We start from the raw sequence: 57671 nt of genomic DNA, 5'->3' as shown, positions 1-57671 counted from the left end.
GCATTGTTTCAGATAGAAAGCGGACATCCGGTGTGGGGCACTCTGTCCGAGCTTGGAATCGAAGCCGATTCGGAGAATCATTTGATCATACGGCGGGAAATTACTTCCCAGGGAAAAAGCACAAGCCGGATTAACGGTCAGCTTGTCAATTTATCCGGTTTGAAGGAAGTAGGAGAATGGCTTGTTAACATTCATGGTCAGCACGAGCATCAATCCTTGTTTCATGTGGAAGAGCATATCCGCTGGCTCGATATGTTCGGTGACAATGAAATTGGGCCGATCAAGCAGCAGTACCAGCAAGCTTTTGAGAAGTATTCTCATATACGCAAAAGCCTTAAGGAGTTAGAGGAAACCAGCAAGCAATCGCTGCAAATGCTTGATTTATATCGCTTTCAGGTTGAAGAAATTACATCGGCCCAATTAAAACGCGGCGAAGATGAATTATTATTTGAAGAAAAACGCAAACTAGCAAATGCGGAAAAATTATACCAGCACGCCGCTGATGCCTATGATCTTTTATATTCAGGGAATAAAGGCCTGGATGCGATTAATAAAGCCATTCAAAAGCTGGAGGATATAGCCGGACTGGATCCGGATAAGCTGAAGCCGCTGGTCGAGCAGGCACAAAGCGCCTATTATCAGCTGGAGGATGCGGCATACCAAATCCGTGATTACAGGGATGATATCGAGTTCAATCCGGCCCGCCTGGAATACATTGAACAAAGACTCGATACGATTGCGACCTTAAGAAGAAAGTACGGAGAAAATGTAGACGAAATATTGAAGTACTTGGAGAAGGTCACAGCAGAGCTGGATATGATCGAGAATAAGGACGAAAAACTGCAGGAGCTGCAAAAAGAAGAAGTTGCGGCCTTATCCAAGGCTCAGGAGCTGGCAAGACAGCTGTCCGAGAAAAGGCAGCTCATCGCTGAGCGGCTGGCGCAAGAAATTGTAGCTGAACTGCGGGATTTACATATGGAAAGAACCCAATTTAAAGTTCAAATTCTTTACCGGGATGAGGCATTGACCATCGATGGTGCCGATGAGGTTGAGTTTCTGATCTCAGCGAATCCGGGAGAGCCGCTGCGAAGCTTGAGCAAAATTGCATCCGGCGGGGAAATATCCCGGGTTATGCTTGCCTTGAAATCGATTTTCGCTCGAATGGACCGTATTCCTGTATTGGTGTTTGACGAAGTCGATACCGGGGTCAGCGGGCGTGCCGCACAAGCAATTGCCGAGAAAATGTCCAAGCTGTCGCGTGGCTGCCAAGTATTCTCCATCACCCATCTGCCTCAAGTGGCTTGCATGGCGGATGCCCATTACCGGATTCATAAAAACTCGGACAACGAACGCACGTTTACTCATGTAGATGACCTGAAGCAAGACGGCCGCATTCATGAATTGGCCCGTATGCTGGGCGGTGTCGAAGTAACGGGCAAGACGCTGGAGCATGCTCAAGAAATGTTGGATTTGGCTAACGAAAAGAAATCAAGGATGTAAAGGATCAAGCGTGGCATCATTTTCACTTATAAAAGGGTGGGCGTGAGGTTAACTTAATTGTACACAAGCGGCAATATACAGGGCCGCAGCGAAGGAAGCAAGGGAGCGTGACACCGTGAGTTCCAAACACAGAAAAAGAATGATTGGATTAATGCTCGTCTTCTTCGTTTGTCTAGGGAGTTTATCCACGCCTTTCCAAAGCTTTGCATCATTCCCCGAGGAGCTTAGGCTCTTCACAGGCCAGCAGGCTCATCTTCAGTTAGCTATGCCGGTCAGCGCGCAAGTGACAGTGAACGATCCGGAAATTTTGAAGGTTAACGGTTCGGCCAAGCACTCATTCCAAGTGGATCTTCATCACCCTATTTCTTTGGAATCTTACAAGGCGGGCCAAGCGGAAATGAAGCTGAAGCTCTTCGGTAAAATTCCTTTAAAAACCGTCAAGGTTAGTGTAGTACCTGATTTAAAAGTGATACCCGGCGGCCAAACCATCGGAGTGAAGCTAAAATCAGCAGGCGTCCTTGTCGTTGGTCATCATCTTGTAGCTGTTGCTGAGGACAAAAAGATTTCACCGGGTGAGGATGCCAAGATACAGCTTGGGGATCTTATCGTCAAAATTAACGGAAAGCCTCTGAAGGAAATATCCAAGGTTGCCGAATTGACAGCCGAGGCAGGCAGCAGTAAGAAGCCTTTAACTTTAACTGTCAAACGTAACAATGAACTGATTGATATTCAAATTTACCCTTCCTATGATATTGTAGATAAGGCTTATCGATTGGGGCTGTACATTAGGGACTCAGCGGCAGGCGTAGGGACGTTGACCTTCTATGCGCCGGATCAAGGGGTATATGGAGCTCTGGGTCACGTCATCACCGATATGGATACCCAGACCCCTATTGCTGTAGGATCCGGGGAAATTGTGCACTCCAATGTTACCTCCATCTCCAAAAGCCAGAACGGCGAACCGGGAGAGAAGCGGGCTCAATTTTCAAAAGAAAGCAAGGTCTTAGGCAACATTGAGAAAAATACCCCGTTCGGCATATTCGGCAAAATGGGGGAGCTGCCTGATCACGGGCTCACCAAGGAAGCACTGCCCGTAGCTTTCGCTGAGGAGGTTAAGGAAGGCTCCGCCCAGATCTATACGGTCGTTAACGGTCAAAAGGTGGAGAAGTTCGATATCGAGGTTGTTCATGTCGCCAAGCAGGATTACCCGGCTACTAAAGGGATGGTCATCAAAATTACCGATCCGCGCCTGTTGGAAAAAACAGGAGGCATTGTTCAAGGGATGAGCGGAAGTCCCATCATACAAAACGGCAAAGTCATCGGAGCGGTAACCCACGTATTCGTCAATGATCCTACAAGCGGCTATGGCTGCTACATCGAATGGATGCTCCAGGACGCCGGGATCATGCTTAGAAATACCAAAGAAGAGCTAAAGGCAGGATAAAAGCCTTTAGTTTTTCTTTTTTGTTGACTTCTTTACAGTTTTGTCGAATAATGTACTTATTTGGTGTAAATTTTTTATTATAAATGAAAACTTAAAAAAAATCTAGAAAAATAATTTTCGACAGGAGGAATTTTATTGCTCTTGTCGAAAGTATACTTAGGTAAATATTGCTAATCTTATTTGTTGCCATTTGAAGGAGGATGTTACGTTGCAAATGATTGAAGTATTGTTAGCTGATGATAATCGCGAATTCACAAATTTACTTTCCGAATTTATCGATGAACAAGACGATATGCAAGTAACCGGAGTTGCGTACAATGGTAACGATGTTCTTCGTTTAATTGAGCAAGGTAATCGTTTGCCGGACGTATTGATATTGGATATCATTATGCCGCATTTGGACGGACTTGGCGTATTGGAAAAGCTGCGGGAAATGGATCTGCATCCTCAACCCAAAATCATTATGCTGACAGCTTTCGGACAAGAAAATATTACGCAAAAAGCGGTGCAGCTCGGAGCTTCCTATTACATATTGAAGCCTTTTGACATGGAAATCCTGACGAATCGGATCCGCCAGCTGGTCTCCAATAATCAATCCAGCTCGGTAACCAATCCAACGCCGGTTAAGGCGAATGTCGTGCAGCTGCCAAAAACCAAAAATCTTGACGCTAACATCACCACCATAATCCATGAAATTGGCGTACCTGCTCATATCAAGGGTTATCAATATCTTCGTGAGGCTATTACCATGGTCTACAATAATATTGAAATTCTTGGAGCCATCACCAAGACGCTGTACCCGGCCATTGCCGAAAAATACAAAACGACGCCTAGCCGCGTCGAACGGGCGATCCGCCATGCAATCGAAGTTGCTTGGACCCGCGGCAACATCGACAGCATCAGCCACTTGTTCGGATATACGATCAATATATCGAAAGCAAAGCCTACGAACAGTGAGTTTATAGCAATGGTGGCGGATAAGCTGAGAATTGAGCATAAAGTTTCGTGAAAGGATGATGAATAAGGGGTTAAGCATGTCAAGGGCTATTGCAAGAATGGCTATAAATATCGGAAATGAGCCATTTTGAGCCGATAAATATCGAAGTGAAAAGCCAACAAATACCATTTGTTTATTGGACTTCCCAGAAGCCAATAAAGGAGTGGTATTTTTTTATGACGGACTTTGAATTTCACATCGACAACTTTATGCTTTTTTGTTCCTCCAAGAATTTATCTCGCAAGACTTTGGCAAGCTATGAACAGACATTAAAATTATTTGCTTTGTTCCTCAAGGAAAGCTTTAGCATCGAAGAAGTGAAGAAAGTACAAACGGGACATATTCGGCAGTACATTAAGTATTTGCGTGAGCGCGGCAAATACACGGTTGTCAATAAGGAAGAGAGCAAGAAGATAAATTATCCTAACAACAGAAGTGATTTTAAAAAAGATATATCAACAACTACTATTGCCAACTACATTCGGAATATCAAAGTATTTTTCAATTATCTGTACCATGCAGAAAGAGAAATCCCGAAAAATCCAATGGATAGCATTGAAAACCCGAAGCCTGAACGCAAGGTGAAGAAGACTCTAACTCCTGATGAAATCAAGAGGGTCTTTAAACAATTCGATACCTCAACGTTTCATGGTTATCGAAATTACGTCATTACAAGACTTTTGCTCGATACAGGAATGAGAATAGGCGAGTGTTTAGCATTATTTCCTGAACATATTGATTTTCAGCACAAAAGTATATTGATTACAAATCCCAAAAATAGACAAGAGAGGTATGTTTATTTTTCTTTTAAGTTAGCGAATGATTTAAAGCAATGGATGAAGTACAAAGACCGATATTCGGAATCTCCGTTTCTATTCCCGACAACAAGAGGGACACAATTAGAAATACGTAATTATGAACGGGCATTAAGACAAGCCGGTGAACAGGTAGGAGTTAAAATTTTCCCGCATCAACTAAGGAATAATTTTGCGAAATACTACATTCTAAATAACGGTGATTGGTTTAGTCTATGCCGCATTCTTGGACATTCATCTGTTGAGGTAACTCAAAAGGCTTATCTTGACTTCACTGATGAGGAAATTGGGAAGAAATATCAAAAGCATAGTCCTCTCGCCCATATGGAGGTCTAATGAATAGTGTTGCAGCCCAAAGGCGCGTAGAAGTTAACTTGAAAGCATTGTAAGCTTATATACCCTTACCAGAGCGTGAAAAGTCTTAGAAGCCGAAAATGATCGTTTGAGAGGGTATAGTAATTTTGGAAAAAATGAAATATAAGTTTTGTATCGTCCGTAAGATTTATTTTACAATTTGATACCTTTAGAGTAATCTTATGAATAGTTGGAAATGGATGGTTTTAACTTACCACATCATTCAACAAATCAGATTACATAAGGGGACAGGACATACTATGAGCAACGATCAAGAATTTAATCTAACTGAACAACAAGAGAGAAACAGAAAAGCTTTCTACACTGACTTACACAAAGCTGAGACAACCAATCTTATCTCTAAAATGCTACTTATCATTGGTGTTGTAGAGATTATTGCTGGAATCATATGCGGCATTTATTTTGGGAATAAAGTTACTTACGAGCTATCTTCTATATCTGGAAGAATGAAAGAAGTAAGTGGCTTTCAATTCGCGGTTGCGATACAATGGTGGGTTGGAAGTATTATTGGCGGATTGGTAATTATCGGTTTTTCTGAGATAATAAAGCTTTTGCAAAATATTTCTAATATTTTAGAATCAAAATAATGTCCAGTTTGTAAATCGTTTTAAACATTGTTATTTATGTTCCTCCTTTCAATCACATAAGGTGAATGTAGGGTTTCTGAGATACGAAAGGGAATCTAGTGTAGACACGACTAAATCAAAAAAACCATTCTCTACTCTGGTTTTAAACTTTGCTGCGAATAGGTGATGGTCTATTTTTCACACTCCTTTTAAAATTAGTACTTCAAAGCGTTGCAGATATCAACAAACCCAAGAAGATTATGCTCTTCTTGGGTTTGTTTTTGTATTTTTTTACTCTTAATCGTCTAACAAAGATTCCATGCTCTCTCGTTGATCTTGTTCGTTCATTTTATGGAAAGGAATTGGTTCTTTGTTCGTAAAATTGTTCACAATTGATTTCTTACTTATATAATTTTTAATTTCTACAACATTGAGTGTTGTTCTTTTGGATAGTTTGGCATTGTTATTACCTAATCCTTGTTTTCTAGCAAGATATTTTTTCTTTAATAATTCTTCGTTTTTTTTCGCTTGCTTCCAAATTTTGGGCAATATTATTTTTCAGATATTCTTTTACTCCTAGTATCTTTGTTATTATCCATAATCCACTCCCAATAATTAAATAAAATGATTCTTTTATTTAGACAGGTAATCATGCATTTGACTGAACTTCTAAAAGAATTTAGAATACCCTCGTTTACTCTACAGAGGTGTTCGTCCCAGAAATACAGTCAATCCTTTAATAATTGTTCGATTTTTCTCAGAAGTTCAGTTGTTTCACTATCATAATATTCTTCACCACATTTTAAACACTTAGCTGCTCTGACTTTGACATTAAAACTTATAATATTGTTATTATTCGGATGCATTTCGATATTTATTTGTACATTTGGAACATCTTCAGAACCGCAGAATACACATTCGGATATATTCAAATCGGATTTGCTGTAATCTGGTTTAAGCATTCTCTTTTGATGGAGTGTTTTTTGTCTTTCTAGTTCATCCTTGCCTAGTGCTAATTCAAACATTTCCTCAAGGCTTTTTTCTTCAAACGATTCGGGACTTTCAATTCTATTTTTATCATGTTCATTCATTATTAAGACTCTCCTTTTAGAACGAATAACTATGTTAGTAAAAAGCACCTGGAAACCCGCTTCATTTGATTTTTGGTTCTTGGAGTATTTTACTGACTCATTCATCAAGCAACATCTGCTGAGTCTCCCTACGTGCTTCCTCACTTATTTCGCTGAATTTCACAGGTTTATTAATTAATAATGGATTTGGAGATAAGGTGTTCTTTTTCTTCTTCCGCCTTGCCAAATCAATAATATTGAAGTTATTCTTCTTTACCTTATCTGGAGGGTTCTCATAATTATTGTTCATTAAACCAGACCTTTCTCAAAGTTCAGCTTAGAGTTTATTTGGTTTACAGGGATAATTAAACCAATTCGTTTTGTAAGTTATAAAGTTGTTAACTTAACATTGTTAACCCCAAAAATCAGCGTTTCTTCTTGAGACTCATTACATATCAGAGAAACTAAGACATGGGGTTTTTGCTTGTAGCATTCATTAAATTTTTCAAAGCCAAATCCCTTTGTATCTGTTAAGCCTAAGAAGCCAGAAATAGTATTGTTATTTATAAAAGTAACATTTATAAAGACACAATCTTCTTTTTCTATAATTTCAACCTCGACATGACCTTTCAAAACGAAGATAGCAGTAGTGTTCTTGTTTTGATTAGCTAATCCGAAATATTTAATTGATTTCTTAAATTCATTAATACACGATAAATAGTCACTTTTTTTGGAAAACATTTTGCCAATGGCGGGTGAAGATAAAATCTCTCCAATAAATATTTGGTCTTCATTAGAAAATATTTTAAATGTAGATTTATTGCCTGCCATAAGTAATCAATCCTTTCAAATAATTTAAACTTTTTACTACTCATGAGTCGCAAAATTACAATTCCAGTCACCTCCTTTATGAATGCCAAAAAAAGAACAGCACTAGATTTTCCAAATAAAAAAGCAGAGTAGCTTAGCTACTCTGCTTATCACAAACGTATGAGTTATTATCGGGTATCTGACATGTAGGGAAGTCCATATTTGCTCATCTCTTTCGACAGAAATGTTAATAACGAATATGGTAGCACATAAAAACGAAAATATCTATATTTTTATTAATAACTATAATTAAGTTAGTAATGCCAAATAAAGTACTACACTTTTATTTCCCTGATAAGAGCCTGACATGGACAAGTCTTAGCTGATTTTCTTGTATTACAATTCGAATGTTTCAAAATTCAAATGACATAAGTTGGCACCATATATTCGAGAGTACTGGAGCAAAGGAAGCTATTACAGATCATCAAAATAGATCAAAATGTTGAAAACATCGGCTGAACTGACATATTATAGAATTAAAAACTTGAACAATAAGGGGAATTAGCAGAATGTATGGAGTTCTGAGTGGTGTTTCAGCGTTACTAGCAATAATTTTCTTCATTGCAATTATATTAACTGGTGGTGGTGGCGATCATCCATTTATAGCATGGTCTTTTCTTGTGATATTTGGTATCGGTGTTTGGTATTGTCAAAATAAACAAAAAGAAATTGATAATGAAGAACGATCGAAAAAACAAAAAGAAGCAGAAGATCGCTTAAACCGTATGCCAAACTACAAGTCAACGCAAAAATACTCATCACCAAGCGGAGACATTACTCTATCAATTGACGAAAATTCAAAGCAGATATCCTTTGTCAATACAAACTTCTATCATAAGGATAAGACGTATAAATATAGGGATATTTTGAAATCAGAAATTCTGACTGATGGTATTAGTGTTACGTCAACGAACAGGGGTAGCCAATTAGGAGGAGCATTGTTAGGCGGTTTGCTCGCTGGTGGTGTCGGGGCATTAATCGGAGGACTTTCTGGTTCGACTACAAGTCAAGAAAAAGTGAAAAAGATTGAGTTGAACATAATTGTCAATGATACTGCAAACCCGATTCATAAGATTGCTTTCCTAGATTCGGATTTTACTTCATATGCGAAAGACAGCCATGAATATAAAGATGCTTACAATACGGCGTATCATTGCCATCAATTAATTGGAGTCCTTATCAGACAAGCCGATGAGGAAGATAAACGAAAAGAGATTTCAACAAGTAGCAGTAATTCACAAGGAAATGTGTCTGTTGCTGATGAACTTAGAAAGCTTGTCCAGCTAAAAGATGAGGGAATAATCAGCGGCGATGAGTTTGAAGCACAGAAGAAGAAGTTGATAGGATAATCGGAATTGAAAATAAACCAGAAGTGGATAACTGCCATTTCTGGTTTATTTTCTTGAAGGGACAGCTTAATTGTCATCAATCAGCTAACTCATCTTTATCTTTAACCTTGGAATCGTAATATGTCTCGCCAAATCCTGAATACTTACCGCCGCGCACTCTTATGTTCTGTATTATGTCGTTTTTCCTGTATAGTTCTAGGTCTAATCAACATTGCTACATCATCAGAGCCGCACATTGGACATTTGTATAGATTGATCTCACCTTCGCTGTAATCTGGTTTACCTTCCTTGCTTCATATTTCGCTTTCTGTTCATATAAGCCATCTCTGCCTAAAAAGAAGTTCCCGCAATTCCTCTAAGCATTTCCCTATAAAGGATTCTGGGTTTGTTTCCATCGTCTTTATTTTCGCTCATAACCCAACTCCTTCAATCTGAATAAAACTTAGATTCAATTGAGTTGTGAACTAACTGAATGGGGTTCGGTTAGTCGTAATACTTCACTAGTTTTATTTTTCAGAAACCACTACTTCGGAAATTTGGGATGGTTCTGTTATTTTAGTTGGGTCTTGTTGCTGCTTAAAAATAATACTCTTTTTGCTACCGTAGACGCGTTTAATCAATTCATCTTTGCCTAAAACTTTTACTAAATTTGCGATCTGAGAAGCATATACTTTCTTGTTGTAGTAAAAGATTGTAGTTTTCATTTTATCGGTTAGTATTAATTCCCGAAGGATATCCTTGTCGGTTATATCAAGTGAATGTCCAAAAATAACAAGTTCGTTGCTTTGATTTCGCTCTCCTAGCCAATTTTTATATTCGCAACCTGTTTCCTTGTGTATTCTTTGGAAATATTTTTTGAAAGATATGAAAGTTGTATTTTTACTCATTTCTGTATAGTCTAAATACTCGTCAATTCCTAAGACCATGTTATTCGTATCAATATCGTTTTCAATATTTGCTTTACCATGAATAAAGTCATATTCAAACTGACTAGGCGCATAAGTTTGCTGCATCAGAAAAGGTTCATAGATTTTCTTATAAGTGTTTGTATAATTAAAACTCAATACTTTATTAAACCTGATACCATGTATGTCGGGAAGTATGCGCTCAATGTTAATTTTACCAACACATTCCTCTAGAAATATTTCCAAACTGCGTATTAGCTTATTTAAATCTTCTTCAAGTTTTTGAAGTTTTTTTTCATCAACCTTGAACTTACCTGAATCTTCTTGAATACTAACGGACGAAAGAATTTTCCCAATATCTTCATCTACTACGTCTCGAATGTCAAATAATTCTTTGGTTTTACACTGGTCGAGAACTTGTATCACTCTTGATATTTCTGATTCAAAATCTATCCATCCCTCATTAATGTAAGATTTCGCCTTCATGAAGTGCTCGTACCATAAATTTTTTTCAAGGTGTGTAATTAATTCTTGAAGTAACTCGTCCTTTGATTTTTTTACCAAAACATCGAGGTCTTGGAATTCGAAAAATTTTCCATCAAAGTTATTTATTTTATATTCATCAGTTATTTTTGAAAGTAAATCCTCAATGTACTTTTGGATATAATGGTCAACCGATGATTCTTTTAATACATTTAAAAAATTTAATGGCTTATTAGGATACGTAGACATTTTTTCGATTAAAGTAAGAAATTCTAAGAAATGATTATATTTTGTTGGTAATCCATGAGCCAAGTCAAATCCATTCCCAATAACTAATATTTTCAATAGGATATCCTCCTAAAAATTCAGTTCACATATTTTGAACTATATATTGTTGTAATTTAGTTGATAATATTATACATTTTTCGTATTTTAGTAACCATGTTTTTATTCACACATACACTTGTATGTATAACTACTGGCATTTGTTATATCTGTGCTTCTTGTCTCTCGAAAAAATTTCGATTCAATTGTGATGATGTAAGGGCTAGTCTAGCATAGGTATATACCCCTAACTGACGCGGACAACGCTTCGCTTTTGTCCTTGTCTACGAATCAATTCGCATCGCTCATTGATTCGTCTGGCGGATAACTTGATGAAGTTAGCTTAAATATTTGTATATTCAAATATATGTGGAGAGGTGAAAGGATCTTTTTCCTCAACACCTTTTTATTAATAAAAGGGATAGAGTTTTTTATTCTTTTTCTTTTTAAGGAAATCCCCAAAAACTTCTTGTTTTTACTAACCTTTTCGTGTGTGTTTAGGCAATCTTTTGCCTAGAAACTAGATATGCCAGTCATTTGGAGACTCATCAATAATAGCATTTGCTGGAGGTTCTTCGAAATCATAGGAAGTCAAATAATGTTGGAACAAATCCCGCATTCTTTTGCTAGGAATATAAATATTTATCGACTGACCTTCTCGAATACGACTCCTCCATACCCATTGAATAAGTTCAGATAATGCCCATGCATCCTGATCTACCTTCACATTGTACTGCTCAAAAAACTTCTTCTCGATAGGATTCATGAACCTGTTGATTATATATGCAAGATGGTATCTTTCTTTGTAAAGATTTGTTGCTCTCGAAGTCATAGGGATAAAACACTTGGTAAAGCTTTTTGGTTGAACTTTCTTCCTATTTTGTTCTTTGTTACCCATGACAGTAGTCCAAAGTGCTGTTTTATTGTTTGCCTTACAGATGTTGGTGAAAAAGTTGTAAGTATTATTCTTTAGTATTGGTATGCAATCTTTATTTTTGTGATTTTCAAACCAACTTGTAGACAGTGCATTTCGTTTATCTCCGATAGTATTTAGATGACCCTCATAAATTGAAATTAGCTGATTAAGCCCATACTTATCGTGAACTTCTCGATCCTGATAAGGAACAAGGTTAAATACATCTTGGTCTTTTGAAACAGATAAGTATCTATACTTTATTCCATGCAAGTCATAATAGTATTTTTGGAACTGACCTTTGAATAGGTAGGTAAGAATGAAAACATCCTTGAACATCGAAAAAATATCACATGGCATATTCCAAATTAGAGCCGAATTGTCACAGTACATAAGGTTGTTTGCCAGTGCCATTTGTTTAATGTGATTATATTCGGTATCATAATCGCCCTTCTCTTCATTCCATTTGATATATGTTAATCCCTTGTCATTAACATCAAATTCAATTAGACGAGCTTCGATTAGTATGTCCAAGTCATTTTTCTTCAGTGGAACTTGTTCGATAACATTCATTACTTCATCAAGAACCAAGGTGTAGTTATTGCTTCGTATAAGTTCCTTTGTTTCAGCGTTTGCCATCTGAAAAAGTGCATGAGTCGTTGCAATATCCTTGCCTTGCCCTAGCAATCGATGTAAGTCATCTAGTTTAGTTACGCCGTTCGAGGATATTGGCTCATGAAAGAAACGATGTGAGACGCATTCCTGAACTCTAGTCACTTCCTCAAGAAAGGGTGTTACATAGATAAATCGGTGAAACCCAGTATCCTGAGTGCTCATATATTGAATAGCCCACGATGTTTTACCGTAACCACATGGTGCATCTATAACGTTTACAGTTGTCATTCTCATTTCTCCTTTTAGTTTTTGATAAGATAGATTCTTATGCCACATTGTGTAGCAATGAATATAAGATGGTTACATAATTCTGCTTAAATCGAACCAAAGTCAAACAGCAAATCCGAATCGTTCATGTAGTTTCACCTCCTGTTACGAAAACGTGATATACTAAACAAAAATAAAAAACTCCCCGTTGGGGAGTCTCACTTAATAAAGCTTTAAAAGGCAGGGCAGTTCTATAATTTCGGCAGATAGTTCTGAGCGAAGAATTTTACTTAATATAGTTATGGATATATTACGATAAAACACACAGTAAACCAGAAAAAACTTAGTAGATGGGAGTAGAAAGATGATAATATTTTTGCATTTTCCCAAAAGTAACAAATTTTGCTGATCATATCTAATTAGAATTAATAATATATAATATATTTTATAAAAGAGTATAAAATATAATAAAACACTAATTAGAAAAGACCAGAAAAATATGATACTTTTAGGTTTATATACGTACTTGCTTATTAAAGTACCGTGTATTCATTTTAACTGATTCTATGGCTGTTTTAAGCGACTTATGCTCTTTCCGAATAACGGGTCACTTTCATTAATCAGATGCTCTACAATCCATTCTGTGCTGTCTCAGGTGCATGTGTGGTAGGTTGGCACCACTTTTAGTACACTTGTTGGTGGTAAGCATAAGTAACATCGTACTTGAATACATTATTTTGCGTAACATATTTGCCAAGAAAGTGGAATTACTGTTGTACCAATCACTATATGAAGTGAAGCCCTCCGAGATATATCGGTGGGTTTTTTATTTATGCTTTATTAGATCACAGGTTTGTATTATTACTAAGGAGTGATGTTTAAAATGAACGATAAGGAATTACGGAAAGCTTTATTTGGATTACAAGAGAGATTTGGAACTCCAATAGCATTTATTGCTAAAGAAGTTACAGTCTCTAGAGAACATCTCAGCAGGTGGCTGCATAATGATTTGTATGTAGTTTCAGAGGAATTAAAGAATAGGCTTGAGCAGTTTTTGAAGGAAAGATGTTAAGCTATGAGTAATGCTACAATTATACAGACAAAGGATGATATTTTTATTGGCTCAGATTCAGCTACATCAGTATTTTTAGACGGTCAATTATATAGACTTGATACAAAAGCAGTTAAGCTACATCAGATTGATGATAAGGTAATATTTTGTTCCGGTGATCTGAATTATTGTTATAGTATCATGGAGCAGTTTCAGAAGATAGAGGTTAGGGATATTGAGCAGCTAAGAGCAATTATCAATCATTCCTATAATAAACAAGTAATTGAAATCGTAGTATGTGAACATAACGGAGAGCAGACTATCATTCATCAACTCTCATCGTACAATGACTTCGTCCCAGTGATTCACAGTAATATTCCTGTTGACGGCATTTACGTTCTAACCGCTGGAATGAAAACTATGGAATCACATGAGGTTGCTTGGTCAAATTTATTTAGCGGTTGTACTGTTAAAGAAACTTACAAAACTGTATTTGACAGCATTGCTTATGAAGGCATTGGTGGAACCCTTTCCGTATTCAGAATAAATAAAGCAGGTATTGACAGCTACTTTACGTACCAAATTGTTGAGCCTAAATTGAAAATGCTTACTCTAAACGTCCTGACCGATTATTACCAGAAGCATTTGATCGTTGGGGAAAGGGTATATGGCAAGCTATTCACTGGTACTAATCTTGCACTTGAAGACGAGCATGGAATCTTGAAATTCCAAGGGTCAAAAGGTGAAATATTTGATAGGAATGGCAGACTTGTTATGAAGCTTGGCTTAGTGGATGAAAATCCAGAGAAGTTTGGTCTTTGGTCGTTCAACGATATAACGAGGGTAAAGCTTGATCAAATCGAAGGATTTGTTATTGACAGAAAGACAACTGATACCACTAAACATCCTGATGGATGGGAAAAGGTTATGTGGGCTGACCCGAAAGATGGCACATTGTATACTCATGATCTTGTTGCTCAAAATATTAAGGTTGTCAATAATGTTGGAGATTTGATTTTAGATGCAGAGAACAACTATCTGAATATTGGTGACTTCGATAACATTGTAATGGACAGCAAACTTACAAGCATGGAAAAAATGCAAATCATCACTGAAGGGTATAAGATCGAAGCCGGCTACCATAGAATGCTTGAGCAAGCTGCCGAATATCAACGTTCGCAACGAGACGATATCTTCGATATCAACGCTCAATTCTTCACTAAGACCCCAAGCACAATTGATCTTTACTCAACGACACCGTTGACCAACGCATATAATGCCTTGTTGGATTACTTGAAGCAGTATATTGATATTGTTGGGAGAGAACCGCTTAACATTAACATCAATTCTCCAATGACTGATCTGACCAGTGAGATTCCAGACAGAGCAGAGTTTATCTTGAAGTTCAAAACCTACTACGATGAAGAAAAGAATCTTCGGAATAAGATCGAGGATGCACAATTCTATTCTGGTCTAAATATGGGGCAGTTTTACAATAACGTAGTGATCGGAAACTATGGATTTATTGCTTTGAGAAATGATGGAAAATATCGCTCAGTGTTAAATGCGACAAATGGTTTGGCATTGCAGAAATGGGAAAACAGTAAGTGGGTAAACAAAGTTTATGCTTCGATTGGCAGCTCAGAGTATACCGATGGCACACTTATAGCGGAAGATTTGGTAGCGAAGCGATTAAGGATTGAAACTAAGAACGGTGATGTGCTGCTTGATGCCAATGCATTGAATCTTGATTTCTCGGCACTAGATTCCATTATTCTCGATGATGTTATTGTAGCAACAGAAAAGATAACTTTATCTAATCAATATAAGAGTATTACGAAACAATATACTGCGCTGAAAGAGCAGTTGGAAAAATACTCATCAACCATATACAATGACAGGGATTATTCTTATTACGGACTCGATAATGCCAAGAATCAGTTAGTCGCGGCTAGGAATACATTAGAGAAAACGTACAATGACCTGACATACTATATGATTCCTATTCTGGAAGATATGAATGCCACAACGAATATCGTCACTGATCTTGGTTCAACAAGGAATATTTTCCATACCATGTGGGAGGACTTTTATAAAGCTTATGAAGGAGCAAGAGGGAAGCTTGCTGACTTTCTAGAGAAGAGTTCGTTGCAGTTGGGGCGCAACTATAACAATACTGTTATTGATGCTGAGAATGGTATAGTGGTTACAAGAGACAACATGCTGAATAGAACAGTCTTAAACGCCACAGAAGGTATCAGCATTGAAGCTAATAAAGGGACGGCTTCAAGCCCTTTATGGGTAAAGAAATTTTATGTTGGATTAGACGGGAAGCTTTATGCGGAAGACCTAGAAGCGATTCGGTTAAGGATAATATCAAATAATGGCGATATGCTTATAGATGGTAATGAACGTAAGTTGTATCTCAATAAATTCGATATCATTGGAGCAAGCACTATTACATCAGAACATATTATTACCAATACTATCACAGCAAACGAAGGTTACATTGCAGACCTAACAGTCAACCACTTAAAGACATTAGTCAAAGATGGAAATGTAGGAGAGTATGTTGATTACATTGACATTATGAAAAATGAAGCTAGATGGATTACTGGACAAATCATTGGGAAAACTCCTGCTGTTGATTCAAAAGGAAATGCGCTTTACTGGAAGGATGCTGAAAAGAAATACCTGACCACAGAAGTGACTCCTTTGGTTGCATATAAATATGAAACAAAGGATACAGAAAAGTTGAAATTTGCCTTTCAGGATTCAGGCATTGCATCGTATCCATATAGTGTATGGGGTGCAGGAGACGGTTATATAGAGAACACTGGTACATCTTTTGGGGATAGTGCTAGAGGTTATATTTACAAGCTCCCAACTGAGTTTCATTTAAAATATAACGCGAGTAATTCTGGTGATATAAGGGACGTTGTGTTACATGACTTTGGATTAGATATTATCTCAAATAATGGTGAGATAAAACTTAGCGGTAGCGAAGTTAAGGCGATGTCTAGTAATGGCTCGATTCAACTCTTACATTCTCTAGGAACAAGAATTGAGATAAGTTCAGCGGGAGACGAGATTAAACTTGAACTTACTAATGGCAGTATAGTAAAAATAGACAATGATGGACTTACTGCAGAAGTGAATGGTGACATTAACCTTAATGCAACTGGTAGTATTAGGCTGGCTGGTTCTAGAATTGATTTGAACTAACACAAGCAAGCTACCATACACCAGAGCTATCCAGTGATAGTATTCATACAGCTAGAGGCTGGCACAAGTAACAACTACATCGAAATCGAAATCACTTATCAAAATGTTCGTATAAATGCTACAGAATCGACCTTATTCAGTAAGTATGGTTCAATTAATATAATTTTATAACGATACTACAAGTGCTAGATGCTAAATGCACTTGTAGTATTATTTAACTTTAGCCTATATCAGGAACCTTGAAACCTTGTAAACCGGAATCCGAGAAGACCTTGGACTGTAATTCTGTTAACTTTTTTAATTGCTCTAATGCATAGTCCTGAAAATCCGGATGTAATTTTTTGAAAAGATCAACTGCTTCATCGAGCTTCTTATTTTGATTTTTGTTATCTATGAACATTTCTCCTTCGCCTGTTTCCAACCATGTCTCACTAACAGAATAAAGTTTACAAATATGCTTTAGCAGCAATTCTTTAGGCTCGACTCGGTTATATTCTAAATTACTAATTACGTCTCTACTTACTCCTAATTGCTCACCAAACTCCCTCTGTGATAATCCCACATATTCTCTAATCATTTTAATCCTGCTATGCAACATGACCTTCCTCCTAGTTTTAATGATATAGTCACACCTTACAACACAAAAAACAATGCAGTCAACACAATTTTGATTAGTTAATGAGTTGACAACACATTATATTAATGATAATTTGTGTTTATAACACAAATCAAAAGGTTGTTGGTAGGTAGGAGTTCATTTTAAGGAGTCAGTTGCAGGTTAAATAATTTGATTGATTATGTATGTTGCCACAGGAGGAGAAAAAAATGGAGCGGAAGAAAGATGCTATCATTACACAAGAATTAATTGAAATGGGTTTTAAGGGGCGAGTATTAAGTCAGCTCTTGCAATTCATTACAGACAAGGAAACATTGCAAGACTTTTATAACTTCATCATACTTAAAGGAGAAGGAATGACCAAAATTTTGCTTGTACATAAATTTATTACTTATATGCAAGACAAAAGTTCGTTCCAAAATTGTAAAGAGTTTGAAGATGCTTACGTAAACGCTCAAGGAACAATTAAGAAGCAACTTGTTGTCGCAAGATTGTTTGCACTAAAGACCAGTATATTTCAATTGAATAAGGTACAGACAATCATGGAAAAGGAAAATATCTCATTATCGAAGTTTTATGCTCTTATTGTAAAGTATCGTCAGATGTATTCAGTTTCAGAAATAATTACTTTATTTGAAACAATGCCTACAGTGAAAGTTTCGAAATAATCTTAACTAGCGGATAACTTCGGATTTGAGAGTTATTCGCTTTTTTTACGATGAGCAAGTAAGGGTTAAGCATTTTTATAAGATTTTTTAAAGCTAGTATTGATTTCTTTTCGTTTCGGTAAAAAAATCAATATGAGTTTCTGGAAGGTAGTGTACCCATCTGATATGAATTATTCTACAGCTCCCCAACTGTAAACCAGCCCCCCTGTTTCAAAGCTCCTCTCAACTTTGTAATGAGCTTGCTATTTGTATAACTTTTTTAAAAATTCTTCAGTCGTAAACAACTCTAATTGGCAACAGCTTGGTAATCGCGATGGATGACGCGGATAATGCCCATTTTTTGTTAGTTTTAAACAATAAAGGCTGTAACCATTATCATGTAGCATTCTTGTAACTTTATTATGTCGTTGGTTATAGAAACCTTTTTCTCCCCACGCAACAATGATTTTACTTGCTCTTTTTGCAGCTACAAGTATGTGATAATCGTTATCTTTGCCTATAGGCTCAGATTCTGTTTTTATTTCAAATGGATCAGTCGATATTAGTGCATAAAGATTAACAACCTCTAAGGACCCAAAGCCAAATTTTTCTGCAAAGTATGTGCAGCGCTTTATTGTTTGGTCATCTATTTCGGCATCAGCAACACTTGGATTTAGCATTATGTAAAGGACTCTTGGTAGAGAAGTGTCCCACTCTCTTAAAAGAGAATACCTATACTTACAATCGTTACTAAAAAATGCTTCTCTCCTCATAATAATTTGTTCCTCCATATACTTTAATTTCCAATTATTGTAACATTGTATAGGGATTTTGGTCCATATCTTGGCTTGGAAAGTATAAAAATCCTGATCATAAATTGAAACTGGTTCTATATAACCAATGTTTTGTAGAAAAATGTAATTAAAAAAAGGAGTTTTGTACTATTTGGAGAAGTTTACCTTTGAAAATACAAACGGAGGTAATTTCAAATGAGTAGAATGAAAAATATTAGATTGTTGGCAAGTGGTTTCTTAATTGGTGCAGTTTGTTTTAGTGGTATTACTTATGCTGCGGTTGGTGGTACTCAAATTGAGGTCTACTTTAATAGTCTAAAATATAAGATTGACGGAATCGAAAAGAAACCTTCTGAAGGTCAAGGTTTCATTTATGATGGAACAACATATGTTCCTTTAAGATTTATTGGAGAAGCACTTGGCAAGAATGTTGAATATGAAGGTGGTACAGGAACTATATGGGTTGGAAAAAAAGAAGGACGTTCGGTTTACTTATCTGATATAGAGTACGCCCGTAAAGATACAGATAGTTCCAAAACATTACACATTGATAAGTGGCAAGACGTAAAGGGCAATGCTCTATCTTATTCTGGGGAATTTTCCATAGCGGGTACCAAGTATAGTCATGGCATTGGTTTTGAAAGTGCATTCTATTTGTCAGCAGGTGGAATGGGTTCAGTAGATTATAATCTTGATGGTAAGTATAGAAAATTAACAGGACTTATTGGAATTGACGATTATAAAAAGAACTCAAAGAACTTTGGTACCATTAAGGTTCTAGCTGATGGTAAAGAAATTTATTCTAGTCCAAAGATGATGGGTGGAGATAAGGCTATACCTATAGATATTGATGTTACTGGTGTTGCAAAGATGAAAATTATATTTACTGAAGATCAGCAATTTTATAAAGATAATACTTTCATCGATCTTGTTGAAGCAAAATTGTTTGAGTAGAAGCTTGTTTTTACAAACATTAAGTAGGCAACAAAGGAGAATCAGTGTGTCAAACAAGCGTCAAAACAAGCAGAAAAAAAGGCAAGTTGATAATAATTCAGAGATAGAAGATACAGTCTCATTGATTATGAAATTCTATAGTAAAGATTTATCAATCTATAGCTTACTATACAAAAACATCAAATTTTCATTTTATTTGTTTTGTATAAGTGTTTTTGCTTATTTTGCTGGGGTTCTATCGTTACTTTATAACAGCGCATCTTTGGAAAAAAATTCATCTTGGAATTGGTTATATTTCTCACTTGTTGGTTTGTTTTTTATTGCTGCGTTTAACTTAGATTGGCGATCGAAAAAATTCGTTTATTCAAATTATGGTAATAAATTTGATTCTTACAGAAAACAACTAGAAGCTGAACAGATAAAGAGACTGAAATATGAACTTTTACAATTAAATTATGATTCTCACGAGAAAATTGATGATTTAATTGAACAAATTGAAACAATTTCCGAACAGTCTAAAGTGGAGAGATTATTACCTTTTTCTATATTTATATTGATAGTACTACCCATCTGGAACGAGTACATTGGATTTCGGTATAACGGAATATTAAGAGATATTACAGATCAAAAAGTTTACAGTGATGTTATGATTTTAATTGGTTCTTTACTCATAATTGCTATCGTATTAATATGGATTCCAGCATTTATAATTGTTAAGGTTGGGAGAATGATATATTTAAAGAAAGTTAATAAACAAAATAACTTATGTAATATTCTTAAAAGAATATCCCATAATTATAAGAGGAAAATTCCTGCTTCATAACCTGTAACACTATAACAGAGAAAGGCTATCCCTTTTGTGTGGGGATAGCCTTTTTTAATATAACATAAACCAAATAGAAGATTGAGCATTTGCAGTATTAATTAGCAACTACAAACTGACACAGCTCTTTTATGAAATAACCATCATTGATGTAAACACAATTCTCAGTATGCTTAGTTATTTTTCCATATTCAATTTTTTCTTTATTTTGGTACACATAAACAGCTATACCAAAAAATTTGGCATTATCAAAGTCAAAAGGCGAAATTAGAATTTGACCTGCCGTAAACATAAATACCCCTCCATTGGTTTAAATTTAATGTAATATATTCGACATAATAAGGGGCTATCCTTCAAAATAGTAAAAAATAACCATGTAAAAAGAAGGATTTTTTTCCTTAATATCGAATCTAGTGATATATACCTAATAAAAGAAAGGAAAATACTACTATGAGAAAAAAACTTATGGCAGGGGTAATTGGAACTACTTTATTAATGGGGATGGGAACTGGCGCTTTAGCTGCATCATCCTTGGAAGAAATTAAAGCTTTCCTAAATGGAGAGATAAAATTTAAAGTAAATGGTGCGGATTGGCGTCCTTCCGATGAAAATGGAAGTGAATTAATGCCAATTACATATAATGGGTCTACTTATGTTCCGTTACGAGCTGTTTCAAATGCCTTAAATACACCTGTTGATTACAATGATGAAACTAAGACTGTAATTTTAGGTGAAAAAGTAGATGGGATGAACTTGTTTTCTTCAGATGTAAAATATAAACGAACATTTGGTGGAGATGCAGAAGAAATTATTGATAAAGAGCAACTAGTAGTTGCAGGGAAACAATTCAATGGCGCGTTTAGACAGAAGTTCGATGCCCATGGCGGCTCATTTAAAATTGATAAGATAGACTTCGGTAAGCAATATACAAAAATGAATGCAATTATTGGTGCCAAAGGTGCAGATATAACTGTACAAATTCAAAATGAAAAGGGACAGGTACTAAAAGAAGTTAAACTTTCTAAGGATGAAGTAAAAGAAGTGTCAGTAGAACTTGGAAATACACAACGTCCCATATTTGCAGTGAGTGCGAAAAATGAAGGATATTTTTATTTATTTAAAGAGTCCACTGTTAAATAGAAAAGTGCCAGCCATGATAGAAGGGTACCCACGGATGGTACTCTTTTATTTTTATATAGTTATATATATGCTATCTCTAAAGTGAGGGAGGATAGAAGCGCTGAAATATTTGCCGTGACAACATACTAATTTTGTGGTCGAATTGTCATTCAGGTTTTGAATAAAACAAAACAACAAGAATTAGTATCTCCTTGTGATTTTACCGTGACTATAACCTGTTCAGCTTGTCGAGCATTTTTTGTCGAGTTGGATTGGTATATAAAAGGGTGGTGTGGATGTTAGAATGCCCAGCTATGTTTGCTACTTCATGTACATTAAAGCCATTCTCGAGGGCATTCGAACAAAAGTGATGCCTAAGGTCATGTGGCGTTAATTTACGATCAAGCTCTGCTTTCTCACTATATTGTGTAAATATTTCGTTTGCGGTTATGCGGCTCATACGTTCCGCTTTATTCGATACAAACAAATACGGACTATCAGCATGTTTGTGTTCGTTTCTGATTTTTAGGTAGGCTTTTATTGCATTGACTACTTTTGTATTCAGCAATACTGTTCTTTCCTTATCCCCTTTTCCTGCACGAATGACCAGTTCATTAGAAGAAAGATGTAAGTCCTTATTGATTTGAATGTTAAGAGCTTCACTAATACGGCAGCCGGTATATGTTAACAAAGTAACAAGTGCATAGTCCCTTGCATTACCTTTTTCAACAACAGCTTGAATGAACTTGTTTACGTCTTTAGTGGTAAATTGAGCAGGAGAAGCGAATTTTTGCTGTATCTTTCGCCGCTGGTTTTTGAATATCACCAAGTCTGTCTGAATACCGATTGATATAAGAAATGAATTGTATTTTAGAAGTGCGGCTATTTTGGCATTAATTGTTGTTGCTCCTTGATTTTTTACTGTTTGTAGGAACTGAACGTAATCCTTAACGTTTTGAGCGTAAAGAACGGTTGGCTCTTTATCAAACGTGCCTTTGAACCAGCTAAAGAAATCTTTGACTGCTAAATGGTAACTATAGATCGTATTATGTGACTTTCCTTCTTTCTTAAGCTGTTCAGAGAACTTTTGAAGTAGTATCATTGTTTTGATCTCCTTATAAATTATGTTTAGTTCTAGATTCTATTCCACAAGATAAGTTATGTATGGTTTATTACTAATATTTTAGCATAGAGGAAACAATAATAAAACATAATTTATATTATGTATGATTATTGAAATGTGGTGGGCTTGAATAAGTAAGCATGATTAATTTAGCCCAAATTATATCTGAGAAAGCTTGACACGTGATAAAAGCAATGGTAGCATTTGTTAAAAAGAATATGACTAAACCGAAAGCATCCGTAAACAGGCGTAAGCCTTGTTTTTGGGTGCTTTTTTAAAGGGGTATCATTTCTTTGGAGGGAATGTATGATCTTACCACCGGCTTTAGAAAGTTCTATAGCTATTTAAAAATATCGAAGTTTGGATAGGATGCGATTAAGATTACCTTAGAAAACTTTACTCATACAATTTCGAAACAGTTTCTGTAAGTGGTGGTAACGCTAATACTAGTTTAATGGATTATTTCATATTTGATGAATTACGTAAGGGAAAAAGGAAGTAAAAACTCGATTAGGGGTGTGAGAAATGAGTTATTATTTAAAGAATTTGTTTCTTTCCGGCGAAGCTTTTGAATCATATATTTTAAACCATAATAGTAGTATTCGTAACTTATCAAAAATCAATTTGTTCGTTGGGTCCAATAACTCAGGGAAAAGTAGATTTATGAGGAATATATATAAATTGAATAGTTATCAATTTGAAACATATGAGCTAGATTTAAATGAACTGAATTCTCTGATTAAGGAATATAAACGAGAGATTAAAAGTATTATTGAAAATTTTCGACTTGTAGATTACGGAGATATACTACGACAGGTTAATAATATTCAGGAAATCAAGATGCTAAATTCGGAACACAAATATTTGGACGACTTCCAAGAATCGGTAAACTTTATTATGAATTTGAACAACAAACTACCCATAACGTATAATGGATCGACGTTTTTTTATGATAATCATCATGAGAGTATAAGAAGTGGATTTAATATGTTAGGTGAGAAATATCATCTACTTTTAGAAAAAATGTTTGTAGGCATTCCGAATATATTTAGATTTGACAAAGTATATATTCCAACCCTAAGGGGACTAAGACCTTTTAGTGCAGGTGAGGATGTTTATTTTTACCGAACAGTAAACGACTACTATAACGGTAATGATAAAGAGAATGTATTCACAGGTTTAAACTTATATGATGAAATAAGAGATCTGCTTTTAGGGGATTTAACAGAAAGAGAAATCGTAGCAGATTTTCAAAAATTTTTAGGCGAAGTATTTTTTCATGGTGAAGAAATAGCCCTTATACCTTCAAAAAATTCAGACGTATTGAAGGTCAAGATTGGAAGAGAGAAAGAAGAAGCAATATATAATTTAGGAGATGGTATCCAGTCATTAATTATTTTAACTTTCCCATTGTTTCTTAATCGAGATAAAAATATGCTTGTTTTTATAGAGGAGCCAGAATTGTTCTTACATCCGGGTTTGCAAAGGAAGTTACTCGAAACATTTATGGAATTCGATAAAAACCAGTATTTCATATCAACCCATTCAAATCATTTTCTGGATTTATCTTTGGATATTAACAAAATATCAATATATTCGTTTAACAAACAGTTAGACAATACAGATCATAATAATAGGGAAAAAGTGCCGAAGTTTGTTATTGATAATGTTAGTAATGAAAATAACAGTTTACTTGAGATGTTAGGGGTGAAAAAATCATCAGTATTCTTATCTAACTGTACCATATGGGTAGAAGGTATAACTGATAGGTATTATATAAGACATTATTTAGATTTATATCAAAAATCATTGGGACATACTTATTCAAATAACTTTAAAGAAGACCTACATTTTTCTTTTGTGGAATATAGCGGAGGGAATATTACTCACTGGTCTTTTTTAGATGATGAGGAAGAAAGTGAACATGATAACGATGATATTTTCAGATCAATGAATGTAGATAAAGTTTGTGCTAAACTTTTCCTTGTAACTGATAAAGACAGTGATAATAAATTTGAACGTCAAGAAAAACTAAGAAGTAAATTGAAAGAAAGGTACTATTGCTTAGAATGCAAGGAGATCGAAAATTTATTGTCTAAGGAAGTATTAATGGAGGTAATTGCAGAATATGAAAAGACCGAAGCAAATGAACTGCAATTTAAAAGAAAATTTAGTTATGAAAACTATAAAAATAAGTATCTTGGAAAATTTATAGATAATATAATTGTAAATAAAAGGAGAAAAGCCAATTATGGGCAGGGTTCTGGTACTATAAATGGGAAAGTGAAATTTTGTCAAATTGCAATAAAACACATTCAAGTCTTTGATGATTTAACTGATGAAGCTAAGGAACTAACAAGAAGAATTTATATGTTTATAAAAGAACATAATAATTAAATTATTAGAGGGAGTGAATAAGGTATGGTTGAATTTAATATTAATGACGTAGCTAATGGAATAGTTGCAAGCCTTACGGTGGAGGCTATGAAAAAATATTGGGGATTTCTTAAAGAAAAGGTCGGTTCATATTTAATTGCTAAAAAAGCTACACCCTTATTAGATTGTATAGAGTCTGATCCTACAGAAACTCAGTACATAAAAATGATTATTGAAAAGTTGCAAGGAACAGGGGTTGAAAAAGACCCTGAATTGAAAGAAATAATTTCTTTGATACTAGAGAAGAGTGAAGATTCTTATAAAAAAGTGAATTTTATCAATTCATTTAATAATAACTATAATAGTATGTTTAATATTGAAATAAACTAGGAGAACCATAACAATGACCAGCATCAGGGACTCCTTTAATAATAATAAAAATTCTACCTTTAATATCTATCCAGATTCGAGAATGCTCATAATCAAATTGAAGGACTGGAAAAAAGTCACTATAGATCGAATAAACGGGATAATATTCTTGTTAGTTGAAATGTCAAGAGAAGCTAACGATGTTAGGCATATAATGTATGGAATTGATGACAAAGAAGCTGAATGGCTTATTAATGGCAAGGAAGCGAAACTAGATTTATTAATGAATAATTTAAAAGATTCTATTAAGGAATTGAAAGATTTTTCACCTATTTTGTCAGTGCGTGTACAAGATTTTTATACAATTGTATTGAACTGGAGATGTAACTTTAAGTTTTTATCTTTAGCACAAAAGGATTATGAAAGAGAAATTGAAAAAAGAAGGGCAGAATTTAAAGAGGTAAGAGATATAATTGAAGATATTTTTGATGATATCATACGCGAATTATCTTAAAAAAACGCTCATAGTGAGCGTTTTTATTTATTATGAATTTCAAAGTTCATTACAGAAAAATAATCTTTTAAATTGACCAAGAGGTTTGTATCGTAAAAATTTGATTTTTTCATAAATAAATGGTACGTTAATTCGGAATTTTTCTTCAAATGGTATAGGTAGTCCATTTGAACTATGTCTAAGTCAAATAATATAACTGCATGCCCTTGTTGTCCTTCGAAATAATCTGTTCCAATTTTTTTTGCAAATTGCGACCCAAGTATACTTAAAACAATGTTGCTGGAAATATTTAGGTCAGCGAAATAAAAATTCAACAGCGGAACGCGATTTATATCATTTATAATGCTTTCATCATTTCTATGTAATAAAATTGGTACAGAGATTATCCTTTTAAAAGAACTAGTGAGGTTATTAACATAGTTTATTGCATTCTTCCTCATATCAAGAGCATCTTCATAAAGAATTAAGTTGTCTGAATAATTCATCTTGTCCTCCTAATTGTTTTGTTTTGATCCCAAGTTTTAAAAAAAAGTACTTATGTAAAGCAAGCGAAACCCATAGTGTTTTGTGACATTTTTTATTACAATTCAATTTCGATTAATAAGGGCTTAATTCCTTCAAGTAGTATAAACTAACTATGTGAATTTTCTGAATATCAAATCAAGTAAAATAGACCTAAGGAAAGGAAAAATAATAATAATTGTTCCTCATCATAATATTTTCTTATCGAGCTGATTGCCTTTCGTAACTTTTCTTGTAAGGCTCAGCGTATCTTAAAGTTATCAAGATATGTCCAGAAAGTAGGAAGGAAATCTTGAATCATCCGATCACCAAAGTAGCGGTGCCGTTATTACTCTATAATCACAATGTCAGTAATACTGTTGATCTATTGACATTCCTTCTAAATTTGGAAAAGTTGCAAGATGGTTGGGGTATGAGAGTTCAAGAAACATATCCACACCTCTTTTGTATTCCAGTAGATACTTAATTCCATTAAGTAATCCTTCTGCTATTAGTCCACATTAAACTCCTCATCTAATGGTTCCAAAAAGCTATCTTAGGAGTCTTGTTGTACGATAATTCTTGGATTATTTCTAATAGGATGCAGGAAAATAGCATTAGTGTTTTAAGTTAATTAATTCCAATAACACTATGGGGGAGAAATGAGAGAATGTTATTTGAAAAAAAGCTATTCTGAGTGAATTACATTTTTTTTGATTCGATTCTTGAAGGATAATATTGGAATATGTCGAAAATATTATATTCAATATCCAGATTACTAATTGTGGAGTGAGATGCATGGAAAACAGCTCAAAAAATACAATTTTTCAACTAAAAAAAATAATAACTGAAATTCGCAGCTATCCTGAAAATGAATGGATGAAAGCTGAGATATTTAAAAAATACGTTTCAGATTTAAATATTTGTTCAAAAAAATTAGGCTTGCTTGAATTTGTTTTTGAATCGTTTCATTTTTCTAGCACAGAGAAGACAATCAATCAAAGAGGTTACAAAGCTTTAATCAATCATATAAAAATACTCGAGAGTATGATGCCAGATTTTAATGTATCAGTTAATGAAGATGCAGATGATGATGGAATAACTAGAGTATTCATAGTTCATGGGCGAGATAGACAAGCTATGATTGAAACAGAAAATCTGGTCAGACGGATTGGGTTACAACCAATCGTTTTGAGCAGGATGGCAAATGGCGGGGCTACAATAATTGAAAAGTTTGAGAAGTATTCTGATGTTAAATATGCATTAGTATTACTCACGCCAGATGATATTGGTGCCTTAAACGAAGAAAATCCCAATTATAGTTTTAGAGCAAGACAAAATGTTCTTTTTGAACTAGGTTTCTTTTACGGTAAGTTGGGAAGACAAAATGTATGTTGCATAGTTAAGGCAAATGTTGAAAGACCTTCGGATATAGATGGTATTGTTTATCTACGATTTAACTCTAACGTTGAAGAAATTGAATATGACCTTATGAAGGAACTAAATGCTGCCCAAATAAAATTTAAACTTTTTAATTAACTATCCATAGCTAAATTAGGTATGAATGGGGGAAGCTTTTGGATACCAAACTTACACAAAAGGATTGGTTAGACTATCTGAATCGATTGCAAGATAGGGAAAGACAGAAGATTACTTCAAGTGGTTTAAGTAATTGGACGTTGTTTGCGGCTTTGGCTGGACTAGGTTACTGGATACTTCCTGAAATCCCTAAGATACAGCAAAGTATCTTTTTGACACTTTTTGGATACGTTTTTTTTACCAATCTCACTATTTCATTATTTGATATTTTCAACCAATACTATAGAAAAGAAAAGATTCTAAAATATCGCTTTCCAGTTACTGAAATTGATATTAAGGGGACAAAACCTCTTTATTGGACTGAACTCTTAATGCTTGGTGCTGCTTTGGTAGCAAATGTAATAATTATGTTTTATTTTATTCAAAAGGGAAACTTCTTAGTAACATTATACTTCGTTTTCTACATTCTACGATATTTGAATAACTTATTAGGAATGTTAGCAAGTGGGATTGTGGTTTGGAGTGGTAGAACTAAAGAATATTATGAACTTTCGTTAACCGCTTCAAAAAGTCGAGTAGCCAAAATAAATTTAGTGATTTTGAATCCATTTTTACACTTGACTATTAAAATCGCTTTTTTTGTCTATGTTGCTATGAGTTTTACTTTCCAATACGAAAAATTAAAACTTGTGCTAGATGGTTTGGCAATTGTTCTAAGTAGTATTGCTCTTTCAGTTTTTGCTGACAATCTTTATGAAACGCATGAAGATCGCTTGGTTAGAAAATCTGGAGAAAGAAATCATTCAGGATAATTTAAGTCAAGAAGAAATAATTGATAAGTTAAAAAAAGAATTTTTTGGCTTGAGTAATATTGACAATTATTTTTAATATAAAAACAACAAGGTATTTGAAGCAAATTAGGACAAAATAATAACATTTATCAAAGCATCCTGTTAGGTTAGGATGCTTTATTCTATTTAAAAACGAAAGTATAGTACTAGGGGCTTATTGAAAAAAGATAAAGACCCCAATTAAGTGATTTATGGTATAATTTGACTACAAAGTAAGCTGATACTCTAATTAGTATCTTAAAAATAATTAATCTTCAAGGGGAATTACATATGTCTATATTCAACAAACTGTTTGGTCAAAAAAGGACAATCCAAAACCCGATTTTCGTTAAGGATTTCTCAAAAGAGAACCATCAAATGTCTGCTTTAAATGACCTCTTAGATAGGCTTGTAGATGGGGAAAAGAAAGAAACCATCGAGAGAGATATTAAATTTCTAAAATATGGACTTGATGGTGAGAACAACGTCTATTTTGAATTGAAAAATTCGTTCCTGCCAATTTTGTGTCTACATGATATAAGGATTGAGTATGAGGATTATGTTGCACAGCTTGATTTTGTTATCATTTCTAATAAGTTTACTTGTATTTTAGAGACGAAGAAATTAAGCGGCAATATCTCAATTGATCAAGATGGTAACTTTGTCAGGACTATGAAGAACAGATACGGTAAGGAGTATAAGGAAGGCATATATAGCCCTATTACGCAAAATAAAAGGCATGTAGATATACTAAAGCATGTGTTTTCAAAAGAGTTGAAGATCAATAACATGCCTATCCTGTCACTTGTAGTAATGGCAAATCCAAAAACGATAATCAAGAAGTACAAATGTCCAGCAGAAATTGAGAATACGTTTATAAAGTATGACCAGATCAAGGTTACCTTAGAAAAGTATCAGAATGATAAAGCCAATCAGTACGATCTTGCCGAGAAAGATATGTTAGAAATCGCCAATTTACTTGTCAGGTTGAATACTCCTATAGATATGGATTTTGAAGCTAAGTATCAGATTTCAAGTGAAGAGTATTTAAGGAAAGATGAAGAACAGCTACGTGAAGAACTGACAGCTTATAGACTCCAAACTTCAAGAGCAGAGAATGTCAAGGCTTACTACATCTTCAACAACTCTGAAATGGAGGATATGATTGCTAAGTATCCACGAACAGAAGAAGAGTTGTTAGAGGTTAAGGGGTTTGGTAAAGTGAAAATGGAAAAGTATGGAAAGATGATTTTGAACATTTTTAATGGATAATAAAATGAAAATTTGAATTATCCGGATTTACAACCTGTAAGGAGGAAGTAGTATTAATAATGTATATGATTTTATATTAAAAGATTTTCAAAAAACTCTTTTTCCCCTACGTTCTGTTCTTATTATTGCAAAATATCAGTTAGATTCTATTTTGGATTATATTAATGAAGGGATTTTTTCCCAGAATTGGCTGCAAACGATTTTGAGCGAAGATGAATATGAGAAGGTAACGCAAGTAATTAGTAAAAAACAAAAACAAGTAATTAATGAGAACGCTCAATCTTATTTCATGATTCAACCTTGGGTATATGCTTTGAAAGATAAGAAGCACTATAGACAAACATTCCAATTAGACCCTGTATCTCTCATTTTCATATATGACTTTGTTTATCGAAACAGGGCGTATTTTCAAAAGAAAAGTTACTCTAATCGTGAGTGTTTTGGTTACACTTTTAGTGGAGATAATTATAATTCCCAAACAGAAGAGTATAAGAAGTTTATTAAAAAATTACACTCATTAAAAACTCAGTATGAATATATGGGCAAAATAGACATTTCAAACTTCTTTAATAATATTTATCATCATGACGTTGTAAGTTACATCGCTAGGATTATTAATCAGCAGGAATCGGAGAAGATAGGTAAGTTTTTGAGAGAAATCAATGAAGGGCGAAGTACGAGTTGTATGCCGCAAGGATTATTCCCCATGAAAGTTATAGGAAGCAACTTTCTGAGTTTTATTGAGGATTCCAGAGATTTAAAAAGTGATTACATTATACGATTTATGGATGACATTTATTTCTTTTCAGATGATGAGGAGACTATATCCAACGATATATTTAGCGCACAAAAATTATTAGGTGAAAAGGGTCTATGTTTGAACGAAGAGAAGACTCTAATCATAGCAACAGAGATCGAAGAAGAAAATGATATTGAATCAATCAAAATTTCTTTATTAAAAAAGCGTAGGCTAATAATTAATTCATACACTGATGAATTTGATGATGACGATGATGAAGATGACGAGTTTGATGAAGATGATGAATTAACCGATGAAGAGGTCAGCTTTCTAAAAGGTTTATTACACAATGAAAAAAATATTGAGGATGAAGACATTGAACTAATTTTATCTTTATTAATGACTTCTGAATCAGAAACAATTGAACTAACAAGGCTTGTTTTGAATAGTTCACCTCAGTTGACAAAAAATTTATATTACAATATTAAGAGAAATTACATGATGATTTCTGATGCTATTATCAGTGAAATTGAGGAATTTCTAAACAAATCATTCATCACTGAATATCAATTGTTTTGGATAACGAAAATAATAATTGACTTCACTGAGTTAAACGAATCAATCGCCGATTTATTAATCAGAATATATAGGCATCCATCAGCAACCAATATTGTTAAATGCTTGATCTTGGAGGTGCCGGAGAATAGTTATGGTTTTTTAGAAGTGAAGAAAAATGTTGCTCGGGGGCATGCACCAGAACTTATAATAAGTGCTATGGTGGGTTTAATAAGTCATGAAAAGTCAAATAGAAATCAGATTTATAAATACGTAGGTAAGACTAACTCAATGCTTCGAACAATCACTATTGCCCTGTCCTCATTGGAGGTCAACTCCCATGAGAAGTTATTAGAGGATTTGGATGAAAGAAGTATTAACAAGCATAATTATGTGCGGAAAAGGATAAATCAAAACCAAGAGCATATCAACAGTGGAATTGAAGCTGCAAATATTCCAGTAACGTATGCGTTAGGCTCTACACTTGATGATTTATTAACGGGTGTTACATCTGACAGCACTCAGAACATTATAAGTACAACTAATGAGCTTACGAATGCTTCTACGATAACTAATAATCCTTTTGTGAGAGATATTGCACCTATTGATATTGACGATGATGATCTCCCTTTTTAATTTATTGAAATCATAGATTTCAACAGCAACATATATATACAAATATAACACATAATTGACTCTACTGTTTGTGATTTCCAATACTGTCGATATCTTTATTGTAACTTCCATTGATGAAATGACTGAAACTTGGGCGCAGGTAATACTTGAAAATCAAATTTCGATCATAAATTGAAGAACAAGTAAAGGATAGCAATGAAAAGACGGGGCTTTTGGAGGTTAGATTTCAAGGAGTTTATTCCAGATGACTATTCTAGAATCAATAATTGGGATTTCTGGTTTCACTTGAGGAGTAATTTGCATTTAGGGATATTAGTCGGTTTGACAGGTGTGGTTAAATTTGGTAATGTTTTATTAGGGCATTTTTGCCCAATAATTTTTGTTTTAGAAGCCAATAAACATTTGGAATTCGGTCTAATCACTACGATATTTTTTTAACACTCAAAATAAGCCGTATACTTACCCAAACCCCACGATACATAAGGCTTCACCAACATCGACAGCATCAGCCACTTGTTCGGATATACGATCAATATATCGAAAGCAAAGCCTACGAACAGTGAGTTTATAGCAATGGTGGCGGATAAGCTGAGAATTGAGCATAAAGTTTCGTGAAAGGATGCCGGTTCTTCGTTTGAGGACGATGAGTGAGGTCAGGTTCCGCTAATTTATCGGATAAAGTAAAGAGGCCTCGTGTCCACAGCAGCATGTTGCGATAAAAATTGGAAAAGTCACCTCCGTCTCATGCGTAGTTATCGGTTATATGCGAGTAAAGGGAAACGGAGGGATCTATTACGCGTAATAACAAACGTCGAATCTTTCGGGATTCGGCGTTTTTATTTTTGATTTTACAATTAGCAGGGGAGATAAAAAAGACCCCGAGAAAATGTCTCTGGGTCTTAAGCATTCTACCGGCTTCTGCGATAACTTTTCAGATAAATCGTTCCGCCAATCAAAACAAAGAGGATGAGGATACCTAATATATGACTGTATAAATAAGCGCTTGATTCCTGAAGCTTGTTCCATAGCGGGGAGGCCAGCCATGTTTGGCTCAGCATCCCCCCGACCAGCGCCATGCCGAAGCCTTCAAACAGGAAGCAAACGAAATTCAAAATCCCCATCCCGGCTCCTGCTTGTTCAGGCTCAAGTGAAGCGGCGGCCGTGTTGGAAACGACCGTCTTGATAAAGGAGAGTCCGCCTAGCGTTGTAATCAGCATCGCTGTCGTTAACCAAGGAGACTGATCTAGCCAAATGGACAGAATAAGAAAGCTAAGCACCATCATGCACAGTCCGGCGGATAGAGTAACACGATTTCCCCAACGATCGACCAGCACGCCTCCCATCATACCGAACAAAATGACCCCTACGGTGCCCGGAAATATAATTCCACTGCCAATTGCTCCCGCCGCTAACTGATGAACGTCCTTCATCATATAAGGAACCATAGCAAGAAAACCGGCCGCCGATCCAAGCAAAATGCCTCCCGATAGCATACTGGCCATAAAGATGCGTTTTCGCAGCAAAGCAGGCTCGATAAATGGCTGTTTGGTGCGGTTGATATGAGAGACGAACCCACCAAGCATCAGAATGCCCAGGACAAGAAAGCTCCAGTGAAAATGAGTCATCCAGAGGGAGAAGCCTGCCGTTCCCATGGCTAGCAGGGCTATTCCGAACCTATCGATTTTATTTTTGGTTACGGGCGCGTCAGAAGGCATTCTTTTATAAAGGAAAGGCAGTACAAGAATGGTCATCATCGGGATGGTGTACAGAAAGGACCAATGAACGTATTCCGTAACCAGACCGCCCGCAACAGGTCCGATGCTCTCACCCAAAGCGACCAGGGAACCGATCATTCCGAATGCTTTGCCGCGATGATCGGAGTGGATATAACGAGTAATAATGACCATAATGAGAGCGGGAACGGCGGAAGCTCCAATGCCTTGGATAAACCGCGCCGCTATCATAGCAGGAAAATAATGATAAGCCAGAAAACCGAACAGCGATCCTCCGAAATAGATCAAAAGTCCAATCGCCAGAAGCTTTTTGATCCCGAAGGAGTCTGATATTTTTCCATATACAGCCGTGCCGATACTAAAGGAAAGCATGAAGGCCGTATTAACCCAATTGGCGGATGCCGCCTGAATACCAAAATACGATGCAATATCCGGCAAGGCAATATTAAATACCGATTCGTTCAATACGCTGAAAAAAGCGAGAAAGCTTAACCAACCAATAGCCAGCTTGGCATTAGGCAGCAATGGTTGAAAAGATTCCGAGTTTTCAATACGATGAGCTTGCTTATTTTGGTCCACCTGAAATATTCCCCTAACTTAGAGGGGGACGCAGTTTATAGGGTCAGTGATGCGAACCCCCTTCGTATTGTACCCTGGCTCTATTCGTGCACTTCATAATAACGCCTCCTTGAAAGAATGAAGCCCATTATAGCATTATTAGACGAAATCGTCTTGGGAAACTATAATTATAATCAACCGTAAACACACTAAAAAAGCACAACGCTGAGCGCTGTGCCGACGTGCTGCTAAAGATCAGGGGCGTATATCGCATTTATTCTTGATGAAATGAATTTGGTTCTCCAAACGATGAATCTGCTCTTGCTGTTCCTTGCTTCCGTCAGCGCTGCTTTGCAAGGAGCTTAATTGCTGTTGAAGCTCTTGAAGATCGGATCCTGCCTTTGTGCAATCGTAATTACTTTCGAGATTATCAATCATGATGGATGCCTCCTAGCGGATTAGTCCTGCTTAGTATGGATTATCCGCGCAGGATTATGCTTGAGCACCTAGGGGATGCAAGTGGAATTGGGATCGCCGACGCGCACAGCGGCGGCAGGAGCTTCTGCAGGCGTCAAGGACGATTCTTCCTCATAGCTTTGCTGGTACCATTGGAACCATCCCTCCGGCAGCTTATCGCTGATAAACTCGCGAAGATGGGGGAAAGCTTGGGCCAAATCATGAATGACTTGTTCGTAGGTGTTGATAACGGATTCAAAATCCAGGCCTACATCATCCATCAGCAATTCCTTCATTGCAAGGTCATTGTCTTGAAAGCTGCGATATCGCAAGCCATCATAAATTTCCGTAATCAGACCATTCTGAACACGAACAATTTTTTGACATATTCTTTGCATGGATCCTACTCCTTGCGCTAAGATAAAGTTCATTATATCATTGAAATTTTGCACAAAATGTAGAATACTGTTGCTAAAATGGAGAAAGGGCACTTTTTTTGGAGGGATAAGATGGAATTTGATTACTGTAATGTGGAACTGGATGAGATGAAGGAACGGCTGTTTATGGAAATTGGATGCAAATTTCAGGATGAGCCGGAGGAGCTCTATGTAATTCAAATGACCGGCGAACCTAGCGGAGCCTTGAAGGAAGTGAGGCTTCTGTTTAATACGATGGATTGCAGATACAGCTTTAAGGAGGACGAGCTAGCGTCGCTGCTGGAGTATGTGCGAGAACAGCTGAGCTCCTCGGAATACGCGGAATGGTTTGAAGCGCTACCCTATTACGGATAAAAGGTGATATCTGCCGTTGTTTTTCCACACATGAAAAAGCATATGCCGTTACCGTACAGAGCATACCATCATTTTACATAGATCCAAGGAAATGGAGACGAGTGTGAAGTCCGGGACTTATAGTCCCCGGGCTTTTTTTTGACCTAAAAGGAGTTAGCCCCACCTGGTGGGGTTATTTAGGTTTTATCCGAAATCAATGTATGAGAATGGCTTTGCCAACGAAAAATAAACGAGAGTAGAAAATTAAGGCGTAACAGGCGCAATGGCCCGAGCATCAGGAAAGCGATGTGCGAAGTAATGGTACTAAGCAAAGCAGAACATATCTTCGATAATCCCATAATGACAGGGATAGTCCGGGTGCATCGAAGCACCAAACAGCTGATTTCCACCCTAGAGCCCGATCGTATCGCTGTTATTTGCCACGATGATCTGGATGACTTGTCAGCGGAAGGCTTGATTGAGGCAGGAGCTCGGGCGGTCATTAATACCGGGCAGACGATGACAGGCACTATTCCTGTCACGGGTCCGCTGATGCTGCTGGAGCACGGGATTCCGATTTTTGAGATGGAGCCGGTGTGGTTTTCGGTGATCAAGGATCATGAGCAGATCGCTATCTCGGGGGATAGCGCAATGTTTGGCGGGCAAAGGGTACCGTGCCGCTCGTTCACAAAAGACAATTGGCTGGAATGTTATCGTCATGCGCAGGAAAGCTATCATGAGCGTCTGGCGGATTTTATTAATAATACATTGGAGTATGCGACCAAAGAAAAAGAGCTTGTGCTAAAGCCTGTATATTGTCCGGAGCTGCAGGTCAAGATGGAAGGACGTCATGCTCTTGTCGTCGTGCGCGGTCACGGGTTCAGACAGGATCTGGCTGCTCTAAAGGAATATATCCGGAGCTACAGACCGGTATTAATAGGGGTAGACGGAGGGGCGGACGCTTTGCTGGAGCAGGGCTATAAGCCGGATCTCATTATTGGCGATATGGATAGCGCGACGGACAAAGCGTTACAATGTGGAGCAGAGCTGCTGGTTCATGCGTATTCCAACGGCTTCGCACCGGGTCTTGCCAGGCTGGAGAAGCTGGGACTGAACGCGATCCGGCTGCCTGCCGGCGGGACTAGTGAAGATATTGCTTTGCTGCTTGCCTACGATCACCAGTGCGAGCGGATTGTGACCGTCGGCGCTCACAGTCATATGTTTGACTTTTTGGAAAAAGGCAGAAAGGGGATGGGCAGCACGGTGCTTGTCCGGATGAAAATAGGGAGCAAGCTGACCGACGCCAAAGGCATTGCGCTGCTGTACGGTCATGAGCGGAATGCGCAATCCCTTGTCAAGCTGTGTAAGCATGCCGCTTATCGCGCAATAAGCCGACTATTATCATGGGTTAAATGAAAGGGGTTGCCCTTATGAAGCCTGCCATATCTGTTGTCGTTCCTGCGCTTAACGAGGAACTGTACATACAGGAAACATTAAGCTCGATCCGAAAAGCATGCAAGCAAGTTATGCATCAGGGACATCGCGTAGAGCTTATAGTCATCGATGATGGAAGCCGCGACAGTACATTTGAGCTTGCGGCGCCTTGGGCGGATTTGATTGTACAGCATCCGCGGCCCTATGGAAAAGGGACGGCCCTTCAAACCGGCTGCAAGATGTCCAAGGGAGAGTTGCTGGTTTTTCTGGACGCGGATTTGGGATCATCAGCAGAATGGTTTCCGTTATTGATTGAGCCCTTGACCCTAGGACAATCGGATATGGTCATCGCCCGGCTGCCTGCCGTTACTCAAAAAAGCGGCTTCGGGATTGTGAAGAGGCTCGCTAAACAAGGGGTATACCTGTTATCGGGGTTTCAGCCTTCCGCGCCCTTGTCCGGCCAACGAGCCATTCATCGTCAAGTTTTGGAGCGAATCGGCAGGCTCTCAGGAGGCTTTGGCGTTGAGGTAGGCCTAACGATTGACGCCGTCAAGCTGGGGTATAGGGTGGAAGAGATGGCTGTTCCTTTTGCTCATCGGGTGTCCGGGAGAAATCTCGGAGGGTGGCTGCATCGGGGCAAGCAGCTGTATGCCGTCAGCGGTACACTGTGGCATCGTTGGAGACAGCCTATATGCTAATGGCGTGGGTCCTCTATTCGCTGCTGCTCTACTTTTTAGGACGAGCCTTAATGCCGGGCTGGATAAGGTTTATGGAGAACCATCGGCTAACGGACTCTAACTATAACGGAGATCGAATCCCTACGGCCGGGGGCCTATTTATCGTTATGATGCTTGTCATTCATTCCCTGGTCATTCAAGGGATTGCGTATGGCAAGCCAACGGCCGGAAGCCAGGGTATAAACTTAGCCTTACCTAACGTCTATACCTTAGGCGCGGTGACAGTCGCCTTTCTCGGTTTCCTTGATGATACCGTCGGGCATAAGACGCCCAAAGGGTTTACAGGGCATTGGGGGCTCTGGAAGGAACATAGGGTGGTCAGTACAGGTACAGTGAAGGCCGGAGGGATAGCAGTAGCCGCGATGCTCTTTGTGCTGCGGGGAGACACTGATTTAAGCGCGCCATGGGGGTGGGTCGCCTTGCAATGGTTATGCATAGTGCTCGCCGCGAACGGCATCAATCTGTTGGATACGAGGCCAGGTAGAGCATTCAAAGGCTTCGGGGCTTTATACCTTCTCGCGACAGCGGTTATGATGCTCAATGATCAGGGGCATCGGCAGGACTTTCTGGTCATGTCTCTGCCTGTGCTTGTGTCTATGGCGCTTCTTCTCGGTGCTGACCTCAAGGGGCAGATCATGCTGGGCGATACGGGCGCTAATCTGCTTGGCTTTGTGCTTGGCTGCTGGATTGTGCAAGCAACCGGCTGGAAGCTCCAGCTTCTGCTGCTGGCGGGGTTCATCCTGCTGCATGCTATCACATGGCGGCATTCCTTATCGAGGTTGATCGATAACCATCGTTGGCTGTCCTGGCTGGACTCGCTTGGGCGAGAGTCTGGCCCCGAAAAAAACTGAGGAGCCTCTCCCGTCTCCAAGGGATGGCTCCTATTGTTTTTTCCGCTTCCTCTTAAACCGTGGGGCGACATAATTGCGCTTGCGGTCTCTGAAAAAAATCCAGCCGCCGATATAGGCCACTCCTGCGAGAAATAAGATGAAACCTAATATAAATTTACCCCATTGAAAGTGGGGGTTCAGCTCGGCCGCTCCAAACTGGTTGAAGAAAGCATCCTTCATTGCCAAAAATCCGTAGGTTGCCATAATACCCGGAATGACCAGCAGCAGAACGGCAATAAACCGATAGAACGTCGCTTTCATGATGTGCTCCTTTTATGTATAGTCCAACCAACATCGCTATGAAAATCCCAACTATTAAAGTACCATAGAATCGTTAACTTTTCATGCATCTTTCTTAAATTGTACTATATTTCTCACACGAATTAGGGTTACAATAAAAGAATCATAGATTTCAGGAGGTACTACATATGACGCAAGCTTTTGACATCGTTGTTCTTGGAGGAGGTACGGGAGGGTATATTGCCGCCATTCGTGCCGCCCAGTTGGGAAAAACGGTAGCAATCGTAGAACGCGATAAGCTGGGAGGCACATGTCTTCATCGCGGTTGTATTCCTAGTAAAGCGCTGTTGCGCAGCGCCGAGGTATATGCAACGATGCGGGAGAGCGAGCGTTTTGGCATAGAGGCGGATTCTGTCCGGCTGAATTTCGCGCGGGTACAAGCCCGTAAGCAAAGCGTCGTCGAGCAGATGCATAAAGGCATTCAATTTCTGATGAAGAAGCATAACATACAAGTTTTCTATGGTAACGGGAGACTGTTGTCCCCGACCATTTTTTCACCCCGCTCCGGCTCCGTTTCGGTAGAACAGGCTGACGGCGATATTTTGACGCTGGTCCCCGAGAAGCTGATTATTGCGACCGGATCGAGACCTCGGAGCCTGCCGGGCCTGGAAATTGACGGACAATTCATTCTGAACAGCGATCAGGCGCTTCAATTGGAAGAGCTTCCTCAATCGATTGTTATCGTAGGCGGAGGCGTCATCGGTGTGGAATGGGCTTCCATGCTGATTGATTTCGGCGTGCAGGTGACCGTTGTAGAATATGCGGAGCGGCTGCTGCCAACAGAAGATAGCGATATCTCCCGGGAGCTTGAGCGTCTGCTTAAGAAAAGAGGAGTTCAAGTTGTGACGGGGGCTAAAGTCTTGGCCGAAACCGTCGAGAAGAAGCCCGGTTCCGTACAGCTTCAGATCGAACGCAAAGGACAGACTGAACAGCTTCAAGCGGATAAGGTAATGGTGTGTGTCGGGCGCCAAGCCAATGTTGAAGATATCGGGCTGCACAATACGGATGTGAAGATTACGAACGGCTTCATAGAAGTCAACGAGCATATGCAAACGGGAGAATCACATATTTATGCGATCGGTGATGTGATCGGCGGTCTTCAGCTTGCCCATGTAGCGGGTCACGAGGGGATTATTGCCGTAGAGCACAGCCTCGGACAACCTGCGCATACGTTCGGAGTACATCAAGTCCCTCGCTGCGTATATACAAGACCGGAAGTCGCATCGATCGGCTGGACAGAGCAGCAAGCGGTTGAACGTGGGCATGAAGTGAAGATCGGCCGCTTCCCGTTCTCTGCCGTCGGCAAGGCAGTGCTGTACGGGGAATCCGACGGATTTGTAAAGGTCATTGCGGATAAAAAGACGAATGATATCTTGGGCGTTCATATGATCGGGGCTCATGTTACCGATTATATTTCGGAGGCGGCGCTGGCTCAGCTGCTCGATGCGACTCCATGGGAGGTCGGCCAGACGATTCATCCGCATCCGACTCTATCAGAGGCTCTGGGAGAAGCTATGCTTGCGGTCGACGGAGGGGCTTTCGGTATCTAATGAAACAGAAATTGTATTCATAAGGGAAACCGATTATAATATACTTATAGGGGCTAGTATTAGTACCTAGTAATAAAAGTTGAATGAAGGGGGTACCACCCATGTCCATCGGCCAACTTATGAGACACCGTAAGCTTGGATTGTCTGACGAGCAGGCAGTTGAAATGTATAAATATATGCAGAAGGCCCGAAAGTTTGACGAGCGAGCCTATCTTTTGCAAAGAGCCGGAAAAATCGGCTTTCATGTATCCGGTATCGGGCAAGAGGTGTCGCAGGTGGCGACTGCGTTTGCCTTAGAGAAAGGAAAGGACTACTTTTTACCTTATTATCGTGATTATGCATTTGTACTGACCGTTGGAATGTCGATGACGGAATTGATGCTGTCTGTTTTTGCCAAGGCGGAAGATCCGAACAGCGGCGGTCGCCAGATGCCGGGACATTTTGGCCATAAAAAGCTGAATATCGTTACGGGCTCCAGTCCGGTGACAACCCAGGTTCCTCATGCGGTAGGGATTGCCCTTGCAGGCAAAATGAAAAAGCAGGATTTCGTAACTTATGTTACCTTCGGGGAAGGCTCCAGCAACCAGGGGGATTTCCATGAGGGCTGCAACTTTGCTGGAGTTCACAAGCTGCCCGTCATTTTCCTGTGTCAAAATAACCAGTACGCTATTTCCGTTCCTTTACATAAACAGGTTTCGGGCAGTATCGCCGAGCGGGCTATCGGATACGGATTTCCGGGAATCAAGGTGGATGGCAACGATGCTCTCGAGGTATACCGGGTCGTGAAAGAAGCCCGTGAGCGTGGAATTCGCGGAGAAGGTCCTACGTTAATCGAATCGGTCATGTACCGATTATCGCCTCATTCCACTTCGGACGACGACATGCTGTATCGGACAAAGGAAGAGGTAGAGGAAAACCGCGCCAAAGACGGCATACCTAGATATAGACAATATTTAACGGACTGCGGCTTGTGGAGCGATGAGCAGGAAGAAGAGCTGCTGGCGGAGCTAAAGAAGGAAATTAACGAAGCGACACAATATGCCGAGCAAGCGCCATACCCGCTGCCTGAAGATACGCTGAAGCACGTGTATGCGGAAGAAGGGGAGGTATAGTTATGGCCGTTATCACTTATTTGGAAGCGATCCGCTCCGCAATGAAGGAAGAGATGGAGCGGGACGACAATGTGTTTGTGCTCGGCGAGGACGTCGGTAAAGGCGGCGTCCTGAACGCCACCAAGGGGCTCCGGGATCAATTCGGCGAGGACCGTGTGCTCGATACCCCACTGGCGGAATCCGTTATCGTCGGTTCGGCCATCGGTGCAGCGATGTACGGCATGAAGCCGATTGCGGAAATCCAGTTCGCCGATTTTATCTTTCCGGCAACGAATCAGATTATTAGCGAAGCGGCCAAAATCCGCTATCGTTCCAATAACGATTGGAGCTGCCCGATCGTCATACGCGCGCCTTACGGAGCTACCAGCGGCGGCGCTTTGTACCATTCCCAATGTCCGGAATCCGTATTTTTCGGCACGCCGGGTCTGAAGATGGTGGCGCCTTCCAATCCTTACGATGCCAAGGGCTTAATGAAAGCGGCTATCCGGGATGAGGACCCCGTCTTGTATTTCGAGCACAAAAAATGCTATCTTGGCGTTACAGGCGAAGTACCAGACGACGAATATATCGTTGAGATCGGCAAAGCGGATGTGAAGCGCCAAGGTACCGACGTAACGGTTATTTCCTATGGCATTACCGTCCAATACGCCCTTCAAGCGGCCGAGCAGCTGGCCAAGGAAGGAATCAGCACGCATATTCTCGATCTGCGCACGATTCAGCCTCTGGACAAAGAGGCCATTCTGGAAGCGGCTGCCAAAACCGGCAAAGTCCTCGTCATTCACGAGGATAATAAAACCGGCGGCGTCGGAGCGGAAGTGTCTGCGATTATTGCCGAGGAGCTGCTGTTTGAGCTGGATGCGCCTATTATGAGATTGTGCGCGCCGGATGTTCCGGCTGTCGGGATGAACCCGAGCATGGAGAAGTTTTTCTTAATTAGCGTAGACAAGATTAAGGCAGCGATCTCTGAGCTGGCTGCATTTTAGTCAACGGCCGAGTCTTAATCAAGCTGAGTTTTGCATGGTGCAGGCTCAGCTTGTCTGTTAAGTTAACCAATGCTTACGAAGTAACTTTTGCCTTTGGCAAAAGTCAGCAAATGCTTTCGAAGTAAGTTTTGCCCAGAGCAAAACTTTTTAGGAGGGACCACTAATGACCTTGAACAGTAAGGAAACCGAAGTAACCGTTCCGCACCTTGCGGAGAGTCTGGTTTCGGCAACGATCGGAAAATGGCTGAAACAGCCGGGAGATTATATAGAGCAGTACGATGTTTTGTGCGAGCTTATTACAGATAAAGTCACAACGGAGATGCCGGCCCCTGTCGGCGGACGTCTGACCAAGCTGCTGGTGGCCGAAGGGCAAACCGCGGCTGTAGGGGAAGCCATCTGCATTATTGAAGAACCATCCGCGGTTCAAGGAAGCGGCTCGGTGCCACAGCAGGATTCGTCCGCTGCAGGCACAGCAGGTCAACCGGCTGCTTCAGCAGGGGGAGAGGAAGGAATGCGTAACCGGTATTCCCCAGCCGTACTGAGGCTTGCCGGCGAGCATGGCATTCGCTTGGAGGATGTGCAGGGCACAGGACTGGGCGGTCGTATCACCCGCAAGGATATCGAAGCTTACGTGGCTTCTGGCATGAAGCGCACGGCCAATGCGAATCCGGCTTCGCAGCCGCAGGCCGCAGCCGCAAAGCCGGAACAGCGGTCGGAGGCCCGCACGGCCGAGGATGTGTTCCTCTCGAGTCCGCCTAAAGGACCTCTTCGTTCTACCGGCATCCACTTGTCCGAGAATCCCCCGCTTCCTCGTATCGAGGTGGAAGGACAGCCTCTGGAAGGAAGAGGCGAGTATTTGGTCGACGTGACGCCGATTCGCAGCGCTATCGCGCGCAATATGCGTCAGAGTGTGACGGAAATTCCTCATGGCTGGATGATGATCGAGGTTGACGTCACGAATATGGTGCTTCTTCGCAACAAGCTGAAGGATGAATTCAAGCGTCAGGAAGGCGTGAATCTAACGTATCTTTCCTTTATGATGAAAGCTGTCGTCAGTGCGATCAAGGATTATCCGATCATGAACTCGGTATGGGCGGTCGACAAGATCATCGTGAAGCGGGACATCAATATATCGCTTGCGGTAGGTACGGAGGATTCGGTATTAACGCCTGTTATTAAGCGCGCCGATCAAAAAAATATCGCCGGGCTGGCGAGGGAAATCGAGGAGCTGTCCCGCAAAACAAGAGCCGGCAAGCTGTCGCTGGACGACATGCAGGGAGGCACCTTCACGGTGAACAATACGGGGTCGTTCGGTTCGATATTGACGCAGCCGATCATCAATTATCCGCAAGCGGCCATTATTACGTTCGAATCGATCGTAAAAAAGCCTGTCGTTATCCAGGATATGATTGCAGTACGCTCCATGGCCAACCTGTGCTTGTCCCTCGATCACCGTATTTTGGACGGCGTCATATGCGGACGCTTCCTGCAGCGTGTTAAGGAAAACATGGAGTCGTACAATCAGGAGACAAAGCTGTACTAAGCTTGCTGCCAGAAAAATCGAAGCGGCTTCGTTAATACTAAAGGAACATATTGACTGTAAATAGCACGGTTGATAAAACCATGCAAATCAGCATAACGTAAATAATAACTTTAAACATCATCTTGTTGCGCATCTTCTTATTCAACTCCTTCTCATGCAATCGAGATAATCATATTTTAACTTAAAGTGTACATAGGAGGAAAGAGATGATTCAGGAAAAGCGATTGGTTGACGAATTTATCGAGCTGGTTAAGGTGGACAGCGAGACCCTGTTCGAGCAGGAGATCAGTGAGGTGCTCAAAAAGAAATTCAGCGCATTGGGTTTGAAGGTAGAAGAGGATGACTCCTCTATCCGCAGCGGACACGGGGCGAATAATTTGTTTTTCACGCTTGCACCTACTTCCGATGCTCCCTTGCCGCGCCTATTATTTACCTCCCATATGGACACGGTAACTCCGGGCAAAGGAATTAAGCCTCAAATTGGAGAGGACGGCATCATCCGCAGCGACGGCACTACCATTCTCGGCAGTGATGATAAGGCGGGATTGGCAGCTATGCTGGAAGCGATTAGAGTGCTGAAGGAGCAGAACATCAAGCACGGTCAAATCCAGTTCGTGATTACGGCAGGAGAGGAATCCGGGCTGAAGGGCTCCAGATGTATGGACCCTAAATGGCTTCAAGCTGATTACGGATATGCGCTTGACTCGAACGGAGAAGTCGGAGCTATTGCGGTAGCCGCGCCTACCCAAGCCAAGATTTATATTTCGTTCTCCGGTCGCTCGGCGCATGCCGGCGTGAATCCGGAGGCAGGCGTCAGCGCCATTACCGTCGCAAGTAAAGCTGTAGCGAGAATGCCGCTCGGACGGATCGACAAGGAGACGACGGCGAACATCGGCCGATTTGCAGGCGGGGTTAACGGTGCAACCAATATTGTGGTAGACCGCGTTGATCTCGAAGGCGAAGCCCGCAGTATCGTACAGGAGAAGCTGGACCGTCAGGTCGAAGCAATGCGTAAAGCCTGCGAGGACGTTGCTGCAGAGATGAATGCCAAGGTTGATTTTAAAAGCGATGTGATCTACCCGGCATTTATGTTCGATGAGGACGCTCCCGTAGTTAAGCTGGCCATGGAAGCCCTGAGGAAAATCGGCTGCACGCCGAGCACGTTCCATTCCGGTGGAGGCAGCGATGCCAACGTATTCAACGGCTTCGGTATACCGACGGTCAACCTTGCGGTCGGTTACCAAAACATCCATACAACCGAAGAGCATATTGCGATTCGTGACATGGTCAAAGTTACCGAGGCGGTAGTGCAAATTATTAAAGAAGCTGCCGAATCGAAATAAAGCGTTTAGGAAAAGACGGTCAATCTCTGATTGGCGGTCTTTTTTTCATAAATTGGTGTAAATGTCTACTGGAGAGTGATACCCTACCTGAGTAAATTGGCGATAGTTCAAGCTCTATTGGTTTTTTCAACACAATTGCCCCACTTTGTAGGATTACTTAAGAAATGTGCGTATAAAAGCTGAACATGAGAAAGGATGTGGTCACATACATTTACTACTACATGGAATTCTCAGGGGAGATGGATTTATTTGATCGAGTGGCAAACAGCGAGGGTAGCGGATATACGTAATACGGAAGAATCAAGCGGCAAGCTTGGTGAAATTACGGTTCAATTCAACAATGGAACCGAAGGTACGGCGGTTTATAACACAGATGAACTTGGCGAAAGGGTGAAGACGGGCGATCAAGTCCTGCTTAATACAACGGCGGTATCGTTAGGTCTTGGTACGGGAGGGGTGCATTTCGTTCATGCAATTCTAGATAAGCAGTACACTCAGGAGAATGCTTCCACGGTTGAAGAGGAGTATTCGGAACCGGGTAGGAAATCCGATTGTAGCTCATTCCCAGATGACAGTTTGGCAAAAGGACATATCATGAAGCTGCGATATACTTCATTGCAAAGATCCGTTCTTGCCGTGGAGGAACCGTCAAGCCCGCATCACGACCTGTTTACCCGCAAGCTGTCTCTGGAAGGGATGCCGGTCCTTGTTGGAGAGCTTCATAGTATGCTTCCCGCCATAATGTGCAGACTGAAACAGAGGATGAACGAAGAGGGGCGAAGGGTGCGCATTGCTTACGTAATGTCCGATAGCGCTTCGCTGCCTATAGCGTTCAGCAAGCATGTCAGACAGCTGAGACAGCTTCAATGGCTGGCAGGCTGCATTACCTTCGGGCAAGCCTATGGCGGGGACCTGGAGGCTGTCAATAAGTATACAGCGCTGCTGGCTGCCAGGCATGTACTTCATGCCGATCTGGCTATCGCCGTTCCCGGTCCTGGAAGCGTAGGGACGAGCACATTGCTCGGGTTCAGCGGGACGGAGGCGGCGGAGCTGCTGAACGCAGCCGGTGCTCTTCATGGAATGCCCATAGCTGTACCGCGGATCAGCTTTGCTGACAAGCGTGAGCGCCACCGCGGCATCAGTCATCATACTCTGACCATTTTGGGAGAGCTTACCCAGATTCGTTCTTTCGTTCCGTTACCGATATTGGATGATGAATGTTCAGGGCACATTCGGCAGCAAGTAATGCTTTCGGAGCTGGCTTTGAAGCATGCCGTGAGCTGGCATATTCCTGTGCCTGAGAAGCAGTGGCAGAACGCCCTTGAAGCATACAGTTTGCCTATTGCCTCGATGGGAAGGGGATTATCCGAGGATCCTGCGTTTTGGTCTGCGGTAGGGGCAGCTGCCGATTTAGCGTGGCATTATTCGTCCCGTCCGTAGGTTGAGTTAATCCGCTATCCAACATAAGGCCGCTTTTCGCCTCATGTTTATACCCTGTCTGTTCGGATAAAAAAGCAAGCAAGCTGACGTCTGTTGTCATTCTAGCCTGCGCTTGCTTTAAATAACGGCGAATCTCCCACACGCGGCCTACCAAACGAATTTGCTGCTCGGATAAATAAGTTTTCATAGAGAAGTCCCTCTTTTCCGGGTAATGTTCCAACTGTTACACCCTATGCGCCGGGAGGACAAGTTATGCTAAACCGAAACTATGAATTTGCACGGTATGATATAATAGATATCGGTCCTGTAGCTAGGACGGCAAGAAATTGAATGGAATGTGGAGGGATTTGCGGATGAGCGAACCGTTTCAAGATAAAAAGTTTGAAGAAGTCACCGTGTCCACCGAGCCGATTTTCCAGGGGAAGGTAATATCCTTGCAGGTGGATACGGTAAGGCTTCCCAATGGGGAGTTAGCCAAGAGGGAGATTGTCAAGCATCCGGGAGCGGTAGCCGTTCTGGCACTGAAGGATGATCGTATGCTCGTTGTGGAGCAATACCGCAAGCCGCTGGAGAAAAGTCAGGTAGAGATCCCTGCAGGCAAGCTGGATCCCGGAGAGGAGCCGCTAGAGGCCGCCCGGAGAGAGCTGGAGGAGGAGACCGGATATAAAGCGGGGACGATCCGGCATATTTGTTCCTTTTACACTTCACCCGGCTTCGCCGATGAAATCCTCCATCTCTATGTCGCCGAAAATTTGACCCGGGGAGAGGTTCACCTAGACGAGGATGAATTTCTGGAATGCGACAGCATTACCTTGGAGCAGGCGAAGCAATATATCCACGATCAGCGGATCAGCGATGCCAAGACGATCACGGCAGTCTATGCATGGCAATCATTTAAGCTGACGGGGTCTTTTTGATGCAAGTACGACCTTTTTACGCTGACCTGCATATACACATTGGACGGACAGAAGAGGGACAGGCCGTAAAAATCAGTGCTGCGAACAATTTGACCTTTTACAATATTGCCCACGAAGCTTCCGAACGTAAAGGAATCGATATTGTCGGCATTATTGACTGCCAGTCTCCCTCGGTTCAGAAGGATATGCTGAACTACCTGGATAAAGGAGAAATGGAGGAGCTGCCGGGCGGCGGAATCCGCTACCAGCAGACGACCATTATTCTTGGCAGTGAAATTGAGGTTCGCGATCCCGGACTCGGTACGGCCCACCTGCTGGCTTACATGCCTACGGTTGCCGTAATGAGAGAATTTACAAGCTGGCTTTCCAGGTATATGAAGAACGTAGGCCTAAGCTCTCAGCGGATCTATGTTACCGCCAGGGAATTACAGCAGGAAGTGCTGGGAAGGGGAGGCCTCTTGGTCCCCGCGCATATTTTCACGCCTCATAAGAGTGTCTACGGCAGCTGCTCAACTCGTATGGAGCATTTGCTTGATTTGGACGGTATTGCGGCGATTGAGCTTGGTCTTAGCGCTGATTCCGAGATGGCGGGATACATTTCGGAGCTGGACCGCTATACGTTCCTGACGAATTCGGATGCCCATTCCCTGGCCAAGATAGGGCGGGAATATAATAAGCTTTTGTTGGCGGAGCCGAGCTTTGAGGAGCTGCGCCAGGCGTTGGCGGGATTGAACGGCCGGGGTGTCGCTGCCAATTACGGGTTGAATCCGCGGCTCGGCAAATATCACCGGACTTATTGCGCCAGCTGCGGGACTATTGCGGACGAAGGGGAAATAAGCGTAGAACGATGCAGGTACTGCGGCAGCCCCAAAATCGTCCGTGGCGTAATGGACCGCATCCTGGAGCTTGCGGACCGGGAAGAAGGGAAGCCCTACGTACCGGACTCGAGGCCTCCGTATTTTTACCAGGTTCCGTTAGAATATATCCCCGGCTTGGGGCCCAAGAAGCTCAACGCCCTTCTAGCGGAGTTCGGCACGGAGATGAATCTTCTGCACCGTGTATCGCCGGAAGAGCTGGAGCGCGCCGCGGGCGAGGAGATCGCCCACTATATTGTCCAAGCCCGTCAGGATAAGCTGAAGCTGCAGGTAGGCGGGGGAGGAAAGTACGGCAAAGTAACCGGAAAGTAGCTTAATGCCGGCCGTACTTCTAAGCTCTACATGTCGTTGCCTGTACATCGATTCGTTGATTTATGGTCATATCTGCCGTTCTCCGATCATATGCTTGTACTAATCGTGCAAGGGGGGATTATGCAGCATGAACCGGAATCGTTCGCTACAGCTCTATATGAAGGAACATTTGCCGCTGTATGTTTTTGTCTTAATTATATTTATCATAGGTGTAGTGTTCGGCGCGGTCATGGTCAATGCGCTTTCTCTGGAGCAAAAGCAAGAGATTATGCGGTATTTGAGCCACTTTTTCTCTACGGTGGACCAGGGAGAGTTTGGCGATGTCCAGCAGTCGTTCCAGCAGTCCTTCAGTCTGCATATCAAGTGGATTCTCATTATCTGGATCTTGGGGATGTCCGTTATCGGACTTCCGCTTATATGGGTGCTCGATTTTTTAAAAGGGGTACTGGTAGGCTTCACGGTTGGTTATCTGGTCGGTCAGCTGTCCTGGAAGGGATTGCTGTTTGCCCTGGTATCAGTCGCTCCGCAGAACTTGATCGTCATCCCGGCGATCATCATATGCAGCGTGACAGCCATGGCCTTTTCCATTCATATGGTCAAACACCGGTTTATGACGCGGAGAGGCGCATTCTATGAACCGTTCATGCGATATTCGGCAACGATCTTGCTATCGGGCGTGCTGCTGGCCGGTGTAGCACTGTTTGAGGCCTACGTATCGCCTGTCATGATGAAGTGGGTTACGCCGATGCTTATGACGATGTCGTTTTAAATGTTTGACTTTCCGGGCACCCTCAACCTATAATGAAAGAATGAAGCCCAGCAGAAGCTGAAGCTCTTGCCGCACCATTCTGGGCGCAGACTTACGCAGCAGGTTTTGCTTTCGCAAAACCCGTAGGGGGAGTAGCATGGAATCTCGCATTGATAAAATTAAACAACAGCTGCAGTCACAGGGCTACAAACTAACTCCTCAACGGGAAGCTACAGTCCGTGTGCTGCTTGAAAACGAAGAAGACCATTTAAGCGCGGAAGATGTATTTATGCTTGTGAAGGACAAAGCTCCGGAAATCGGTCTGGCGACGGTTTATCGGACGCTGGAGCTGCTCACCGAGCTTCATGTCGTGGAGAAGATGAATTTCGGGGACGGCGTTGCCCGTTACGATCTGCGCAATGACAGCACTCATCATCATCATCATCATTTAATCTGCGTGCAATGCGGCGCCGTCGATGAGATTATGGAGGATTGGCTGGGTCCGCTGGAGGAACGGCTTGAGAAGGAATACCGTTTTCAGGTGTTGGACCACCGTCTTGATTTTCAGGGGATTTGCCATCGATGTATTGATAAGACGGACAAAACTAAAAATTAAAATGACGAAGCCTTCTGCTTGGATTTCCAAGCGGGAGGTTTTTTACTTTGTTAAGACCGTCTCAACTTACTTCAATTCAGGGACTGGAATGATCTCCAAGGAGATCTATGTATTCATGGAATGAGAAAAGGGGCGTCCCTTCGTCATCTATCATGACTTTGAGACAACCCCGTGGGACGGTTATATCTTTTTGCCTAATACGTGATCCAATGGAATAAAGCCGATATTTCTGCTGTCCTTACTATTGTTCCGGTTGTCTCCCATGACAAAGATATGATCCGGCGGAACGGTCAGCTTCTCGCTGCTGGAGTAGTTCATCGTTTCATTGAGATAAGGCTCATTCAGAGGCTCCCCGTTTCGGTATACCTGATGGTTCTTGAATTCCAGAACATCTCCCGGCTTGCCGATGACTCGTTTTACATAAATAATCTGGTTATCTGCACCGTGGGTAAACAAGGAAATCAGCGGATGCTCTGCCAAATCGTCTGCAAAGGTTCTTTCGCGGTCCACTCGGCTGTCCAGAATGACAATGTCGCCATACTGGGGTTCAAGATGGAACGTATGCGATAGTTTCGAGATAAAAATGCGCTGCTGATCATGAAGCGTCGGATCCATGGAGTGTCCCATAACCTTGGTCGGCTGAATAATAAAGATGCCGATCAATAGGGCGCAGCCAATTGCCGCTCCAATGGAGCCTGCCCAGCTTCGAATCTCAGCTCCTAATTTTTTCATTCGGGTTCCCCTTCCCCAATATCATTTGCTGAATAAAGTATATCATGAGAATGCGATAAGTTCCAAAGTTGAAAAATGGGTCATTAGGATAGGTCAGTGTAGGTTTCTGACGCGACAGAGAAGGAGAAACGGTTAAGGTAGAGCAATAACGGGGAAATTAAGGGCATCCTGTCACAGCATATGGAAGGAGAGGTCGACGGTATGAGTCGTGCATGTACGATTGGGGTTCCTAAAGAAATCAAAAACAATGAGAACCGTGTCGCTATAACTCCGGGAGGCGTGGGCTTGCTTAGCCAATTGGGCCATAAAATAGTGATAGAAAGCGGAGCGGGTGCAGGCAGCGGCTTTGCGGATCAGGATTACGTCAAGGAAGGGGCCATCCTGCTGGAGCAAGCGGCTGACGTATGGTCGCAGGCCGATATGATTATGAAGGTCAAGGAGCCGCTGCCGGAGGAATACGGATATTTTCGGGAAGGCTTGACTTTGTTCACCTACCTCCATCTGGCTGCCGCGCCTGATTTGACTGAAGCGCTGCTTGACAAGCAAGTAACCGGCATCGCCTATGAGACCATCCAGCTATCTAATGGGAGCCTGCCCCTTCTTACTCCAATGAGCGAGGTTGCAGGGAGAATGTCCGTTCAGGTCGGCGCGCAATTTTTGGAAAAGTTTTATGGCGGAAGGGGAATTCTGCTCGGTGGCGTTCCTGGAGTACCGCCTGCGGATGTGGTAATCCTGGGAGGCGGTATTGTCGGGACGAATGCAGCCAAAATGGCACTGGGTCTGGGAGCTAACGTAGTGATCATAGACCGAAACGCCGAGCGTCTCCGTTATCTGGACGATGTGTTTCACGGGAGAATACGAACCTTAATGTCCAATCCCCATCATATTGCCAGTGCGGTTCAAAAGGCGGACCTTCTGATCGGTGCTGTACTGATCCCGGGAGCCAAGGCGCCGAAGCTTGTTACGGAGGAAATGGTCAAGCAAATGAAGCTCGGCTCCGTCATTGTCGATGTTGCGGTCGATCAAGGCGGCACCATAGCTACGGTTGATCGTGTAACGACCCATAGCGATCCGGTTTACGTGAAGCATGGCGTTATTCATTATGCGGTAGCGAATATGCCGGGGGCGGTTCCCCGCACCTCCACGTTGGCTCTTACGAATGTGACCCTATCCTATGCGGCCGAGCTCGCCGGCAAGGAGCTTTCCCAAATCATCAAGGACCATCAAGAGCTTAAGCTCGGAGTGAATACGTATCAGGGACAAATTACGCATCCGGCCGTTGCCGCGGCGGTGGGAAAACCATATGTCGACCTGGATTCGCTGCTTCCGCGTTCTTAAGCAACCGAACATAAAAAGGCGAAAGGGATCATAGTCTATCCTAAGAGGGGAGGTACAGGCTATGATCTTTTCTTTACGCAAATGGGTAGGGCGTCTAAAATTCCTGTTAGTCTTCGCTTTGTTCTCTTATGCGATGTATCATATGCTGCTGGCGATTACCCAATGGATCGAGCCGACCCAGCGATATAAGGAGCCGACAGGGAGAGCGGTCAAAGTATTCCAGAATCATGTCATGATGACAGAGCAGGGGCCGATGAGCGAACGGTTGAAGCTCTTTTACTGGATTGGAGAATAACGATTTGAGCAAAAAGCAGGATTATCCTTTTTCATGTTGAATTTAGTAACGGATTGGACGACAAGCGTCCATCGCGGGGACTGACATAGAAAGGGAAATCAGCATGAAAAAGGAACTGGACTCGTTTATTCACTATTTGTCCGTCGAGCGGCAATTGGCGAAGAACACGCTGGACTCATATGAAAGAGATATTATCCAGTATCTTGATTTCTTGGAGAATCAGGATATTGCTGCATTAAAGGATACCAAAAAAATACATATATCGAGTTATATGATGCACCTGAAGCGAATGGGACGAGCTGCCGCTACACAATCCCGGAGCCTGGTGTCTATTCGGGCCTTCTATCAATATCTGGTCAGGGAGCATCGAATGGACCATGATCCGACCATGCTTATGGAAATGCCTAAGCTGGAAAAGCGGGTTCCCAGCGTATTGACCATCGAGGAAGTGGAGTCGCTGCTGGATGCCCCTCAAACGGAAGTGCCTAATGGATTGAGGGACAAGGCGATGCTGGAAATATTGTATGCTACGGGGATTCGCGTATCGGAATTGATCTCGATTGACGTAGAGAACGTGAATCTGGAGATGGGATTTCTTCGTTGCATCGGAAAAGCGTCCAAGGAACGCATTATCCCTCTCGGGGCTATTGCTTCGGAATATGTCGGGCACTACATCACGGCGGCCCGGCCAAAAATGCTGAAGCAGTCTCAATCCGAGCAGGCTTTGTTCTTGAATCATCTCGGCACAAGAATGACGAGACAAGGGTTCTGGAAAATCATCAAGAGGTATGCAGCAGAGACGCAGATCATGAAGGAGATCACGCCGCATACACTGCGCCACTCCTTTGCCGCTCATTTGCTTGAGAACGGGGCGGATCTGCGGTCGGTGCAGGAAATGCTCGGACATGCCGATATTTCGACGACGCAAATCTATACCCAGGTAGCCCGCGGCAAAATGAAGGACGTGTATGACAACGCTCATCCGAGGGCGAAAAAGGCGCTGGCAGACCGGCCATGATGCATGAAAGCTTGCTTAAGGTACAAGCAGGCTTTTTTTGCAAACGAATGAAGGATTTGCGATAATAGCATCAGACTTGAGGATGAACAGGAGGTGTACCGCTTGAAATTTCAACGTATATGTTTGATTGTTCTTGATAGTGTAGGCATTGGCGAGCTGCCTGACGCGCCTTCCTTCGGCGATACCGGTTCCCATACGTTGGGACATATTGCGGAGAAGAACCCTTCGTTTGCTCTGCCGCATCTCGAGCAGTACGGGCTTGGCAACATTGCCCCGCTTAAAGGCATTTCGCCGGTAGAGAAGCCGCTCGCTTCCTACGGCAAGATGGCCGAGGTCTCTGTAGGCAAAGATACGATGACGGGCCACTGGGAAATTATGGGACTCAAGGTAAGCATCCCGTTTAACGTGTTCCCGGACGGTTTTCCGAAAGAATTAATCGAACGGTTCGAGCAGGAGACCGGACGCAAGGTGCTGGGCAACAAGCCGGCTTCGGGTACGGAAATCTTGGACGAGCTTGGCGAAGAACAGATGAAGACAGGCTCGTGGATTGTTTATACCTCAGCGGACAGCGTGTTTCAATTGGCCGCACATGAAGACATTATTCCGTTGGAGGAGCTGTACCGGGCATGCGAGATTGCCCGCAAGCTGACGCTTGAAGACCCGTATGCGGTAGGACGGGTAATCGCGAGACCTTATGTCGGACAACCCGGCGCATTCAAGCGAACGCCGAACCGTCACGATTACGCGGTGAAGCCTCCCGAGCCAACGGTTATGAACTATTTGAAGGACGCAGGACTAGATTGTATTGCCGTAGGGAAAATCAACGACATTTATTCCGGCGAAGGCGTTACCGAAGCGCGTTCTACCAAAAGCAATCTGGACGGCATTCAGGCGACCATTGAATACATGAAGAAGCCTTTCAACGGGCTCTTGTTTACGAACCTCGTTGATTTCGATTCCTTGTATGGTCATCGCCGCGACCCGCAGGGCTACGCCCGGGCATTGGAGGAATTCGATGCATGGCTCCCGAAGCTGCAGGAGTGCATCGGTCCGGACGACCTGCTAATTTTGACGGCAGATCACGGTAACGACCCGATTCATCACGGAACGGACCATACACGGGAATACGTGCCTTTGCTGGTCTATAGTCCGAGCTTGAACAACCAAGGCTCCTTAGGTGTGAGAACCACCTTCGCCGACGTCGGGGCCACGATTGCCGATAATTTCGGTATGAAATCGACAGGCAACGGGAACAGCTTTTTACAGCAATTATCCTAATAATCTCAGGAAGAGGGTCAAACGATGGAAGATCAATCGATACTTGTGAAAATTCAAGAGGCAGCTGCATACATACGAAGCCAATATGCGACAGCACCGAGCATCGGACTCATTCTCGGCTCCGGGCTTGGCGTGATTGCCGATCTGGTTGAGAACGCTACAGTGATTTCTTACAGCGATATTCCGCATTTTCCAGTGTCCACTGTAGAAGGACATGCAGGCGAATTGCTGCTGGGCACGATCCAAGGCAAGCATGTGCTATTGATGAAGGGCCGGTTCCATATGTACGAAGGATATGGAGTGGAGGTCGTATCCTTCCCGGTACGCGTCATGAAGGAACTGGGTGTGAAGACCCTGGTTGTTACCAACGCGGCGGGCGGGATCAATACGTCCTATGAAGTCGGCGATTTGATGCTTATCAAGGACCACATCAATTTCACCTTCCGCAATCCGCTTATCGGACCTAACCATAACGAGTTGGGGGTAAGATTCCAGGATATGTCGGAAGCTTATAACCGTCAATTGCGCCAAATAGCCAAAGAGGTGGCCGCCGAGCAAGGCGTTAAGCTTCAGGAAGGCGTCTATATCGGCTTGCTGGGCCCATCCTATGAGACTCCGGCGGAAATCCGCATGATGCGCACACTGGGCGCCGATGCTGTAGGGATGTCTACCGTAGCGGAGGTCATCGTTGCCCGCCATGCTGGCATTGAAGTGCTGGGCTTCTCCTGCATAAGCAATATGGCGGCCGGAATTCTTGATCAACCGTTATCCCATGAAGAAGTGATGGAAACAACGGAACGCGTGAAGCCGAAGTTCCTGCAATTGATTCTGGGTATCGTAGGCAAGCTGGACTAGGCTCAACCAGCATTTCAGCTTGTACGCTGTGCCGGTGCCCGAAGGAATGCCTTCAACCTCATCGAGTATGAGATGAAGGCATGTCCTTGCAGCACCTGCAAGGCTGATGATAGCCGGACATCGCTTTTTCCTCTAAAAAACCTCGATAGAACCCTGAGTGTACCGAAGCTGTAACCCTTCCTTATTCGTCTCCCTTTGCACCAATTGCTGAAGATAGGAAAGCAGCTGCGGCCGCAGCTCCTTGCGCTGCAAGCCGATTTCCGCGATCGCTTTCATATAGCCCAATTTGTCGCCGATATCATAACGGTTCGCCGCCACATCCAAGGCTAGCAGCTGCTCTTGCTTGCAAGCCACGCGAAGCGCATCCGTCAGCTGATATTCATTTCCTGCGCCTCGTTCGATGCTTTCAAGATAGGAGAAGATGGACGGCTTTAATATATATCTCCCCATAATGGCAATATGGGAAGGGGCTGAGCCGGGATCTGGCTTTTCTACCAGATCGCCTACTTCATACACCTGCCGATGCTGCTTGGCAGGCGCGATAATGCCGTATTTATTGACCTCGGACCGATCCACCTGCTGCACGCCGACGACCTGTGCATCGAATGCCTCGTATACATGAATCATCTGCTGCAGGGCAGGTGTATCGGACACCATAATATCGTCCCCTAACAGTACAGCGAACGGTTCATCGCCAATAAATTGCTGCGCGCAAAGAATAGCGTGTCCTAATCCCAGCGGCTCTTTTTGCCGGATATAGTGAATACTCGCCATCTCCGAAATGCGCTGCACCTCGTTAAGCAAGTCCAGCTTCCCTTTTTGCTGCAGCGTTTGCTCCAATTCGAAGGATTTGTCGAAGTGGTCCTCGATTGACTTTTTATTGCGCCCCGTCACGATAATGATGCTTTCAATGCCGGATTGGACCGCTTCCTCCACGATATATTGAATCGCAGGCTTATCCACAATCGGAAGCATTTCTTTGGGCTGTGCTTTCGTTGCCGGGAGAAACCGGGTGCCGAGACCGGCGGCAGGAATAACGGCTTTTCTGATTTTCATAACATTTCCTCCTTGTTTTCTCTGGTAAATCGAAATACCCATAGACGGCTGCCGGCAAAATTGATGAAAGCACCGGCAAAAGCGGAGATGAGCTTGCTTACCGGAAGCGACAGGCCTGCCTCCGTGTACAGAAGTGACAGCACCCAGGAAGTAAAGAGCAGGACGACGATATTAAGCAATAGAAATTTGGTGAATTCTCCTTTATCCGCCTTGCCTTTCCGCTGGAAGGTCCAGGAACGGTTGAAGGTGTAGCTGTTCAGCACACCGCATAGGAACGAGACGCACTGGGCGATCAAATAATGAGCGCCGAAGCAGCTGAGCACAGCAAAGACGGACAAATCAATGCCGGAATTCATCAAGCCGACGATGCTGAATTTGACCAGGCGCTGAATCGGCTTACTCATAGCCGGCACCGGTTCGTTGGCTGCGATGGCGGTCCTTTTTGGCCAGGCCATAGCTTTCGCGAATAATATACAAGGGACGGCCTTTGGTTTCGTCGTAGATCCGGCCGATATATTCGCCGACGATTCCCAGCATGATGAGAATAAACCCGTTAAACAAGAGCTGAATAATCGTAATGGATGTCCAGCCGGGGAGGGTCGCGTC

The 57671-nt window shown here is 41.5% G+C and carries 58 protein-coding genes and 1 pseudogene (2 of these 59 cut by a window edge); 39 read left to right on the top strand and 20 right to left on the bottom strand.

Annotated features, from left to right (window positions below; genetic code table 11):
• The 5 genes from recN to GGC63_RS27065 form a co-directional block, all read left to right on the top strand.
• On the top strand, positions 1-1500 hold the 3' portion of the coding sequence (recN, locus tag GGC63_RS27085) for a DNA repair protein RecN (RefSeq protein ID WP_192704960.1). It extends 195 nt beyond the left edge of the window; 1500 of the gene's 1695 nt are visible here — the last part of the coding sequence; its start codon lies beyond the left edge, outside the window; the stop codon is at positions 1498-1500.
• 115 nt (positions 1501-1615) lie between these two features.
• Positions 1616-2944, top strand: coding sequence for a SpoIVB peptidase (gene spoIVB / locus GGC63_RS27080; protein ID WP_318781130.1), 1329 nt, complete (start codon positions 1616-1618; stop codon positions 2942-2944).
• A gap of 208 nt (positions 2945-3152) precedes the next feature.
• Entirely contained in the window at positions 3153-3953 is an 801-nt protein-coding gene (spo0A, locus tag GGC63_RS27075; RefSeq protein ID WP_192704959.1) for a sporulation transcription factor Spo0A, read from the top strand.
• A gap of 164 nt (positions 3954-4117) precedes the next feature.
• Positions 4118-5092, top strand: a complete 975-nt coding sequence (locus GGC63_RS27070; protein WP_192704958.1) for a tyrosine-type recombinase/integrase — start codon at positions 4118-4120, stop codon at positions 5090-5092.
• Between the two features lie 278 nt (positions 5093-5370).
• Positions 5371-5718: a hypothetical protein gene (locus GGC63_RS27065; RefSeq protein WP_192704957.1), complete on the top strand. Its 348-nt coding sequence runs from the start codon at positions 5371-5373 to the stop codon at positions 5716-5718.
• Positions 5719-6425: 707 nt separating this feature from the next.
• Here GGC63_RS27065 and GGC63_RS27060 read toward each other — a convergent pair.
• From GGC63_RS27060 to GGC63_RS27050, 3 genes are all read right to left on the bottom strand, one after another.
• Positions 6426-6788: a YgiT-type zinc finger protein gene (locus tag GGC63_RS27060; RefSeq protein WP_192704956.1), complete on the bottom strand. Its 363-nt coding sequence runs from the start codon at positions 6786-6788 to the stop codon at positions 6426-6428.
• Between the two features lie 97 nt (positions 6789-6885).
• Complete coding sequence (locus GGC63_RS27055) at positions 6886-7077, bottom strand: hypothetical protein (RefSeq protein ID WP_192704955.1); 192 nt, start codon at positions 7075-7077, stop codon at positions 6886-6888.
• A gap of 77 nt (positions 7078-7154) precedes the next feature.
• Positions 7155-7598, bottom strand: a complete 444-nt coding sequence (locus tag GGC63_RS27050) for a hypothetical protein (protein ID WP_192704954.1) — start codon at positions 7596-7598, stop codon at positions 7155-7157.
• A 548-nt stretch (positions 7599-8146) separates the two neighbouring features.
• Here GGC63_RS27050 and GGC63_RS27045 point away from each other — a divergent pair.
• Complete coding sequence (locus GGC63_RS27045; RefSeq protein WP_192704953.1) at positions 8147-8986, top strand: SHOCT domain-containing protein; 840 nt, start codon at positions 8147-8149, stop codon at positions 8984-8986.
• A gap of 506 nt (positions 8987-9492) precedes the next feature.
• Here GGC63_RS27045 and GGC63_RS27040 read toward each other — a convergent pair.
• On the bottom strand, positions 9493-10719 hold the full coding sequence (locus tag GGC63_RS27040; protein ID WP_192704952.1) for an AbiH family protein: 1227 nt from the start codon (positions 10717-10719) through the stop codon (positions 9493-9495).
• Positions 10720-11218: 499 nt separating this feature from the next.
• The gene (locus GGC63_RS27035) at positions 11219-12514 is read right to left on the bottom strand and encodes a DEAD/DEAH box helicase family protein (RefSeq protein WP_192704951.1); all 1296 of its coding nucleotides are present in this window, start codon (positions 12512-12514) and stop codon (positions 11219-11221) included.
• 862 nt (positions 12515-13376) lie between these two features.
• Between GGC63_RS27035 and GGC63_RS27030 the strand changes: the two genes are divergently transcribed.
• Both GGC63_RS27030 and GGC63_RS27025 read left to right on the top strand, forming a co-directional pair.
• Complete coding sequence (locus GGC63_RS27030; RefSeq protein WP_192704950.1) at positions 13377-13565, top strand: hypothetical protein; 189 nt, start codon at positions 13377-13379, stop codon at positions 13563-13565.
• 3 nt (positions 13566-13568) lie between these two features.
• Positions 13569-16769 (top strand): hypothetical protein, encoded by a 3201-nt coding sequence (locus GGC63_RS27025; protein WP_192704949.1) that lies wholly within the window; start codon positions 13569-13571, stop codon positions 16767-16769.
• 220 nt (positions 16770-16989) lie between these two features.
• On the opposite strand, the gene GGC63_RS27020 is transcribed toward GGC63_RS27025, so the two are convergent.
• On the bottom strand, positions 16990-17367 hold the full coding sequence (locus GGC63_RS27020; protein ID WP_225948522.1) for a helix-turn-helix domain-containing protein: 378 nt from the start codon (positions 17365-17367) through the stop codon (positions 16990-16992).
• Between the two features lie 227 nt (positions 17368-17594).
• On the opposite strand from GGC63_RS27020, the gene GGC63_RS27015 reads away from it, so the two are divergent.
• Positions 17595-18053 carry a hypothetical protein gene (locus GGC63_RS27015; protein WP_192704948.1) on the top strand — a complete coding sequence of 153 codons (459 nt, stop codon included), beginning with the start codon at positions 17595-17597 and terminating at the stop codon, positions 18051-18053.
• 242 nt (positions 18054-18295) lie between these two features.
• On the opposite strand, the gene GGC63_RS27010 is transcribed toward GGC63_RS27015, so the two are convergent.
• Positions 18296-18805, bottom strand: coding sequence for a DUF1643 domain-containing protein (locus tag GGC63_RS27010; protein ID WP_192704947.1), 510 nt, complete (start codon positions 18803-18805; stop codon positions 18296-18298).
• 216 nt (positions 18806-19021) lie between these two features.
• Between GGC63_RS27010 and GGC63_RS27005 the strand changes: the two genes are divergently transcribed.
• Both GGC63_RS27005 and GGC63_RS27000 read left to right on the top strand, forming a co-directional pair.
• Positions 19022-19780 carry an NPCBM/NEW2 domain-containing protein gene (locus GGC63_RS27005; protein ID WP_192704946.1) on the top strand — a complete coding sequence of 253 codons (759 nt, stop codon included), beginning with the start codon at positions 19022-19024 and terminating at the stop codon, positions 19778-19780.
• A 46-nt stretch (positions 19781-19826) separates the two neighbouring features.
• The gene (locus GGC63_RS27000; protein ID WP_192704945.1) at positions 19827-20603 is read left to right on the top strand and encodes a hypothetical protein; all 777 of its coding nucleotides are present in this window, start codon (positions 19827-19829) and stop codon (positions 20601-20603) included.
• A gap of 97 nt (positions 20604-20700) precedes the next feature.
• On the opposite strand, the gene GGC63_RS26995 is transcribed toward GGC63_RS27000, so the two are convergent.
• Positions 20701-20895: a hypothetical protein gene (locus GGC63_RS26995; RefSeq protein ID WP_192704944.1), complete on the bottom strand. Its 195-nt coding sequence runs from the start codon at positions 20893-20895 to the stop codon at positions 20701-20703.
• Positions 20896-21053: 158 nt separating this feature from the next.
• Here GGC63_RS26995 and GGC63_RS26990 point away from each other — a divergent pair, with 158 nt between their 5' ends.
• The gene (locus GGC63_RS26990) at positions 21054-21743 is read left to right on the top strand and encodes a stalk domain-containing protein (RefSeq protein WP_192704943.1); all 690 of its coding nucleotides are present in this window, start codon (positions 21054-21056) and stop codon (positions 21741-21743) included.
• 208 nt (positions 21744-21951) lie between these two features.
• Here GGC63_RS26990 and GGC63_RS26985 read toward each other — a convergent pair whose 3' ends face one another.
• Positions 21952-22824: a tyrosine-type recombinase/integrase gene (locus GGC63_RS26985; protein WP_192704942.1), complete on the bottom strand. Its 873-nt coding sequence runs from the start codon at positions 22822-22824 to the stop codon at positions 21952-21954.
• 1008 nt (positions 22825-23832) lie between these two features.
• On the opposite strand from GGC63_RS26985, the gene GGC63_RS26980 reads away from it, so the two are divergent.
• Genes GGC63_RS26980 through GGC63_RS26970 form a run of 3 tightly spaced genes read left to right on the top strand, consistent with a single transcriptional unit; the run spans position 23833 to position 26104 of the window.
• Entirely contained in the window at positions 23833-25242 is a 1410-nt protein-coding gene (locus GGC63_RS26980; protein ID WP_412973899.1) for an ATP-dependent nuclease, read from the top strand.
• Positions 25243-25266: 24 nt separating this feature from the next.
• Positions 25267-25611, top strand: coding sequence for a hypothetical protein (locus GGC63_RS26975; RefSeq protein ID WP_192704940.1), 345 nt, complete (start codon positions 25267-25269; stop codon positions 25609-25611).
• Between the two features lie 13 nt (positions 25612-25624).
• Positions 25625-26104 carry a hypothetical protein gene (locus GGC63_RS26970; protein WP_192704939.1) on the top strand — a complete coding sequence of 160 codons (480 nt, stop codon included), beginning with the start codon at positions 25625-25627 and terminating at the stop codon, positions 26102-26104.
• Positions 26105-26127: 23 nt separating this feature from the next.
• On the opposite strand, the gene GGC63_RS26965 is transcribed toward GGC63_RS26970, so the two are convergent.
• Positions 26128-26589, bottom strand: a complete 462-nt coding sequence (locus tag GGC63_RS26965; RefSeq protein ID WP_192704938.1) for a hypothetical protein — start codon at positions 26587-26589, stop codon at positions 26128-26130.
• 814 nt (positions 26590-27403) lie between these two features.
• On the opposite strand from GGC63_RS26965, the gene GGC63_RS26960 reads away from it, so the two are divergent.
• From GGC63_RS26960 to GGC63_RS26940, 5 genes and pseudogenes are all read left to right on the top strand, one after another.
• Positions 27404-28144 (top strand): TIR domain-containing protein, encoded by a 741-nt coding sequence (locus tag GGC63_RS26960; RefSeq protein WP_192704937.1) that lies wholly within the window; start codon positions 27404-27406, stop codon positions 28142-28144.
• A 38-nt stretch (positions 28145-28182) separates the two neighbouring features.
• A complete protein-coding gene (locus tag GGC63_RS26955) occupies positions 28183-28956 on the top strand; it encodes a hypothetical protein (protein ID WP_192704936.1) in 774 nt (257 codons plus the stop codon).
• 309 nt (positions 28957-29265) lie between these two features.
• Complete coding sequence (locus GGC63_RS26950) at positions 29266-30246, top strand: HRDC domain-containing protein (RefSeq protein ID WP_192704935.1); 981 nt, start codon at positions 29266-29268, stop codon at positions 30244-30246.
• Positions 30247-30448: 202 nt separating this feature from the next.
• Positions 30449-32176 (top strand): reverse transcriptase domain-containing protein, encoded by a 1728-nt coding sequence (locus GGC63_RS26945; protein ID WP_192704934.1) that lies wholly within the window; start codon positions 30449-30451, stop codon positions 32174-32176.
• A 492-nt stretch (positions 32177-32668) separates the two neighbouring features.
• Positions 32669-32791 (top strand): annotated as a pseudogene (locus tag GGC63_RS26940) (sporulation initiation factor Spo0A C-terminal domain-containing protein); the annotation flags it as partial.
• Positions 32792-33084: 293 nt separating this feature from the next.
• Here GGC63_RS26940 and GGC63_RS26935 read toward each other — a convergent pair.
• The 3 genes from GGC63_RS26935 to GGC63_RS26925 all read right to left on the bottom strand — a co-directional run bounded on the left by GGC63_RS26935 (position 33085) and on the right by GGC63_RS26925 (position 35321).
• A complete protein-coding gene (locus tag GGC63_RS26935) occupies positions 33085-34434 on the bottom strand; it encodes an MFS transporter (protein WP_225948539.1) in 1350 nt (449 codons plus the stop codon).
• A 288-nt stretch (positions 34435-34722) separates the two neighbouring features.
• Positions 34723-34905 carry a DUF2524 family protein gene (locus GGC63_RS26930; protein WP_192704933.1) on the bottom strand — a complete coding sequence of 61 codons (183 nt, stop codon included), beginning with the start codon at positions 34903-34905 and terminating at the stop codon, positions 34723-34725.
• A 68-nt stretch (positions 34906-34973) separates the two neighbouring features.
• Positions 34974-35321 carry a hypothetical protein gene (locus tag GGC63_RS26925; RefSeq protein WP_079910779.1) on the bottom strand — a complete coding sequence of 116 codons (348 nt, stop codon included), beginning with the start codon at positions 35319-35321 and terminating at the stop codon, positions 34974-34976.
• A gap of 111 nt (positions 35322-35432) precedes the next feature.
• Here GGC63_RS26925 and GGC63_RS26920 point away from each other — a divergent pair, with 111 nt between their 5' ends.
• The 4 genes from GGC63_RS26920 to GGC63_RS26905 all read left to right on the top strand — a co-directional run bounded on the left by GGC63_RS26920 (position 35433) and on the right by GGC63_RS26905 (position 38715).
• Positions 35433-35714: a hypothetical protein gene (locus GGC63_RS26920; RefSeq protein ID WP_192704932.1), complete on the top strand. Its 282-nt coding sequence runs from the start codon at positions 35433-35435 to the stop codon at positions 35712-35714.
• Positions 35715-35999: 285 nt separating this feature from the next.
• Complete coding sequence (gene steA / locus GGC63_RS26915) at positions 36000-37109, top strand: putative cytokinetic ring protein SteA (protein ID WP_318781128.1); 1110 nt, start codon at positions 36000-36002, stop codon at positions 37107-37109.
• A gap of 14 nt (positions 37110-37123) precedes the next feature.
• A complete protein-coding gene (locus GGC63_RS26910) occupies positions 37124-37825 on the top strand; it encodes a glycosyltransferase family 2 protein (RefSeq protein ID WP_192704930.1) in 702 nt (233 codons plus the stop codon).
• Complete coding sequence (locus GGC63_RS26905) at positions 37819-38715, top strand: hypothetical protein (RefSeq protein ID WP_192704929.1); 897 nt, start codon at positions 37819-37821, stop codon at positions 38713-38715. Before GGC63_RS26910 ends, GGC63_RS26905 begins: the two co-directional genes overlap by 7 nt.
• Before the next feature lie 30 nt (positions 38716-38745).
• On the opposite strand, the gene GGC63_RS26900 is transcribed toward GGC63_RS26905, so the two are convergent.
• Positions 38746-39015 carry a DUF2627 domain-containing protein gene (locus GGC63_RS26900; protein WP_192704928.1) on the bottom strand — a complete coding sequence of 90 codons (270 nt, stop codon included), beginning with the start codon at positions 39013-39015 and terminating at the stop codon, positions 38746-38748.
• A 167-nt stretch (positions 39016-39182) separates the two neighbouring features.
• Between GGC63_RS26900 and lpdA the strand changes: the two genes are divergently transcribed.
• From lpdA to GGC63_RS26880, 4 genes are all read left to right on the top strand, one after another.
• The gene (lpdA, locus tag GGC63_RS26895; RefSeq protein ID WP_192704927.1) at positions 39183-40604 is read left to right on the top strand and encodes a dihydrolipoyl dehydrogenase; all 1422 of its coding nucleotides are present in this window, start codon (positions 39183-39185) and stop codon (positions 40602-40604) included.
• Positions 40605-40705: 101 nt separating this feature from the next.
• Entirely contained in the window at positions 40706-41716 is a 1011-nt protein-coding gene (locus GGC63_RS26890; RefSeq protein ID WP_192704926.1) for a thiamine pyrophosphate-dependent dehydrogenase E1 component subunit alpha, read from the top strand.
• A 2-nt stretch (positions 41717-41718) separates the two neighbouring features.
• On the top strand, positions 41719-42699 hold the full coding sequence (locus tag GGC63_RS26885; RefSeq protein ID WP_192704925.1) for an alpha-ketoacid dehydrogenase subunit beta: 981 nt from the start codon (positions 41719-41721) through the stop codon (positions 42697-42699).
• A gap of 163 nt (positions 42700-42862) precedes the next feature.
• The gene (locus tag GGC63_RS26880) at positions 42863-44242 is read left to right on the top strand and encodes a dihydrolipoamide acetyltransferase family protein (RefSeq protein ID WP_192704924.1); all 1380 of its coding nucleotides are present in this window, start codon (positions 42863-42865) and stop codon (positions 44240-44242) included.
• 37 nt (positions 44243-44279) lie between these two features.
• On the opposite strand, the gene prli42 is transcribed toward GGC63_RS26880, so the two are convergent.
• Entirely contained in the window at positions 44280-44363 is an 84-nt protein-coding gene (gene prli42 / locus GGC63_RS26875) for a stressosome-associated protein Prli42 (RefSeq protein ID WP_256865358.1), read from the bottom strand.
• An 85-nt stretch (positions 44364-44448) separates the two neighbouring features.
• On the opposite strand from prli42, the gene GGC63_RS26870 reads away from it, so the two are divergent.
• Together GGC63_RS26870 and GGC63_RS26865 are read left to right on the top strand one after the other, a co-directional pair.
• Positions 44449-45585, top strand: a complete 1137-nt coding sequence (locus GGC63_RS26870; RefSeq protein WP_192704923.1) for a M20/M25/M40 family metallo-hydrolase — start codon at positions 44449-44451, stop codon at positions 45583-45585.
• Between the two features lie 249 nt (positions 45586-45834).
• Positions 45835-47025, top strand: a complete 1191-nt coding sequence (locus GGC63_RS26865; RefSeq protein WP_192704922.1) for a DUF3866 family protein — start codon at positions 45835-45837, stop codon at positions 47023-47025.
• Here GGC63_RS26865 and mciZ read toward each other — a convergent pair.
• Positions 46925-47212: a Z-ring formation inhibitor MciZ gene (gene mciZ / locus GGC63_RS35415; RefSeq protein WP_192704921.1), complete on the bottom strand. Its 288-nt coding sequence runs from the start codon at positions 47210-47212 to the stop codon at positions 46925-46927. The two genes, GGC63_RS26865 and mciZ, sit on opposite strands and share 101 nt — an antisense overlap.
• A 166-nt stretch (positions 47213-47378) precedes the next feature.
• Here mciZ and GGC63_RS26855 point away from each other — a divergent pair, with 166 nt between their 5' ends.
• The 4 genes from GGC63_RS26855 (at position 47379) to GGC63_RS26840 (ending at position 50493) form a co-directional block, all read left to right on the top strand.
• On the top strand, positions 47379-47942 hold the full coding sequence (locus tag GGC63_RS26855) for an NUDIX domain-containing protein (RefSeq protein WP_192704920.1): 564 nt from the start codon (positions 47379-47381) through the stop codon (positions 47940-47942).
• Positions 47942-49129 (top strand): endonuclease Q family protein, encoded by a 1188-nt coding sequence (locus GGC63_RS26850; protein WP_192704919.1) that lies wholly within the window; start codon positions 47942-47944, stop codon positions 49127-49129. Before GGC63_RS26855 ends, GGC63_RS26850 begins: the two co-directional genes overlap by 1 nt.
• A 127-nt stretch (positions 49130-49256) precedes the next feature.
• Positions 49257-49898 carry a stage II sporulation protein M gene (gene spoIIM / locus GGC63_RS26845; protein ID WP_079910765.1) on the top strand — a complete coding sequence of 214 codons (642 nt, stop codon included), beginning with the start codon at positions 49257-49259 and terminating at the stop codon, positions 49896-49898.
• A 136-nt stretch (positions 49899-50034) separates the two neighbouring features.
• The gene (locus GGC63_RS26840) at positions 50035-50493 is read left to right on the top strand and encodes a Fur family transcriptional regulator (RefSeq protein WP_079910764.1); all 459 of its coding nucleotides are present in this window, start codon (positions 50035-50037) and stop codon (positions 50491-50493) included.
• 180 nt (positions 50494-50673) lie between these two features.
• Here the strand turns inward: GGC63_RS26840 and lepB are convergent, their stop codons facing one another.
• Entirely contained in the window at positions 50674-51225 is a 552-nt protein-coding gene (lepB, locus tag GGC63_RS26835) for a signal peptidase I (RefSeq protein WP_192704918.1), read from the bottom strand.
• 201 nt (positions 51226-51426) lie between these two features.
• On the opposite strand from lepB, the gene ald reads away from it, so the two are divergent.
• The 5 genes from ald (at position 51427) to GGC63_RS26810 (ending at position 56009) form a co-directional block, all read left to right on the top strand.
• Positions 51427-52563, top strand: coding sequence for an alanine dehydrogenase (gene ald, locus GGC63_RS26830; RefSeq protein WP_192704917.1), 1137 nt, complete (start codon positions 51427-51429; stop codon positions 52561-52563).
• A gap of 61 nt (positions 52564-52624) precedes the next feature.
• Entirely contained in the window at positions 52625-52858 is a 234-nt protein-coding gene (locus GGC63_RS26825; RefSeq protein ID WP_192704916.1) for a DUF4227 family protein, read from the top strand.
• A 103-nt stretch (positions 52859-52961) separates the two neighbouring features.
• Positions 52962-53876, top strand: coding sequence for a site-specific tyrosine recombinase XerD (gene xerD, locus GGC63_RS26820; RefSeq protein WP_192704915.1), 915 nt, complete (start codon positions 52962-52964; stop codon positions 53874-53876).
• 102 nt (positions 53877-53978) lie between these two features.
• Positions 53979-55154 (top strand): phosphopentomutase, encoded by a 1176-nt coding sequence (gene deoB, locus GGC63_RS26815; RefSeq protein WP_192704914.1) that lies wholly within the window; start codon positions 53979-53981, stop codon positions 55152-55154.
• A 24-nt stretch (positions 55155-55178) separates the two neighbouring features.
• Positions 55179-56009, top strand: a complete 831-nt coding sequence (locus tag GGC63_RS26810) for a purine-nucleoside phosphorylase (RefSeq protein WP_192704913.1) — start codon at positions 55179-55181, stop codon at positions 56007-56009.
• Between the two features lie 132 nt (positions 56010-56141).
• On the opposite strand, the gene galU is transcribed toward GGC63_RS26810, so the two are convergent.
• The 3 genes in view from galU to GGC63_RS26795 are tightly spaced (each overlapping or abutting the next) and all read right to left on the bottom strand, a layout consistent with a single transcriptional unit that may run on beyond the window.
• Positions 56142-57065, bottom strand: coding sequence for a UTP--glucose-1-phosphate uridylyltransferase GalU (gene galU, locus GGC63_RS26805; protein WP_192704912.1), 924 nt, complete (start codon positions 57063-57065; stop codon positions 56142-56144).
• Positions 57062-57469 (bottom strand): GtrA family protein, encoded by a 408-nt coding sequence (locus GGC63_RS26800; RefSeq protein WP_192704911.1) that lies wholly within the window; start codon positions 57467-57469, stop codon positions 57062-57064. Before GGC63_RS26800 ends, galU begins: the two co-directional genes overlap by 4 nt.
• On the bottom strand, positions 57462-57671 hold the 3' portion of the coding sequence (locus GGC63_RS26795) for a glycosyltransferase family 2 protein (protein WP_192704910.1). 774 nt of this gene lie beyond the right edge of the window; the window shows 210 of its 984 coding nt (coding positions 775-984); its start codon lies beyond the right edge, outside the window — the gene reads right to left on this strand; it ends in the stop codon at positions 57462-57464. The genes GGC63_RS26800 and GGC63_RS26795 overlap by 8 nt, the downstream gene beginning before the upstream one ends.

It is taken from the genome of Paenibacillus sp. OAS669, from assembly GCF_014873645.1.
GTDB classification, from domain to species: Bacteria; Bacillota; Bacilli; order Paenibacillales; family NBRC-103111; genus Paenibacillus_S; species Paenibacillus_S vulneris.
Note: the sequence above shows the minus strand (reverse complement) of the source record. Positions and strands in the feature narration are given on the sequence as shown.

Bases quoted from the DNA above. Each gene is read 5' to 3' on its own strand.
- GGC63_RS27070 (WP_192704958.1), top strand. From the start codon at position 4,118: ATGACGGACTTTGAATTTCACATCGACAACTTTATGCTTTTTTGTTCC.
- GGC63_RS27065 (WP_192704957.1), top strand. From the start codon at position 5,371: ATGAGCAACGATCAAGAATTTAATCTAACTGAACAACAAGAGAGAAAC.
- GGC63_RS27060 (WP_192704956.1), bottom strand. From the start codon at position 6,788: ATGAATGAACATGATAAAAATAGAATTGAAAGTCCCGAATCGTTTGAA.
- GGC63_RS27055 (WP_192704955.1), bottom strand. From the start codon at position 7,077: ATGAACAATAATTATGAGAACCCTCCAGATAAGGTAAAGAAGAATAAC.
- GGC63_RS27050 (WP_192704954.1), bottom strand. From the start codon at position 7,598: ATGGCAGGCAATAAATCTACATTTAAAATATTTTCTAATGAAGACCAA.
- GGC63_RS27045 (WP_192704953.1), top strand. From the start codon at position 8,147: ATGTATGGAGTTCTGAGTGGTGTTTCAGCGTTACTAGCAATAATTTTC.
- GGC63_RS27035 (WP_192704951.1), bottom strand. From the start codon at position 12,514: ATGACAACTGTAAACGTTATAGATGCACCATGTGGTTACGGTAAAACA.
- GGC63_RS27030 (WP_192704950.1), top strand. From the start codon at position 13,377: ATGAACGATAAGGAATTACGGAAAGCTTTATTTGGATTACAAGAGAGA.
- GGC63_RS27025 (WP_192704949.1), top strand. From the start codon at position 13,569: ATGAGTAATGCTACAATTATACAGACAAAGGATGATATTTTTATTGGC.
- GGC63_RS27020 (WP_225948522.1), bottom strand. From the start codon at position 17,367: ATGTTGCATAGCAGGATTAAAATGATTAGAGAATATGTGGGATTATCA.
- GGC63_RS27015 (WP_192704948.1), top strand. From the start codon at position 17,595: ATGGAGCGGAAGAAAGATGCTATCATTACACAAGAATTAATTGAAATG.
- GGC63_RS27010 (WP_192704947.1), bottom strand. From the start codon at position 18,805: ATGAGGAGAGAAGCATTTTTTAGTAACGATTGTAAGTATAGGTATTCT.
- GGC63_RS27005 (WP_192704946.1), top strand. From the start codon at position 19,022: ATGAGTAGAATGAAAAATATTAGATTGTTGGCAAGTGGTTTCTTAATT.
- GGC63_RS26995 (WP_192704944.1), bottom strand. From the start codon at position 20,895: ATGTTTACGGCAGGTCAAATTCTAATTTCGCCTTTTGACTTTGATAAT.
- GGC63_RS26990 (WP_192704943.1), top strand. From the start codon at position 21,054: ATGAGAAAAAAACTTATGGCAGGGGTAATTGGAACTACTTTATTAATG.
- GGC63_RS26985 (WP_192704942.1), bottom strand. From the start codon at position 22,824: ATGATACTACTTCAAAAGTTCTCTGAACAGCTTAAGAAAGAAGGAAAG.
- GGC63_RS26980 (WP_412973899.1), top strand. From the start codon at position 23,833: ATGTTAGGTGAGAAATATCATCTACTTTTAGAAAAAATGTTTGTAGGC.
- GGC63_RS26975 (WP_192704940.1), top strand. From the start codon at position 25,267: ATGGTTGAATTTAATATTAATGACGTAGCTAATGGAATAGTTGCAAGC.
- GGC63_RS26970 (WP_192704939.1), top strand. From the start codon at position 25,625: ATGACCAGCATCAGGGACTCCTTTAATAATAATAAAAATTCTACCTTT.
- GGC63_RS26965 (WP_192704938.1), bottom strand. From the start codon at position 26,589: ATGAATTATTCAGACAACTTAATTCTTTATGAAGATGCTCTTGATATG.
- GGC63_RS26960 (WP_192704937.1), top strand. From the start codon at position 27,404: ATGGAAAACAGCTCAAAAAATACAATTTTTCAACTAAAAAAAATAATA.
- GGC63_RS26950 (WP_192704935.1), top strand. From the start codon at position 29,266: ATGTCTATATTCAACAAACTGTTTGGTCAAAAAAGGACAATCCAAAAC.
- GGC63_RS26930 (WP_192704933.1), bottom strand. From the start codon at position 34,905: ATGATTGATAATCTCGAAAGTAATTACGATTGCACAAAGGCAGGATCC.
- GGC63_RS26925 (WP_079910779.1), bottom strand. From the start codon at position 35,321: ATGCAAAGAATATGTCAAAAAATTGTTCGTGTTCAGAATGGTCTGATT.
- GGC63_RS26920 (WP_192704932.1), top strand. From the start codon at position 35,433: ATGGAATTTGATTACTGTAATGTGGAACTGGATGAGATGAAGGAACGG.
- steA (WP_318781128.1), top strand. From the start codon at position 36,000: ATGTGCGAAGTAATGGTACTAAGCAAAGCAGAACATATCTTCGATAAT.
- GGC63_RS26910 (WP_192704930.1), top strand. From the start codon at position 37,124: ATGAAGCCTGCCATATCTGTTGTCGTTCCTGCGCTTAACGAGGAACTG.
- GGC63_RS26905 (WP_192704929.1), top strand. From the start codon at position 37,819: ATGCTAATGGCGTGGGTCCTCTATTCGCTGCTGCTCTACTTTTTAGGA.
- GGC63_RS26900 (WP_192704928.1), bottom strand. From the start codon at position 39,015: ATGAAAGCGACGTTCTATCGGTTTATTGCCGTTCTGCTGCTGGTCATT.
- lpdA (WP_192704927.1), top strand. From the start codon at position 39,183: ATGACGCAAGCTTTTGACATCGTTGTTCTTGGAGGAGGTACGGGAGGG.
- GGC63_RS26890 (WP_192704926.1), top strand. From the start codon at position 40,706: ATGTCCATCGGCCAACTTATGAGACACCGTAAGCTTGGATTGTCTGAC.
- GGC63_RS26885 (WP_192704925.1), top strand. From the start codon at position 41,719: ATGGCCGTTATCACTTATTTGGAAGCGATCCGCTCCGCAATGAAGGAA.
- GGC63_RS26880 (WP_192704924.1), top strand. From the start codon at position 42,863: ATGACCTTGAACAGTAAGGAAACCGAAGTAACCGTTCCGCACCTTGCG.
- prli42 (WP_256865358.1), bottom strand. From the start codon at position 44,363: ATGATGTTTAAAGTTATTATTTACGTTATGCTGATTTGCATGGTTTTA.
- GGC63_RS26870 (WP_192704923.1), top strand. From the start codon at position 44,449: ATGATTCAGGAAAAGCGATTGGTTGACGAATTTATCGAGCTGGTTAAG.
- mciZ (WP_192704921.1), bottom strand. From the start codon at position 47,212: ATGAAAACTTATTTATCCGAGCAGCAAATTCGTTTGGTAGGCCGCGTG.
- GGC63_RS26855 (WP_192704920.1), top strand. From the start codon at position 47,379: ATGAGCGAACCGTTTCAAGATAAAAAGTTTGAAGAAGTCACCGTGTCC.
- GGC63_RS26850 (WP_192704919.1), top strand. From the start codon at position 47,942: ATGCAAGTACGACCTTTTTACGCTGACCTGCATATACACATTGGACGG.
- spoIIM (WP_079910765.1), top strand. From the start codon at position 49,257: ATGAACCGGAATCGTTCGCTACAGCTCTATATGAAGGAACATTTGCCG.
- GGC63_RS26840 (WP_079910764.1), top strand. From the start codon at position 50,035: ATGGAATCTCGCATTGATAAAATTAAACAACAGCTGCAGTCACAGGGC.
- lepB (WP_192704918.1), bottom strand. From the start codon at position 51,225: ATGAAAAAATTAGGAGCTGAGATTCGAAGCTGGGCAGGCTCCATTGGA.
- ald (WP_192704917.1), top strand. From the start codon at position 51,427: ATGAGTCGTGCATGTACGATTGGGGTTCCTAAAGAAATCAAAAACAAT.
- GGC63_RS26825 (WP_192704916.1), top strand. From the start codon at position 52,625: ATGATCTTTTCTTTACGCAAATGGGTAGGGCGTCTAAAATTCCTGTTA.
- xerD (WP_192704915.1), top strand. From the start codon at position 52,962: ATGAAAAAGGAACTGGACTCGTTTATTCACTATTTGTCCGTCGAGCGG.
- GGC63_RS26810 (WP_192704913.1), top strand. From the start codon at position 55,179: ATGGAAGATCAATCGATACTTGTGAAAATTCAAGAGGCAGCTGCATAC.
- galU (WP_192704912.1), bottom strand. From the start codon at position 57,065: ATGAAAATCAGAAAAGCCGTTATTCCTGCCGCCGGTCTCGGCACCCGG.
- GGC63_RS26800 (WP_192704911.1), bottom strand. From the start codon at position 57,469: ATGAGTAAGCCGATTCAGCGCCTGGTCAAATTCAGCATCGTCGGCTTG.